The 57671-nt window shown below is 67.1% G+C and carries 49 protein-coding genes (1 of these 49 running past the window's edge); 27 read left to right on the top strand and 22 right to left on the bottom strand.

Going from position 1 to position 57671, the window contains the following annotated elements:
• Positions 1–375 precede the first annotated feature (375 nt).
• Positions 376–1686 (bottom strand): transposase, encoded by a 1311-nt coding sequence (locus NTY77_08490; GenBank protein MCX5795514.1) that lies wholly within the window; start codon positions 1684–1686, stop codon positions 376–378.
• A 158-nt stretch (positions 1687–1844) separates the two neighbouring features.
• On the opposite strand from NTY77_08490, the gene NTY77_08495 reads away from it, so the two are divergent.
• From NTY77_08495 to NTY77_08505, 3 genes are read left to right on the top strand one after another with little or no spacing between them, the layout of a single operon-like run.
• The gene (locus NTY77_08495; GenBank protein ID MCX5795515.1) at positions 1845–2279 is read left to right on the top strand and encodes a Rieske (2Fe-2S) protein; all 435 of its coding nucleotides are present in this window, start codon (positions 1845–1847) and stop codon (positions 2277–2279) included.
• Positions 2276–3334 (top strand): cytochrome bc complex cytochrome b subunit, encoded by a 1059-nt coding sequence (locus NTY77_08500; protein MCX5795516.1) that lies wholly within the window; start codon positions 2276–2278, stop codon positions 3332–3334. The genes NTY77_08495 and NTY77_08500 overlap by 4 nt, the downstream gene beginning before the upstream one ends.
• Entirely contained in the window at positions 3331–4557 is a 1227-nt protein-coding gene (locus NTY77_08505) for a cytochrome c3 family protein (protein ID MCX5795517.1), read from the top strand. The genes NTY77_08500 and NTY77_08505 overlap by 4 nt, the downstream gene beginning before the upstream one ends.
• A gap of 19 nt (positions 4558–4576) precedes the next feature.
• On the opposite strand, the gene NTY77_08510 is transcribed toward NTY77_08505, so the two are convergent.
• On the bottom strand, positions 4577–5572 hold the full coding sequence (locus NTY77_08510; protein ID MCX5795518.1) for a hypothetical protein: 996 nt from the start codon (positions 5570–5572) through the stop codon (positions 4577–4579).
• Between the two features lie 187 nt (positions 5573–5759).
• Here NTY77_08510 and NTY77_08515 point away from each other — a divergent pair, with 187 nt between their 5' ends.
• The 8 genes from NTY77_08515 (at position 5760) to NTY77_08550 (ending at position 17106) form a co-directional block, all read left to right on the top strand.
• Positions 5760–7172 (top strand): hypothetical protein, encoded by a 1413-nt coding sequence (locus tag NTY77_08515; GenBank protein ID MCX5795519.1) that lies wholly within the window; start codon positions 5760–5762, stop codon positions 7170–7172.
• A gap of 12 nt (positions 7173–7184) precedes the next feature.
• Positions 7185–7700 carry a hypothetical protein gene (locus NTY77_08520; GenBank protein ID MCX5795520.1) on the top strand — a complete coding sequence of 172 codons (516 nt, stop codon included), beginning with the start codon at positions 7185–7187 and terminating at the stop codon, positions 7698–7700.
• Positions 7701–7815: 115 nt separating this feature from the next.
• On the top strand, positions 7816–8802 hold the full coding sequence (locus tag NTY77_08525; protein ID MCX5795521.1) for a c-type cytochrome: 987 nt from the start codon (positions 7816–7818) through the stop codon (positions 8800–8802).
• A 9-nt stretch (positions 8803–8811) separates the two neighbouring features.
• Positions 8812–11724: a 4Fe-4S dicluster domain-containing protein gene (locus tag NTY77_08530; GenBank protein MCX5795522.1), complete on the top strand. Its 2913-nt coding sequence runs from the start codon at positions 8812–8814 to the stop codon at positions 11722–11724.
• A 1-nt stretch (position 11725) separates the two neighbouring features.
• Positions 11726–13102 carry a polysulfide reductase NrfD gene (nrfD, locus tag NTY77_08535; GenBank protein MCX5795523.1) on the top strand — a complete coding sequence of 459 codons (1377 nt, stop codon included), beginning with the start codon at positions 11726–11728 and terminating at the stop codon, positions 13100–13102.
• The gene (locus NTY77_08540; GenBank protein MCX5795524.1) at positions 13092–13613 is read left to right on the top strand and encodes a DUF3341 domain-containing protein; all 522 of its coding nucleotides are present in this window, start codon (positions 13092–13094) and stop codon (positions 13611–13613) included. The genes nrfD (NTY77_08535) and NTY77_08540 overlap by 11 nt, the downstream gene beginning before the upstream one ends.
• Positions 13610–15946, top strand: a complete 2337-nt coding sequence (locus NTY77_08545; protein ID MCX5795525.1) for a c-type cytochrome — start codon at positions 13610–13612, stop codon at positions 15944–15946. Before NTY77_08540 ends, NTY77_08545 begins: the two co-directional genes overlap by 4 nt.
• The gene (locus tag NTY77_08550) at positions 15943–17106 is read left to right on the top strand and encodes a hypothetical protein (GenBank protein ID MCX5795526.1); all 1164 of its coding nucleotides are present in this window, start codon (positions 15943–15945) and stop codon (positions 17104–17106) included. Before NTY77_08545 ends, NTY77_08550 begins: the two co-directional genes overlap by 4 nt.
• 30 nt (positions 17107–17136) lie before the next feature.
• Here the strand turns inward: NTY77_08550 and NTY77_08555 are convergent, their stop codons facing one another.
• From NTY77_08555 to NTY77_08595, 9 genes are all read right to left on the bottom strand, one after another.
• On the bottom strand, positions 17137–18807 hold the full coding sequence (locus NTY77_08555) for a cytochrome c3 family protein (GenBank protein ID MCX5795527.1): 1671 nt from the start codon (positions 18805–18807) through the stop codon (positions 17137–17139).
• Positions 18804–20027 carry a polysulfide reductase NrfD gene (gene nrfD / locus NTY77_08560; protein ID MCX5795528.1) on the bottom strand — a complete coding sequence of 408 codons (1224 nt, stop codon included), beginning with the start codon at positions 20025–20027 and terminating at the stop codon, positions 18804–18806. Before nrfD (NTY77_08560) ends, NTY77_08555 begins: the two co-directional genes overlap by 4 nt.
• Positions 20027–20779, bottom strand: coding sequence for a 4Fe-4S dicluster domain-containing protein (locus NTY77_08565; GenBank protein MCX5795529.1), 753 nt, complete (start codon positions 20777–20779; stop codon positions 20027–20029). The genes nrfD (NTY77_08560) and NTY77_08565 overlap by 1 nt, the downstream gene beginning before the upstream one ends.
• Positions 20780–20781: 2 nt before the next feature.
• The gene (locus NTY77_08570; protein MCX5795530.1) at positions 20782–21237 is read right to left on the bottom strand and encodes a multiheme c-type cytochrome; all 456 of its coding nucleotides are present in this window, start codon (positions 21235–21237) and stop codon (positions 20782–20784) included.
• Positions 21238–21426: 189 nt separating this feature from the next.
• Positions 21427–24108 carry an aconitate hydratase AcnA gene (gene acnA / locus NTY77_08575; protein MCX5795531.1) on the bottom strand — a complete coding sequence of 894 codons (2682 nt, stop codon included), beginning with the start codon at positions 24106–24108 and terminating at the stop codon, positions 21427–21429.
• A gap of 1 nt (position 24109) precedes the next feature.
• Positions 24110–25345, bottom strand: a complete 1236-nt coding sequence (gene icd, locus NTY77_08580) for an isocitrate dehydrogenase (NADP(+)) (protein MCX5795532.1) — start codon at positions 25343–25345, stop codon at positions 24110–24112.
• Positions 25346–25356: 11 nt separating this feature from the next.
• A complete protein-coding gene (locus NTY77_08585; GenBank protein ID MCX5795533.1) occupies positions 25357–26037 on the bottom strand; it encodes a tetratricopeptide repeat protein in 681 nt (226 codons plus the stop codon).
• 59 nt (positions 26038–26096) lie between these two features.
• On the bottom strand, positions 26097–27899 hold the full coding sequence (locus NTY77_08590) for a phosphoenolpyruvate carboxykinase (GTP) (protein MCX5795534.1): 1803 nt from the start codon (positions 27897–27899) through the stop codon (positions 26097–26099).
• A complete protein-coding gene (locus tag NTY77_08595; GenBank protein ID MCX5795535.1) occupies positions 27896–29320 on the bottom strand; it encodes a citrate synthase in 1425 nt (474 codons plus the stop codon). Before NTY77_08595 ends, NTY77_08590 begins: the two co-directional genes overlap by 4 nt.
• 185 nt (positions 29321–29505) lie before the next feature.
• On the opposite strand from NTY77_08595, the gene NTY77_08600 reads away from it, so the two are divergent.
• The 12 genes from NTY77_08600 (at position 29506) to NTY77_08655 (ending at position 43853) form a co-directional block, all read left to right on the top strand.
• Positions 29506–30276 (top strand): Crp/Fnr family transcriptional regulator, encoded by a 771-nt coding sequence (locus tag NTY77_08600; protein ID MCX5795536.1) that lies wholly within the window; start codon positions 29506–29508, stop codon positions 30274–30276.
• Between the two features lie 91 nt (positions 30277–30367).
• Positions 30368–31111: a Crp/Fnr family transcriptional regulator gene (locus NTY77_08605; protein ID MCX5795537.1), complete on the top strand. Its 744-nt coding sequence runs from the start codon at positions 30368–30370 to the stop codon at positions 31109–31111.
• A gap of 36 nt (positions 31112–31147) precedes the next feature.
• A complete protein-coding gene (locus NTY77_08610) occupies positions 31148–33880 on the top strand; it encodes a multiheme c-type cytochrome (protein ID MCX5795538.1) in 2733 nt (910 codons plus the stop codon).
• A gap of 187 nt (positions 33881–34067) precedes the next feature.
• Positions 34068–35981: a cytochrome b/b6 domain-containing protein gene (locus tag NTY77_08615; protein MCX5795539.1), complete on the top strand. Its 1914-nt coding sequence runs from the start codon at positions 34068–34070 to the stop codon at positions 35979–35981.
• A complete protein-coding gene (locus NTY77_08620) occupies positions 35965–37038 on the top strand; it encodes a cytochrome c biogenesis protein ResB (GenBank protein MCX5795540.1) in 1074 nt (357 codons plus the stop codon). Before NTY77_08615 ends, NTY77_08620 begins: the two co-directional genes overlap by 17 nt.
• 1 nt (position 37039) lies before the next feature.
• Entirely contained in the window at positions 37040–37837 is a 798-nt protein-coding gene (gene ccsB / locus NTY77_08625; protein ID MCX5795541.1) for a c-type cytochrome biogenesis protein CcsB, read from the top strand.
• 147 nt (positions 37838–37984) lie between these two features.
• Positions 37985–38887, top strand: a complete 903-nt coding sequence (locus NTY77_08630) for a DmsE family decaheme c-type cytochrome (GenBank protein ID MCX5795542.1) — start codon at positions 37985–37987, stop codon at positions 38885–38887.
• A gap of 14 nt (positions 38888–38901) precedes the next feature.
• Positions 38902–40854, top strand: coding sequence for a hypothetical protein (locus NTY77_08635; GenBank protein MCX5795543.1), 1953 nt, complete (start codon positions 38902–38904; stop codon positions 40852–40854).
• A gap of 25 nt (positions 40855–40879) precedes the next feature.
• Complete coding sequence (gene hemA, locus NTY77_08640; GenBank protein ID MCX5795544.1) at positions 40880–41983, top strand: glutamyl-tRNA reductase; 1104 nt, start codon at positions 40880–40882, stop codon at positions 41981–41983.
• A 216-nt stretch (positions 41984–42199) separates the two neighbouring features.
• A complete protein-coding gene (locus tag NTY77_08645) occupies positions 42200–42673 on the top strand; it encodes a hypothetical protein (protein ID MCX5795545.1) in 474 nt (157 codons plus the stop codon).
• Between the two features lie 143 nt (positions 42674–42816).
• Positions 42817–43440, top strand: coding sequence for a hypothetical protein (locus NTY77_08650; GenBank protein ID MCX5795546.1), 624 nt, complete (start codon positions 42817–42819; stop codon positions 43438–43440).
• Complete coding sequence (locus NTY77_08655) at positions 43437–43853, top strand: barstar family protein (protein ID MCX5795547.1); 417 nt, start codon at positions 43437–43439, stop codon at positions 43851–43853. Before NTY77_08650 ends, NTY77_08655 begins: the two co-directional genes overlap by 4 nt.
• On the opposite strand, the gene NTY77_08660 is transcribed toward NTY77_08655, so the two are convergent.
• Positions 43840–45423, bottom strand: coding sequence for an ATP-binding protein (locus NTY77_08660; protein ID MCX5795548.1), 1584 nt, complete (start codon positions 45421–45423; stop codon positions 43840–43842). The two genes, NTY77_08655 and NTY77_08660, sit on opposite strands and share 14 nt — an antisense overlap.
• A gap of 99 nt (positions 45424–45522) precedes the next feature.
• On the opposite strand from NTY77_08660, the gene NTY77_08665 reads away from it, so the two are divergent.
• Together NTY77_08665 and NTY77_08670 are read left to right on the top strand one after the other, a co-directional pair.
• Positions 45523–45891 carry a hypothetical protein gene (locus NTY77_08665; protein ID MCX5795549.1) on the top strand — a complete coding sequence of 123 codons (369 nt, stop codon included), beginning with the start codon at positions 45523–45525 and terminating at the stop codon, positions 45889–45891.
• 10 nt (positions 45892–45901) lie between these two features.
• Positions 45902–46693: an alpha/beta fold hydrolase gene (locus NTY77_08670; protein ID MCX5795550.1), complete on the top strand. Its 792-nt coding sequence runs from the start codon at positions 45902–45904 to the stop codon at positions 46691–46693.
• A gap of 458 nt (positions 46694–47151) precedes the next feature.
• On the opposite strand, the gene NTY77_08675 is transcribed toward NTY77_08670, so the two are convergent.
• The 4 genes from NTY77_08675 to NTY77_08690 all read right to left on the bottom strand — a co-directional run bounded on the left by NTY77_08675 (position 47152) and on the right by NTY77_08690 (position 50554).
• Positions 47152–47427 carry a hypothetical protein gene (locus NTY77_08675; protein MCX5795551.1) on the bottom strand — a complete coding sequence of 92 codons (276 nt, stop codon included), beginning with the start codon at positions 47425–47427 and terminating at the stop codon, positions 47152–47154.
• Entirely contained in the window at positions 47424–48389 is a 966-nt protein-coding gene (locus NTY77_08680) for a J domain-containing protein (protein ID MCX5795552.1), read from the bottom strand. The genes NTY77_08675 and NTY77_08680 overlap by 4 nt, the downstream gene beginning before the upstream one ends.
• Positions 48390–48399: 10 nt before the next feature.
• Entirely contained in the window at positions 48400–49437 is a 1038-nt protein-coding gene (locus NTY77_08685) for a fatty acid desaturase (protein ID MCX5795553.1), read from the bottom strand.
• A gap of 91 nt (positions 49438–49528) precedes the next feature.
• The gene (locus tag NTY77_08690) at positions 49529–50554 is read right to left on the bottom strand and encodes a hypothetical protein (GenBank protein ID MCX5795554.1); all 1026 of its coding nucleotides are present in this window, start codon (positions 50552–50554) and stop codon (positions 49529–49531) included.
• Between the two features lie 135 nt (positions 50555–50689).
• Here NTY77_08690 and NTY77_08695 point away from each other — a divergent pair, with 135 nt between their 5' ends.
• Positions 50690–51502 carry a polysaccharide deacetylase family protein gene (locus tag NTY77_08695; protein MCX5795555.1) on the top strand — a complete coding sequence of 271 codons (813 nt, stop codon included), beginning with the start codon at positions 50690–50692 and terminating at the stop codon, positions 51500–51502.
• On the opposite strand, the gene hemC is transcribed toward NTY77_08695, so the two are convergent.
• The 6 genes from hemC to NTY77_08725 all read right to left on the bottom strand — a co-directional run bounded on the left by hemC (position 51503) and on the right by NTY77_08725 (position 57347).
• Positions 51503–52405 (bottom strand): hydroxymethylbilane synthase, encoded by a 903-nt coding sequence (hemC, locus tag NTY77_08700; GenBank protein ID MCX5795556.1) that lies wholly within the window; start codon positions 52403–52405, stop codon positions 51503–51505. It abuts the gene before it with no gap.
• 10 nt (positions 52406–52415) lie between these two features.
• On the bottom strand, positions 52416–53819 hold the full coding sequence (gene hemG, locus NTY77_08705) for a protoporphyrinogen oxidase (GenBank protein MCX5795557.1): 1404 nt from the start codon (positions 53817–53819) through the stop codon (positions 52416–52418).
• The gene (gene hemH / locus NTY77_08710; protein MCX5795558.1) at positions 53816–54784 is read right to left on the bottom strand and encodes a ferrochelatase; all 969 of its coding nucleotides are present in this window, start codon (positions 54782–54784) and stop codon (positions 53816–53818) included. The genes hemG and hemH overlap by 4 nt, the downstream gene beginning before the upstream one ends.
• A gap of 189 nt (positions 54785–54973) precedes the next feature.
• Positions 54974–56002, bottom strand: coding sequence for a uroporphyrinogen decarboxylase (hemE, locus tag NTY77_08715; protein ID MCX5795559.1), 1029 nt, complete (start codon positions 56000–56002; stop codon positions 54974–54976).
• Positions 55995–57077, bottom strand: a complete 1083-nt coding sequence (locus tag NTY77_08720) for a radical SAM protein (protein MCX5795560.1) — start codon at positions 57075–57077, stop codon at positions 55995–55997. Before NTY77_08720 ends, hemE begins: the two co-directional genes overlap by 8 nt.
• Positions 57078–57203: 126 nt before the next feature.
• A complete protein-coding gene (locus NTY77_08725) occupies positions 57204–57347 on the bottom strand; it encodes a hypothetical protein (GenBank protein ID MCX5795561.1) in 144 nt (47 codons plus the stop codon).
• Between NTY77_08725 and NTY77_08730 the strand changes: the two genes are divergently transcribed.
• Positions 57346–57671, top strand: the 5' portion of a protein-coding gene (locus NTY77_08730) for an alpha-amylase family glycosyl hydrolase (protein MCX5795562.1). Its footprint extends 1579 nt past the window's final position; only the first 326 of its 1905 coding nucleotides appear in the window; the start codon lies at positions 57346–57348; its stop codon lies beyond the right edge, outside the window. The genes NTY77_08725 and NTY77_08730 overlap by 2 nt on opposite strands.

Here is a 57671-nt window from a genome sequence, read left to right on the forward strand (position 1 = left end):
ATCCCGGTGCGTCTTCTCGTCCTGCGCCAAGAGCCCGACGAAGTCGGCGTGGTCGAGCTCGGCGTGCTTGGGGTCGCCGATGCGCTCGGCAAAGCCCCTGGCCATGCCGATGAGCCTCAGCGCGTTGAGCGTTTCGACGGTCTGTTCATGAAGCATCTCTCCTCCTGTCAGTGGTAGTACTCCCCGCCACGGATGTTCTGATGGTAGGCAGGATAAACGGGATTCCATGCAACAGAATGGGCCTTATCGTAAGCGATCATCCAATCCAGGCCCCCTCGGTGGCCTGGATTCGGTTATAATACAAAAACGCCGCCGGAGTGAGCGTCAGGATCGGGTGGGATTCGTCAGGCTGGCAGCGTCGAGGCAGAGCCGTGGCTACGCGGAGTGGAAATCATCCGCCGGAGGAACATCGACTGCTTCGCATAAATCGGTCCGCGGATCGAGTTGGCACTCCTCCCCCGGCGGCCCGCACATCGCCTCGACGAGTTTGGTCCGAGCGGGCACCGTCTTCGGAAAATCCGTCGGAAGGCCAAGATGCTCCAACAGCCGGACCAACTCCCGGTCGTTCATGATGATTGCTACCGGGACCAAGGTCGCGGCGCAACGCGGGCAGACCAGCGGGTCGACCTCAAATACGCGGTTCATGCAAGACGCCCAAGACCGCGCGCTTCGGCTCACAGCTTCCTTGACCCCTTCCACCTTTTTGCGCAAGCGCGCCTTGGCCGTGCCTCGGCTCGCCTCAGCCACCAGCAAGGCCCGCAGCGCCGAGTTCGGCCCCAAAGCTCCGTAGTAGCGCAGCAGGTTCTTGCGCGGCGGCGGGATCAGCAGGCCCCAGCGCCTGAGAAACTCCATCGGCTCGAAGCGCAAAGCCAGGGCCTGCCCGCTCTTGGGCTCGGCCCGGTAGACGACCAGGTTCTTCTTGCGCAGGTACGACAGCCGCATGATCGAAAGTCCCGGCTTGGCGCAGTAGTACAGCAACCGCTCCAGCCCCTCCCGGTCCCCGGCCGGCACGAACACCTTGGCGTGCAGGGAGAAGCCCGAATTCCGCCAGGCCAGCATCTCCTGGGCCAGGTCCGCTGGAATCGCGCCCAACTTGCGCAAGCGCCTGAGGATCTTGCGGCGCAAAGACTCGGTCACAAGCTCGATGTCCCGCTGCGACGGCGCGGCCGCCGCGTGGAACTTGAGCCTCGGGCCCAACGGCCCAAGCTCAGAGCTGAAGCGCCCCTGGGAAACCACCGCGTGTATGTGGGGATGAAGATTCAAGGACCGGCCGGCCCGCTGAACGAAGTGCAGCTGGGCCGCGGCCGAGCCCGCGGACCTCTTGCGCAGGGAAAGCTCTATCTCGCGGGCCAGGATGCGGCTTATCTCCCCCGGCAGGGCCCCGTTCTGGTTGACGTACCAGCGCAACCGTTTTGGGATGGTCAGGACATATTGCCGGTAGCCCACCTGCGGCAGCAGCCGATCCGAGGCGTCGGCCATTATTATCGCCGCGCGCTTCGCCCCACAATGCGGGCAAAAACCCCGGAGCTTGCATGAGAATGCGACAAAAAGATCCTGACCGCAGTTCGGGCACCGCAAGCGCATCACCCCATAGCGAACGAGGCCGCACTCGATATACTTTTGCAAGTGCTGGAGCACTCCCAGAGGCGGTCGGGACCGCTGGTCCTGCTTTCTTCCCTGACTCATGATATACGAGCGAGGGCCTGATTTGTTCCCTGCATCGCTGGCCCAGTTGCGCTGGGACCAAGGGACCGGTGGGGCCGACCAGATCACGCGGCCCGCCAACCATGACGGCAGTCATCTCCCGGACGCCGGGATTGTGGTATGCTAGAATTCTTATAGGCATGAGAGACTTCACCCGGAAGGATTTCCTCAACCTGTTCCTGGGCGGCGGAGCGCTGGGATTGGTGGCATCCACCGTCTATCCGGTCCTGCGCTACCTCCTGCCGCCGGAACAGGTGGAGGCCGAGCCCGACGCCTTGAAGGTCGGCGCGGTCAAGGACTTCGCCGTGGGCACGAGCAAGATCGTGAAGTTCGGCCCGAAACCGATCATCGTCATCCGCGACGTCAAGGGCAACTTCCACGCCCTGACCGCGACCTGCACCCATCTCGACTGCATCGTGCAGTACAGCAAGGACGCCGACTTGGTCTGGTGCGCCTGCCATGGCGGGAAATACGACCTGAGCGGCAAGAACATCTCCGGCCCCCCGCCCCGGCCCCTCACCCAATTAGACGTGCGGGTCGCGGGCGGAGATGTGACCGTGGTGAAGACGGCATGAACGAGCTTGGGACCGCGCTGCTGGACTGGTTAGACGAGCGGCTGGACATCCGCCGCGGCATAGAGTGGGCCACACACAAGCAGGTGCCCATCCACCGCTGGAGCGTGTTCTACTATGCCGGCGGGGTGTGCCTCTTCCTCTTCCTCCTTCAGTTGGCCTCAGGCATCCTTCTGCTCATGTACTATCGCGTGGGCGCGGATTCCTCCTATGAGAGCGTCCGCTACATCTCCTCCAAGGTCGCCTTCGGCTGGCTGATCCGCTCCATCCACAGCTGGGGCGCCAACATCATGATCTTCTGCGTCTTCGTCCACATGTTCAGCGTGTTCCTCATGAAGGCCTTCCGCAAGCCCCGGGAGCTGACCTGGGTGACCGGCTGCGTCCTGCTGGGGCTCTGCATGGCCTTCGGCTTCAGCGGCTACCTGCTGCCCTGGAACGAGCTCGCCTACTTCGCGACCAACGTGGGGACCGACATCATCGGTCAAGTCCCCGTGGCGGGCCACTGGCTGCTCAAGCTCGTGCGCGGGGGCAACGACGTCACGGGCGCGACCCTGTCCCGGTTCTTCGGCCTGCACGTGGCCATACTGCCCGCCCTGCTCTCCCTGACCATCGGGGCCCACCTGACCTTCGTGCAGGTCCAGGGCATGGCCCATGCCGATGAGAGCCCCAAGACCATGCCTTTCTTCCCGAACTTCTTCCTGCGCGACGTCATGCTCTGGCTGGTGGTGCTCAACGCGGTGGCGGTCCTGGCGGTGTTCTTCCCCTGGGAGCTGGGCAAGAAGGCGGAGGCCCTGGCCTCCGCGCCGGCCGGGATCAAGCCCGAATGGTATTTCCTCTCCCAGTACCAGTTCCTCAAGCTCCTGCCCGGCAAGGTCCTCTTCATCCCCGGCGAGCTGCTGGGCATCATCGCGCTCAACGCGGCGGGCCTGTTCTGGCTGCTCACGCCTTTCTGGGACGCGGTCGTGCCGCAGGAGAAGAAGGAGGCCGCGGTGCGCCTGGTCGGCTGGGGCGGTCTGGCCGCGCTCCTCGCCATGACCATCTGGGGGCGGTTCTCATGAAACGGCTTCTGATGGCCCTGCTCATCGCCTGGCCGGCGGCCGCCTTCGCGCAGAGCCAATGCGTGAAGTGCCACGCGGCTTCGGATGACGCCAAGCAGAAGGCCATCGTCAAGTCCTTCGCCAGCGACATCCATCGCGAGAAAGGCCTCTCCTGCCATTCCTGCCACGGCGGCGACCCGGCGAAGTCCGACATGGGGGAGGCCATGAACCCGGAGGCGGGCTTCACGGGCGTGCCGTCCCGGGCGGACATCCCGAAGTTCTGCGGCAAGTGCCACTCCCAGCCGTCCTTCATGAAGAAGTACAACCCGTCCTTGCCAGTTGACCAGGAGCTCAAGTACTCCACCAGCGTGCACGGCCAGAAGCGCAAAGCGGGCGACGACAAGGTCGCGGTCTGCTCGGACTGTCACACCGCGCACGCCATCCGGCCTGCCAAGGACCCCGTCTCCTCGGTCTACGCCAAGAACATCCCGCAGACCTGCGGCCGCTGCCATGCGGACGCCAAGCTCATGGCGCCCTACAAGATCCCCACGGACCAGCTGGCCAAGTACACCCGCAGCGTGCATGGAAAGGCCTTGCTGGAGAAGGGCGACTCCGCGGCCCCGGTCTGCAACACCTGCCACGGCAACCACGGGGCCGTGCCTCCGGGCGTGGCCGACATCAGCCAAGTCTGCGGCATGTGCCACGTGAACAACGCCGAGTTCTTCAAGTCCAGCCCCATGGCCGAGCCTTGGGCGAAGCGCAAGTTCCACCTCTGCGCCACCTGCCACACCGCGCACGACATCCAGCATCCGACCACGCAGCTGCTCTCCTCGGAGAACGGAGTCTGCCTCAAGTGCCACCGGCCCGAGTCCAAGCAGCTGCAGGTCGCGACGGGGATTAAATCCGAGCTCGAGCTCGTCGAGAGCAGCTACGCCGGCGCCGAGAAAGCCATCCTCGCGGCCGAGGAGAAGGGCATGGACATGGCGGAGGCCCGGGACCTCTGGGGCGCGGCGCGCATGTCCATGTACCAGGCCAGGACCACGGTGCACACCTTCCGGGCCCAAGACGTGGCGAAGATCGCCGACCAGGGCATCGCCAGCGCGCGCAAGGCCGCGCAGGCAGCCCTCGACGCGGTGACGGATTTCCGCAACCGCCGCGTCGGCCTCGGAGTCGCCACCCTGTTCATCTCCCTGCTGGTGCTGGCCCTCTACCTGAAGATGCGGGACATCGAATCAGGCTCCTAGAGCTTCGGCGCCTCGCCGCTCACTCCCGGCGGTATTGCGTGTAGCTGTAGCGGGCGTCCGGATCGAAGGCAGAATCGTCCACGGGCCGGTCCGGACTGAAAGTGATGACGCTCAGGTCCTCGCTGAGATGGACCCACGCCGGCTGGGAACACTCGCGCGCCTTGTCGCACGCGGTCCACGCGATGTCCTTGAAGTCCGGGCCGCCGGGCCGGCCGAGAAGCTCCACGGACTTCTGGAACGTGCGGATGCTGAGCAATTGCACGGTGCCCTCGGCGGGGAACCGGAACTCGTGCGTGTCCAGCATGTCGAACTTATGCCAGCGGCCGCTCTCGTACTCCTCCCGGTCGCACTCCATGCGCTCACGCTTGCTCAAGGCCTGGATGGGAGTGTAGCGGCCGCACTGATAGGTCGCCACGTATCTGCCCCCGGCCAGCTTCTTGAACCGCTCCAGGACCTGCGCCCACTGGGGCGCGCGGCCCGATTCCTGCCCGCGGGGAGGGCGCGGCGCGGCCGCCTTCTCCGCCCTGTACTTGAGAGCGCCGATGCGCCGGCGCACCTCATTGGCATCGCGGGCCTGCGGAGCGGCGACGAGGTATAGCCCGAGGCTGGCGGCCGCGTCCAGGTCCTGGCCGGCCTTCTCCTGCGCGTCCGCGAGGCTAAGGTAATCGTTCGAAACCCAAGGGGCGAGTAAGAGGGCCTGCGCAAGGGAGTTCACTGCGTCAAGGTAGTCCTGCGGGGTCTTGGCGTCCTTAAAAGCGGCGGCAGCTCGGCCCTCCAGCTCATAAACTTCGCCCGGAACCGGGGGCGCAGGAGTCGTCGCGAGCGCCTGCTTGATGATCCTTTCACGCAGATCCTTGTCCCGCGGGTTCTTCCGCAGCTCGGAAAGATCCTGGGCGAGGCTCTCGGCCGGGGTCGACGGCGGGGCCGCGGCCAAAGCGCCCGGGCCGACGGCCGCGAGCCAAGCCAGCGACGCCAGGATGGCGCCTCGGACCATGGCTACCGTTGCATCGGCCATATCGGACGTTATCTCCGTGTCCATACTGATTCATAGATGATACACAAAATTATATAGTCTGATTTCACCGAACCGCTGACTGCCGGGCACTAGACATTGTACGAGCATGATTTTATTGGTAACATTGTGGGTCTTGTAGACCACAATCTGGAGTGGCAAAGGCTGGTTATCTCGAGGAATCGACCACATGAAGATTAGAACTGACTGGATGAAGGCGACGGCCCGCACTTGCTCCGCGCTCGCGCTGTTGGCAGTCTGCTGGGTCATGCCGCCAGCGCTGCACAAAGCGCTCCATTACTGCCCGTTGCGGCCGGACGGCGTCGGACAGGCTCACGCCCTGCCGGCCTTCTCACGCAAGTACAAGCTGTCCTGCTCGCAGTGCCATTCCGGGTTCCCCGCCCTCAACGCGTACGGCCGGCAGTTTAAGATGAACGGCTACGTGCGCGAGCCGGGCGGCAGCGAAGGGGTGCTCAAGAGCCAGGACCAGGAGCTCACCATCGAGGCGATCTTCCCGTGGGCGCTCATCGTGCGCTCGCGGCCCTTCGACAACGGCACGGGCACGATATCCAACCAGGGCGCGCAGATGGGAGGCACGGCGAGCCCGAACAGCAACGGCTTCAAGTCCCAGCCTCTCAACGACGTGGACTTCTTCGTCGCCGGCGGCGATGCGGCCCGGCACATCTCCTTTTTCGGAGAGATGGACGCCAACGCCAACTCGGCAACGAGCTTCCAGCCTGCGCTGGGCGACCTCCGTCTGGGCTATCACCCGCTGCCCTTCCTCAACGTGGTCGCCGCGCGGCGAGGCTTCTTCGGCGACGATCCGTACCAGACCATCGTCTCCAACGAGACGCCCACGATCGCCAACCGCGCCACCGACCTGCTGATGAATAATCAAAGCTCCATCTCGGGCAATTCCCTGCTGATGACGCAGCAGGCGATGTACGCCTACGGCCAGGCCAATCTCAGCGGAGACGCTTTCCTTTATTATGCCGCGGGCGCGTCCAAGGACTCCGACGGCGGCAATCAGTACACCTCGCCGACGAACGGCAACGCGCGTCTGGCCTTCGACAACGGCAAGGGCCTCATGGTCGGGACGTTCGGCACTTACGGGCACGAACGGGTCGCGACCGCCGGCGGCATCGGCGGCAACCTGGGCGTCGATAATGGGACCGGCGAGCGGCAGCTCTTCCAGCGCGGCGGCTTCGACGCGCTCTGGGAAATCGGCAATCTGACCGCGCGCGCCGCCTTCGTCTACAGCCACGACCGCGGGGGCGACCCCGCCTCGGGCCTCGACATCAGCGACACGAATCGCGCCGCCTACGCGGAGCTCGCCTACTACTACAAACGGGGGCACATGTATCCCTTCCTGGCGCCGTTGGTGCGCGAGAACTGGTACACGACGTTCAACGGGACTCGGCAGTTCAACTACGTCACCATGCAGCTCGCGCACTACTTCGCGCCGAACCTGAAGGCCTTCATCGAGTATTCCGTCGACACGAAGCGCGACTACCAGGGCGGCCAACTGAACAACGCGGTGCCGCCGACAAGCCTGGCCTCCCTCGGCGACCGCGTCACGATGCAGCTCGAAGTCGGATTCTAAGCAGGAGGGATCATGAAACGCTCTCGGGTTTTGACGGCTCTGGTCGTGCTGGCCTTGTGGACCCCGGCGGCCATAGCCGACGACGCTCCCTCTGCCAAGCCGGACGATGCGGGACCCGCGGCGTCCACTCAGGAGCAGTTGGACAAGATGGACCAGGGGGCGGACTCCATCGATGTGTCGCAGTATCCCAAGGAGCAGCAGGACAACTACCTGGTCTTCGCGACGAAGTGCTCCAAATGCCATACTTTGGCCAGGCCCATCAATTCGCCCTACGCCCTGCCTAAGCAATGGCAGACCTACGTGACGAAGATGAGCCACAAGCCGCGCGCGGGGATCGACCAGGACAGCGCCAAAGCCATCATAGACTTCCTGACCTACGATTCCTCGGTGCGCAAGAAGGACCGCATCGAGGCGATGCTCAAGGAAAAGGCTGCCGCGAAGAAGGACGAGACGGGCGACAAGCCGGCTAAAAACGACGCGAATCCGGACGGGAAGACCGACGCTCCCAAGACCGACAAGCAGCCGTAGGCGCCCCGGCCTGCCCGGAGCCCTCATCATCCTCGCCTGCCTGCTCGCGCCGGCAGGCGCGGCCAGCGGGGCCGGCCAGCCGGCCGCCTTCCAGCGTCACGCGGCGCTCTTCCTGATGAAATGCGCCAAATGCCACACGATCGGCGGCGGCCAGCGCGTCGGGCCCGACCTGCGCGGGGTCGCCGACCGCCACGAGGCCGATTGGATCGTCGGCTTCGTCATGAACCCCGACGGCTACCTCGAGACCGACCCCGCCGCCAAGAAGCTGCTGGCCGACAACAACGGCGTGCGCATGGAGAACACGCACCTGACGCGCGAGCAGGCCCAGGGCCTCCTCGAGTTCCTCAAGGCCGCTTCGAAGAGCCCACTAGCCTCCCCGCAGGCCGACTCGCGCCGCGCCGAAGAACCGCTTTACAGGAAGGTGCGCATGCCCGACGAGGGCCTGAGCGTCTCCGCGCCGGGCCTCGCCCTGCTGTTCCTGCTGCTGGCCGCGGTGGCCGTACTTTGGCAGTCCGGCCAACGGCGCTTCGCGGCGCTGGGTTTCGCCGCCGCCCTGGCCGCGGGGTATTGGACCCTCGGCGGGCGGCGCTATTACCATCTGCTGGGCAACCAGCAGGGCTACGAGCCCATCCAGCCCATGGCCTTCTCGCACGCCCTGCACGCCGGACGCCTCTCGATCTCATGTCTCTACTGCCACTCGGGCGCCGAGCGCAGCGACGTCGCCGGAGTGCCCGCTCTCAACGTCTGCATGAACTGCCACGTCGCCGTGCGCGCGCGCTCCGGCAGCAAGGAGCCCTCCCCCGAGATCACGCGGCTCGTCGCGGCCTGGCAGGAGCGCGGCCGGCCCGGGGCGTCCCCGCTCGAGTGGATGCGGGTGCACCACCTGCCCGACTTCGTCCATTTCAGCCACCGCGTCCATGTCGCCGACAACCTGCAGTGCCAGGAGTGCCACGGGCCCGTGCAGACGATGGAGCGCCTGCGCCAGGCCGCCTCGCTGTCGATGGGCTGGTGCATATCCTGCCACCGCCTGGAGGAAGGGACCGCGCCGGCGCACTGGAAACGCGTCGGTGGGCCGCTCGACTGCGCGGCCTGCCATTGGTGAGAGAGTGCGATGACCGATAGAGAACGTCTTGAACGCGGGAAGCAGGACCGGGCCGACGGGATCACGCGCCGGGATTTCCTGAAGATGCTGGGCGCGGGCTTCGCCGCGCTGGCCGCCGCGGGCTGCAAACTGCGCCCTCCGAAGGAGGCCATCGTCCCGTACGCCGACCAGCCCGAGGGCGCGCCGCCGGGAGTGTCGCGCTGGTACGCCTCGACCTGCGGCGGCTGCCCGTCGGCCTGCGGCGTCCTCGTCAAGAGCCGCGACGGCCGGCCGATCAAGATGGAGGGCAACCCCGACCACCCTCTCTCCCGCGGCGGCCTCTGCGCGCGCGGGCAGGCGACGGTGCTCGACCTCTACGACAGCGAGAGGCTCAGGCAGCCGCTCGCCGGCGCCTCGCCCGCCTCGTGGCCCGAGGTCGACGCGGCCGTGCGCGCCGGCCTCGCGAGCGCCCGGCGCGAGGGCCGGGAGATACGCGTCGTCTCCCATGCCGTCGTGAGCCCGTCGCTCCAGGCGGCGGTGGCGGGCTTCCTCGGGCGCTTCCCGGGCGCGCGCCATGTCGTCTACGACTCCCTGCCCGCGGCGGCGATCATCGAGGCGCACCGGCGCACGCATGGGCGCCCCGTCCTGCCGCATTATCTCTTCGGGAGCGCCCGCGCGATCGTGAGCTTCGACGCGGACTTCCTGGGCACCTGGATATCCCCGGTGGAGTTCGCGAAGGCCTGGGCGGCCAACCGCCGCCCCGAAGAGATCATGTCCTGGCACGCCCAGTTCGAAGCGCGCCTGTCGGCGACGGGCGCCAACGCGGACCTGCGCGTGCCGCTGCGCCCCTCCCAGGAGCTCGCCGCAGCCCTCGCCCTGGGCCGGCTCGTCGCCAGCGGCGTCTCTTGGCCCGGCCCTCTGCCCGCCGCGCCCGCCCCGGCGCCGGTCGCTGACGGGACGCTGCGGCAGACGGCGAAGATGCTGCTGAGCGTCCGCGGCCGAGGCCTCGTCGTCAGCGGCTCCGCCGACCCGGCAGTCCAGACCGTCGTCAATTGGATCAACGGGATGCTGGGCAATTACGGCCAGACGCTGGACATCTCGCGCCCCTCGCTGCAGCTGCAGGGAGAGGCCGGGGCCATGGACCGCCTGATCGCGGAGCTCGAGGCGGGCTCGGTCGGCGCGCTGATCGTGCTCGACGCCAACCCCGCGCAGGACCATGCGCGCGCAGGGGAATTCGCCGCGGCGATGGCGAAGGCGGGGCTGACCGCCGTGCTGTCCCAGCGCCGGGACGAGACCGCCTCGCTGGCGAAGTTCGTCTGCGTGACCCCGCACGCGCTCGAGTCCTGGGACGACGCCGAGCCCGTGGCCGGCGTCGTGAGCCTCACGCAGCCTCTGCTGTCGCCCCTCTTCGACACGCGCCCGGCCATCGAGAGCCTTCTGGCCTGGTCGGGACGACCCGGACCGGCCTTCGAGTTCATACAGGAACGCTGGCGGGCCAAGGTCTTCCCCCGTCAGAAGGACATCCGCAGCTTCACGGCCTTCTGGGACGAGGCCCTGCGCCGCGGAGCCGTGTCGATCAGCGCCGCCGCCCGGCCCGCCGCCGCTTTCGACGCCGGCTCCCTGGCTGGACTCAGACCCGCGCGCCGCGCCAAGGCGGGCGCTTTCGAGCTCGTCCCGTACGCGGGGGTCGCCCTCGGCGATGGCCGCCAAGCCAACAACCCGTGGCTCCAGGAATTGCCCGATCCCGTGACCAAGGTCTCCTGGGGCAATTGCGCCTGCCTTTCTCCAGCGGACGCCGCCCGGCTCGGCGTCGCGGAGGGCCGCATGGTCCGGCTTTCCGCCGGCGGCCGGGCGCTGGACCTGCCGGCCTACGTCCAGCGCGGCCAGGCCGACGGCGTCGTCGCGGTCGCGCTCGGCTACGGGCGCAAGGCCGCCGGCCCGGTCGCGGCCAATTTCCCCACGGTCAAGTTCCTGCCCATCGAAGAGGACCCCGCCGGGGGCGGCGACGTCTACCCCCTCTGCGCCGCGGAGACGGTCTCGGTCACGCCGCTGCCTGCCACCGTCCAGCTCGCCAAGACCCAGCTCTTCGACTCGCAGGAAGTGCCCTTCACGGGCGAAAAGCGCCGCGCCCTGCGCGAGACGACGCTTCGGGGCTATGCCAAGGAGCCTGTCGAGGCGAGCGCTTCGGAGGAGGCGGCCTCCGGGAACGGCCTCTGGCCCCGACACGACTACAAGGGCCGCAAGTGGGGCTTGGCCATCAACCTGACCGCCTGCACCGGCTGCTCGGCCTGCGTGGTGGCCTGCCAGGCCGAGAACAACATCCCGGTCGTCGGCAAGGCCGAAGTGCGCAAAAGCCGCGAGATGCACTGGCTGCGCATCGACCGGTATTTCTCCGGGGCCCCGGACGCCCCGAACCCCGGCATCGCCTTCCAGCCCATGCTCTGCCAGCACTGCGACAACGCGCCGTGCGAGACCGTCTGCCCCGTCCTGGCCACCGTCCACTCGACGGAGGGCCTCAACATGCAGGTCTACAACCGCTGCGTGGGCACGCGCTATTGCGCCAACAACTGCCCGTTCAAGGTGCGCCGTTTCAACTGGTTCGACTACCGGCACCGGGACCTGCTCCAGAACCTGGCCCTCAACCCCGACGTCACGGCGCGCACGCGCGGCGTCATGGAGAAATGCTCGCTCTGCGTCCAGCGCATCTACTCGGCCAAGTTCGAGGCCGACAGCGCGGGGCGCGCGCTCAAGGACGGCGACATCACTCCGGCCTGCGCGCAGAGCTGCCCCGCCGACGCGATCGTCTTCGGGGACCTCAACGACCCGCAGAGCCGCGTCTCGCGCCTGGCGCGGGCCAACCACAGCTACCGGGTCCTCTCGGAGCTCGGCGTCGGGCCCTCGGTCTTCTACCAGGTCAAGGTGCGCAACATGAGGGAGGCCTAGGATGGCCCACGTCCTCTCCTCTTTGCGCCGCCCCCTGATCGGGGGCGCCAAATCCTACGCGCGGGTGACCGAAGACATCTGCGCGCCGCTCGAGGGGAGGCCGACGCGCGCCTGGTACGCCGCGATCGCGGTTTCCGCGACCGCCCTGCTCATCGGCGCCGTCGCCGTCACGGACCAGATCTGGACCGGGATCGGGACCTGGGGGCTCAACAAGACGGTGGGCTGGGCTTTCGACATCACGAACTTCGTCTTCTGGGTCGGCATCGGCCACGCCGGCACCCTGATCTCGGCGGTGCTGTTCCTCTTCCGCCAGCGCTGGCGCACCTCGGTCAACCGCTCGGCCGAGGCCATGACCATATTCGCGGTCATGTGCGCCGGGACCTTCCCGCTGATCCACATGGGCCGGCCGTGGCTCGCCTATTGGGTGCTGCCCTACCCCAACCCGATGGGCCCGCTGTGGGTCAATTTCCGCTCGCCCCTGCTCTGGGACGTCTTCGCCATCAGCACCTACTTCACCGTCTCCCTGGTCTTCTGGTACATGGGCCTCCTGCCCGACCTTGCCGTCGTCGCGCGCCGCGCCGAGGGCTGGCGCAGGCGCGTCTTCGCGGGCCTGAGCCTCGGCTGGGACGGCTCCCAGAAGACCTGGCTGCATTACGAGAAGGTCTACCTTCTGCTCTCGGGCCTGGCGACGCCGCTGGTCTTCTCCGTGCACACCATCGTGAGCTTCGATTTCGCCACCTCGGTCATCCCGGGCTGGCATTCGACGATCTTTCCGCCCTATTTCGTCTGCGGCGCGATCTTCTCGGGCTTCGCGATGGTGATGACGCTGATGATCATCGCGCGCAAGGTCATGGCCTTCGAGGACTACATCACGCTGGCGCATATCGACGCGATGTGCAAGATCACCCTGCTGACCTCGCTGATCGTGGCTCTGGCCTACGGCACAGAGTTCTTCATGGCCTGGTACAGCGGCAACCCCTACGAGCGCTTCGCCTTCCTCAACCGCTTCTTCGGCCCCTACCGGCACTTCTTCATGGGCATGATGCTCTGCAACGTCGCGGTCCCGCAACTGCTGTGGTCGCGGCGCGTGCGGACCACCCCTTGGGCCGTCTTCGCGGTCTCCATCCTGATCAACGTGGGCATGTGGCTGGAGCGCTTCGTGATCATCACGGTCTCCCTGCACCGCGACTACCTGACTTCGAGCTGGACGATGTACCACCCGACCTACATCGAGGTCTGCACCCTCGTCGGCAGCTTCGGCCTTTTCCTGACCCTTTTCCTGCTGTTCTGCCGGTTCCTGCCGATGATCGCCGTCAGCGAGGTCAAGGGCGTCCTGCATTACGCCCGCGAAGGAGACGGAGGCCCCCATGGCCCATGAACTCGTCGCCGGGGTCTTTGACTCGGAGGAGAGAATCCTGGCCGCCGCGCGCGCCGCGCGGCGCGCGGGCCTGCCGATCCACGACGCCTATACCCCCTTCGCCGTCCACGGCCTCGACCGGGAGCTGGGCCTGGAGCCCTCGCATCTGGGCGTGGTCTGCTTCCGCTTCGGCGCCGCGGGCCTCATCCTGACGCTGGGCTTCCAGTATTGGGCCTCTACCTTCGATTGGCCCATGAACATCGGCGGCAAATCCCTCAACGCCTCTCCGGCCCTCATCCCCGTCGCCTTCGAGCTCACCGTCCTGTTCGCCGGGGTCGGGATGGTGCTCTGGTTCCTCGCGATGCGGGGCCTCTCACCGGTCAAGAAGCCCGCGCTCGAGGCGCTCGGAGGCGTCGACGACCGCTTCGTCCTAGCCCTGCGCCGGGAGCCCGGCGGCCCCTCGGGCGAGGCGCTCCGACGATTCCTAGAGGCGCAGGGCGCGCAGCTCGTCGTGGACGCGGAGGGCTCGTGAGGCGCTTCCTCATACCCGCGGCGCTCCTGGCGGGCGCCGTCGCCGTGCTCCTCGTCCGGCGCGACCTCAACGAGCCGCATCTGAGGCTGTTCAGCGACATGGTGAACTCGCCCGCCTATCACAGCCAGCAGCCCAACCCCGTGTTCCGGGACGGCCGGACGCTGCAGCGGCCCGTTCCCGGGACGATCGCCCGCGACTGGCATCCCCTGCACTACGGCGTCGAAGCGGCGGAGCGCGAGCGCGCGGGAGCGGAACTCAAGAACCCGTTCCTGCCGGGCTTCGAGGTCACGGCTCGCGGCAAGCAGGTCTTCGAGAACTACTGCTCTCATTGCCACGGGCTCGCGGGGCTGGGAGACGGGGAGGTCGCCAAGGCTTTCCCGCAATTCTCATTCCCGCTGGCCTCCAAGTCGACCTTCGACCTGCCCGACGGGACGCTGTTCCACATCATCACCTACGGGCGCAACCTGATGCCCTCGCACGCCTCCCAACTCGACCCGCCGGACCGCTGGAAGGCCGTCTGCTACCTGCGCGACCTCCAGCGCGAGGAGATCGCCCGGCTCGGGCCCGCAGCGGTCATCCCCGAGGACCCGCGCCGGCGCTCGCTGGTCTCGGAGCCTTACGGCAAGGAGCTCTTCGCGATGAACTGCGCCTCCTGCCACGGCGAGGAGGGGCGCCGCCCCAATCCGGGCATACCGACGCTCAACTCGCCCGCCGTGCTCGCCATCGCGGACGACGCCTACTACTGGGACATCATCAATCACGGCCGGCCGGGCACGCAGATGCCGGCCTGGAAGAACGTGCTGACCGGGACGCAGATGCGGAGCATCGTGATGCACATACGCTCATGGGCCGGCCGCGTTCCGGAGACCGCGCGCATCACCTCCGCCGAAACGGCCGTCGAGCGGGGCCGCGCGATATTCGCCAGCCACTGCATCGGCTGCCATGGTCCCGCGGGGCGGGGCGGCATCGGCAACTCGCTGAACGCCCCGTCGTTCCTGGCGCTGGCTTCGGACCTGTTCCTGCGGCAGACCATCTCTCTGGGCCGCCGGCACACGGCGATGCCGGCCTCCTTCGACCTCAAGGGCGACGATATCTCCGACCTGATCTCCCTCATCCGCTCCTGGGCGGCTCCCGCCCCGCCCTACGCCGAGGTGGCCGCGCTTCTCCCCGGCGCCTCGCCCCAGGCGGGGAAGACGCTTTTCGAGAAGAAATGCGCGGGTTGCCACGGGGCCAACGGCGAGGGGGCGATCGGCTCGCGGCTCAACTCGGAATCTTTCCTGGCCATGGCCGGCGACGAGCTCCTTTACAGGGCGATCGTCGAGGGCCGTCCCACCGAGATGCCGGCCTGGCGTTCGCTGGGCGCGCGCGAGGTCGCCGACGTCATCTCGCGCATCCGCTCCTGGCAGAAGGGGCCCTCGGTGGCCCTTTCGACGCAGACCCACCAGGGCCGCCCGGAGTTCGGAGAGGTCCTCTACAAGCAGGAATGCGTCAAATGCCACGGCCTCCAAGGCGAGGGTGACCTGGGGACCCAGATCGGCAACCCCGTCCTGCTCGGCCAGCTCAGCGACGACTTTCTCTGGCGCACGGTCGCTTACGGCAAGGGCGACACCGAGATGAAGGGCTTCCTCAAGCGCGCGCGCAACCCCCTGAGCGGCGACGATATCGACCACATCATCGCTTTCGTGCGGCGGCTGGAACGCACGCCGCCCGCCGAGCCGCTGAGGCGGCATTACTCCTGGGCCTCGGCGAAAGACGGCCGCAAGGTGTACGAGCAGAAAGGCGGCTGCATGAAATGCCACGGCGCGCAGGGGGAGGGCGGCAGCGGGCCGTCGCTGGGCAACCCGGCCTTCCTTAAGACGGTCTCGGACGGCTTCCTGGCCGGCACGGTCATCCTGGGCCGGGAGGTCACGCCGATGAAGTCGTACTATAGCGGCGAAACGCGCCTCGCGGGAGAGGACATCGAGAACGTCATCGGCTACATACGGACCTTCGAGAACGCCGCGGCGCCGGCTGTAAGGCGCGTCGAGAGCACTCCCGAGCTCGTGGCCGCGGGGCGGGTCCTCTACCGCGAGACCTGCGCGAAATGCCACGGCCTGGAGGGCAAGGGCAAGCATGAGAACAAGCCGGAGGGCTTCGCGCCGTCGCTCAACAACGAGCAGTTCCTCAAGGCCGCCGACGACAACTTCCTGCTCGCCACGATCGCGCTCGGCCGCCCCGGCACTCCGATGCGCGCCTTCGGCGACGGGATGGGGGGCAGGCCCGGGCTCTCCGCCGAGCAGATCCGCAGGATCGTGGCCTTCTTGAGGTCGTGGGAGTGGGGGACGAAACGATGACTGCCGCGGACAAGGGACTGCTCGGCGCCGGCCAGAAGGACCTCCTGCTCCGGATCGCCGCGGCGGGGCTGTTGGCGCTGGCCGGGGGCTGCTATTTCGTGCCCGCGCGCGCCTTGGGCTGCCTGCTGGTCGCGAATTTCTTCTTCATTTCCTTAAGCCTCGGGGCCTTGGTCTTCATCTCCGCGCAGAACCTTTCTTCCGCCGGCTGGCCCGTCGTGTTCCGGCGCGTCCCCGAGGCGATGACCGCTTATCTGCCGGCCGGCGCGGTATTGACCGCGGTCCTGCTGGCCTCGGCGCGCAGCCTCTATCCGTGGGCGGCGCCGGGCGCCGCGGCCGCGCTCGGCTCTAAAGCGGCCTACCTCGGCATCTGGAGCGCGGCGGCGAGGGCGGCCGTATATTGGGCGGCTTGGCTGTTCTTCGCGCGCCGCCTCGTTTCCCTTTCGCGAGAGCAGGACTCCGGAGGCGGGGCCGGGACGACAGTCCGCGCCAAGGCTCTTTCAGCGGGTTTTCTCCTCTGCTTCGGGGTCACCTTCACGCTCTGCTCGGTGGACTGGCTCATGTCTCTTGAGCCGAAATGGGACAGCACGATCTATCCGTGGTATATCTTCGCGGGGGCTTTCGAGGCGGCTCTGGCGGCCCTCATCGCCCTGGTCGTGGCGCTGCGGCGGCGCGGGCTGCTTGCCGAGGTCAACGAGCACCATCTGCACGACCTGGGCAAGTACCTCTTCGCTTTCAGCGCTTTCTGGGCCTACCTATGGTTCTCGCAGTTCCTGCTGATCTGGTACTCGAACCTGCCCGAGGAGACGACGTTCTTCGCGCTCCGCCTCACCGGCGCATGGGGCAGGCTTTTCTGGCTCATGCCGGTCGTCAATTTCGCCGTCCCCTTCGCGCTGCTCCTCCCGGCGGCGCGGAAAAAGCGCGACGGGCTCCTGCTCTGGGCGGCGGGCCTGCTTCTGGCGGGGCATTGGCTGGACCTGTACATCCTCGTGATGCCGCCCGTGCTCGGCCCGAGGCCCGCCTTCGGGTTTCTGGAACTCGTGGTCTTCGCGGGCCTGGCCGCGGCGTTCCTGCTGCTCTTCGACCGGGCCTTCCGCGAGGCCGGAGCGATGCCGGCCAGCGACCCTTACCTCGAAGAAAGCATCCATTTCGAGGGCGCCTAAGACTGGTCAGGACAGCGCGACCGGCTGCTCCTACAGCTTCGGAGCCGCGCTGCCGTCGTGGCACTTGGCGCACTGCGTCTTATAGTCCCGCCGCAGAGGCACGCGCTTGTGGCCGCCGATGTCGTGGCAGTCCACGCAGCCCGCCATCTCGGTATGAGCCATGTGCGGCATGGTCTTGCCGGCATAGCGCACGGTCTCGGGAGGGACCTTCACGCCGATGCGGCCGTGGCACTGCTTGGCGCAGTAAGCGCCCGAAAGCATGGACTCAGACGATATATCCGGCAGGTCCGCCTTGAGCCGCCGGCCGGCCTCTCCGAGCTCGCGGTCGATCGCGCGCAGGATGACCGAAGCCAGGTAGATGTTGTGTTCCCCATGCGCCGCGCGCAGGAATGCGAGGAGCCGCTCGGCCCGCCGCACTCCCGCGCGGGCCTCGGCGGACTGCGGAGACTGCTTGGCCAGGGCCGCGCGGGCGGCCGCCAGCTTCTCGGCGGCCTTGGCCAGGGCCGAGGCGAGCTCCGCGTGCATCTCTTCGATTATGCCCCGGAACTTGGCGCCGTGGCACTTGACGCAGGAATCCTGCGAAGGCTTCATGGTGCGGCCGCTGAAATCCGCGGCCGCCTTGTTCTCGCCCTGATAGTGGCAGCCGTTGCAGTCCACATGGGCCAGGTACATGGGGCTGGGGAGCTCCGGCAGGGACCCGAGCTCCGGCCGAGGCTTGCCTGAATAGAGCTGCAGCTGGCTGAGGTGCTTGTCCTCATGGCAGAGGCTGCAGTCGAAGACTAGGCTCGGCGGATGCCTGTCGGACTCCGGCGCCGGCGCGGGAACCGCGGCCTGCTGTCCGGGAAGCGTGAGCGGCTGCTCCGACTTCGGGAACCCATGCCTCATCTCTTCGTGGCAGTGGAAGCAGGCGATATTGTGCTTGGTGACATGGTTGTCGTGGATGAACGGGATATCGCCGTAGCGCGAGAGCTTCTCGGGCTGGTTGTGGCAGAGCAGGCACCGGTCTTCGGGCGCCCGGCCCTTGCCCTGCACCGCCTCGACGTGGCAGTTCTGGCAGGAGATCCCCTGGCGCGTGACGAAGTCCCGGTGGTTGTAGGTCATGTTGCCCAGCTTGAACGACCGGGTGGGCAGCTCGTGGCAGCCCAGGCAGCCGCCGAGCGGCTCAAGCTTGCGGCCCTCGCCACGGCCCCGGAAATGGCACAGGAAGCAGGTGTCGTAGGTCACCTCGATGTGCTTGCCCACCACCACCTGGGAATGGCAGGAGACGCAGCGCAGTTGGCGGCCGCGGCGCCGCTCGGTGATGTGCGGCCGGTGGTCGAAGCGGACGCCGCCCTTGGTGACCACCTTCCCCTGGAGCAGGCGCGTGGAGTGGCAGCCGGAGCGCAGGCAGGATTCGTCGTTGACCTCGGCGAAGGGCTTCGAGGAATAGGTGCGGGTGACGTACTTGACCACCTGGGAGAGGGCCTGGAATTTCTTCCAAAGCAGGGTTTTCGGGGAGCCGGGCGGATAGTGGCACTCCACGCAGGCCACGTGGTTGTGCTTGGAGGAATGCCAGGCCTTGTAGTACGGCTCCATGATGTGGCAGGAGCGGCAGAAAACCGGGCTCGTGGAGTACTTCATCAGCCCGGCCAAGACCAGGATGCCGGCAAGTCCGACCCCGGCCAGGATCTTGAGGAGACGGGGCTCGACGCGCATCCTCATGCGGACGGCGACTTGGCGGCCCGGGCGGAGCCCCCGTGCGCCCAAGGCGGGAGAAGATAGAGCAGCGCAGCCAGGACGAACAAAGGCAGGACCGTGAGGACCGCCGCGGCCAGGAGGCCCTCCCGGCCAGCCAGCTCCAGCTTGTAGGTGGTGAAGCCGCGCAGACTCTTGGAGAAGAGCTGTCCGCCCATCACCACGTTCCAACGCATGGCGAGTATCCCGATCAAGGAAAGACCGGCGGAGACCGCGTAGCAGGCCCGCCGCACCCGCTCCGGGAAGAGGAACAGCTGATTGAGCCCCAGAACCAGCATGGGGACCAGCGAGCCCATGGCGATCTGCACGATGAACATGCTGATGAAGAGCTTGCCTTCGACGAGCAAAGTGATGATGTCGAAGTGGTCCTTGGCCTCATAGGCGGTCTGGATGGTCTCCAGCATCTCCAAAGAGAAGGCCACGATGATGGCGGTGAGCAGATACTTGGCCACCGTATCCAGGCAGGGCATGTCGATAGGCACCCGGCGCAACCGGCACAGGAACATGTAGATGAGCAGCACCCCGGCGATGCCCGAGGCCATGGCCGAGAACAGGAAGATGACCGGCATCAGCGGCGTGGACCACCAGGGGTTGGCCTTGAGCGAGCCGAAGATGAAGCCCACGTAGCCGTGCAGGAGCACGGCCGAGGGCAGGCCGATGACCGTGATGGCCTTGCCCAGCTTGTCGTCGATCTCCAAAGACCGCGGCGAGATGTTGGTCACCCCGAAGGTCAGCACCTTATAGAAGAGACGCTTCGGCCAGAAAGCCTCCGTCCGCGACCACTCCACGATCTCCCGGCGATAGTCCAGCCATATCTCCATGAGGAGCACGGCCATCAGGTACCAAGTGTAGACGAAACCGAACATGGCCATGGCCGAGGAGGTGTTCGGAGTCATGAAGATCTCCAAGGACCTCTCGGGATGCCCCAGATGCGCCTGCAGCGGCAAGGGCGCGATGAGCAGGAAAGCCAGGGCCGTGAGCAGCGAGAGCCGGTAGGTCGGCTTGACCGCGGCGACGTTGAAGACCCGCTCCAGCGAGGCCAGGATGAAGGCTCCGGCGACCAGGCCGGTGAGGTAAGGATAGAGGACGATGAGCACGCTCCACTGCAGCTCCAGCTCGTTGGGGTAGATGAAGCCGGTGACATGGGGCAGGGCGGCGCGCAAAGACTCCAGGAGGCCTGCTGGCATCAGCGCACCTCCTTGTCCAGGCCCTTATAAGCCACCTTGGGCTCGGTCCCCATCTCAGGCCTGAGCACCATGAGCCTCTCCGTCTCCATGAACTTCGAGATCGCGCTCGCCGGGTCGCTGCGGTCGCCGAACATCCTGGTCCCGGTCGGGCAGACCTCCACGCAGGCGGGCCGCAAGCCCTTTTGGATGCGATGGTAGCAGAGCGTGCACTTGTCCGCGACCTGCAGCACGGGATGGAAGTAGCGCGAGCCGTAAGGACAGGCCTGGACGCAGTAGCGGCAGCCGATGCAGTACTTGCGGTCCACCATGACCACCCCATCCTCCGTCTTGTAGCTGGCGCCCACCGGGCAGACCTGGACGCAGGGCGAATGCTCGCACTGGTTGCAGAGCTTGGGTACGAAGAAGCTCTTGGAGACCTCGCCCGGGTCGCGCACGGGCGGGTAGCCGTCCTGGCCCCCGTTGGGCGAATCAACGTTGGTCTCGCCGCTGCGCCGGATCACGTAGCGCTCCACCCAGGTGCGGAAATAGAACGGCTCGCGGGGCACGTCGTTCTCGGTCTTGCAGGCGCCCACGCAGCGCGCGCAGCCGATGCACTTGGTGGTGTCGATGGCGTAGGCCCAGTAGGGCTTCTTCCTCTTCCAAGGCGGCTCGTGGAAGAACTTCTCCGCGGCGGCCAGCGGCGCGGCCACGGCGCGGCCGGCCAGAGCCAATGCCGTCAAGGCGGCGCTCTTGAGGAACTGCCTGCGGCTCATCATCATGGTTTCGGGTTATGCGGGTTATGGCATTGGCTGCAGGCCACGCCGGGGTTGTGCTGCGCAAGGTCCTGCTGGGGGAACTTGGCCGGCCGGGAGATGTTCCGGGCGTGGCAGATCCCGCAGAAGGCGCGCATGTCCGCCTCCTTGGGTTTGACTGCCTTGACGGCCTTGGGATTCTGGGCGTGGGCCAGCAGCGCGCCGTGGCAGCTCTCGCAATGCACGCCGCGATGGCCTGCGCCGGCCTTGGCCTTGGCCTGCTCCGGGTGGCAGCGCAGGCAGGCCGGCTCGCCCGCGTAGTGCAGGGGCATAGACGCCATCTCCGTCGCGGCCGCGGCGCGGTAGTGGCCGTACTTGCCGAAGGTCTCCGGGACCAGGAAATGGCGCGCGGCGAAGAAGGCGGATATCACCAGGACGAAGACCGCGGCCACGCGCAGGAGATGTTCGATGTCTTTCATGCCGGATCCGCGTCGCCAATCATATCATAACGGGCCCGGCCTTGGGCTTTGACCGGCCGCACCGCGGGCGGATGATGCTGGTCATAGCGGAACCAGGCGATGCGAGGTATAGTAGTCTCTGCGCCGCCCGGCTGGTAACCCCCATGCACCGGGCGGCGCGCTGTTTTCACGCGGAGGAGGGGCGGCCGCCTAGGGCCGCATGAGCCGGCTGAGGACGTAGGGCAGGATCCCGCCCCAGCGATAGTACTCGACCTCGGCCGGGGTGTCTATGCGGGCGACCATCTCGAAGGAGCCCCGGCCGCCGTCCGGCCGCGCGACGTCCACGGTGACGCGCTGGCGGGGCTTGAGCCCGGCGGCGAAGCCGGAGACATCGAAGAGCTCCCGGCCGGTCAGCCCCAAAGACGCCGCGTCCTGGCCGTCGCAGAACTGCAGCGGCAGGATGCCCATGCCCACGAGGTTGGAGCGGTGGATACGCTCGAAGCCCACGGCCAGGACCGCGCGCACGCCCAGCAGCGCCGGACCCTTGGCGGCCCAATCCCGCGAGGAGCCGCAGCCGTACTCCCGCCCGGCGAGGACGACGAGGGGCACGCCCTCCTTCTGATAGCGCAGCGCCGCGTCGAAGATCGGCAGGCGCTGACCGTCCGGCAGATGCAGGGTCTCAGGGCCCTCGGAGCCGGGGAGCAGGAGATTGCGGATGCGGATGTTGGCGAAGGCGCCGCGCATCATGACCTCATGGTTGCCGCGCCGGGAGCCATAGGAGTTGAAGTCCGACGGTTGCACCCCCCGCTCCTGGAGGTAGCAGCCCGCCGGCGACCCCTGGGAGATGTCGCCGGCGGGAGAGATGTGGTCGGTGGTGACGGAGTCCGCGAACCAGGCCAAAGCCCGGGCGCCGCGGATGTCGGTGACCGGGCGCGGGCCGCCGTCCCAGCCTTCGAAATAGGGCGGCCTGCGCACGTAGGTCGAGGCGTTGTCCCAGGCGTAGAGGTCTCCGCCGGGCGCGGCGAGCGCGCGCCAGCGCTCGTCGCCTTCGCCGATGGAGGCGTACTCGGAGGCGAAGAACTCCTTCTTGACCGCCCGCCGCACGGTCTGCGCGATCTCGGCATCCGTCGGCCAGATGTCCCGCAGCAGGACCGGGCGCCCCTCCGCGTCGCGGCCCAGCGGCTCCGTGGTCAGGTCGATGCCCACGCGACCGGCCAAAGCGTAAGCCACGACCAGCATGGGCGAAGCCAGGAAGCTGGCTTTGACGTGGGGGTTGATGCGGCCCTCGAAGTTCCGGTTGCCGGAGAGCACCGCTGCCACGACGAGCTTGTTGCGCTTGATGGCCTCGACTACGGCCGGCTCCAAGGGGCCGGAGTTGCCGATGCAGGTGGTGCAGCCGAAGCCCACGAGCTGGAAGCCGAGCCGGGCCAGGGGCTCGATGAGCCCCGCCTCCCGATAGTAGTCCATGACCACCTTGGAGCCCGGCGCCAGGCTGGTCTTGACCCAGGGCGCGGACTTCAGGCCCCGCGCCACGGCCTTCTGCGCGAGCAGGCCCGCGCCGATCATGGCGGCGGGATTGGCGGTGTTGGTGCAGGAGGTGATGGCCGCGATGACCACGCTGCCATGGCCGAGCTCGCCGCGGCGGTCCCCCGACTCGACCTGGATGCGGACCTTGGGCTGAGCTTCGGGCACGCCTTTCAGGAAGCCCTGCAGGGACTTCTCCCAGGCGCCGCCGGCCTCGGCCAGGAGCACGAGGTCCTGGGGACGCCGGGGGCCGGCGATGGACGGCCGCACCGCCGCCAAGTCGAGCTCCACGGTGTCGGAGAACTGCGGCTCGGACGCCGAGTCGGTCCGGAAGAGGCCTTGCTCGCGGCAATAGTCCTCCACCAGGCGGATATGGGCCTCCGGCTTGCCCGTCAGCGCCAGGTAGTCCAAAGTCTGGGAGTCCACCGGGAAGAAGCCGACCGTGGCGCCGTACTCCGGCGCCATGTTGGCCAAAGTGGCCCGGTCCGCCACGGCTAAAGACCCGACGCCGGAGCCGTAGAATTCCACGAACTTCTCCACCACGCCTTTGCGGCGCAGCAGCGCGGTCAGGGTCAGCACCGCGTCCGTGGCGGTCACGCCCTCCGGCAGGCGGCCCGTCAGGCGGACCCCCACCACCTCCGGCACCAGCATGGCGATGGGCTGGCCGAGCATGACGGCCTCGGCTTCGATGCCGCCGACCCCCCAACTGAGCACGCCCAGCCCGTTGGTCATCGTGGTGTGGGAATCGGTTCCGACCAAGGTGTCCGGATAGGCCAGGCGCCGGCCGTCCTCTTCCCGCGTCCAGACCACGCGCGCCAGGTGCTCCAGGTTGACCTGGTGCACGATCCCGCTCTCCGGCGGCACCACCGACAGGTTCGCGAAGGCTTTCTGCCCCCATTTGAGGAAGGCATAGCGCTCCCGGTTGCGCTCGTACTCCAGCCGGGCGTTGCAGGCGAAGGCCTCGTCGTCGCCGTAGCGGTCCACCTGGACCGAATGGTCCACGACCAGGTCCACCGGCACCAGGGGGTTGATGCGCCGAGGGTCGCCGCCCAGGCGGCCGACCGCCTCGCGCATAGCGGCCAGGTCCACGACCGCGGGCACGCCGGTGAAGTCCTGCATGAGCACGCGGGCCGGCATGAACGAGGTCTCGGGGCCGCTGCGGCGCGTCTCGGCCCAACCGGCCACGGCCGCGACCGCCTCGCCGCGCGCGTCGTGGCGCAGCAGGTTCTCCAGGAACACGCGCAGGCAGAAGGGCAGTCGTTCGATGGGGTAACGGGCGGCCAAAGACTCCAAGCGGAACAGGTCCCAGGCCTCGCCGCCGGAGACCAAAGCGCTGCGGGCGCCGGAAATCATCGAAATGCCGCCCATGTCAGAGGTTGGCGGCCACCGCGTCGGCGAACTGGGAGCATTTGAGCTCCTTGGCGTCCGGCATCTGGCGCGCCAGATCGTAGGTCACCGTCTTGGCCGCGAAGGTGGCGGACATGGCCTGCAAGACCGCAGCCGCCGCCTCCTGCCAGCCCATGAACTCGAGCATCAGGGCCCCGGAGAGGATCAAGGAACTCGGGTTGGAGACGTCCTTGCCGGCGTACTTGGGCGCGGAGCCGTGCGTGGCCTCGAAGACCCCGATGCCGTCGCCGATATTGGCTCCGGGAGCCATTCCCAGGCCGCCCACTTGCGCCGCGCAGGCGTCGGAGAGATAGTCGCCGGTGAGGTTCGGCGTGGCCAGGACCGAGTATTCGTCGGGCCTCAGAAGGACCTGCTGGAACATGCTGTCCGCGATGCGGTCCTTGATGAGCAACCGGCCCTCAGCCGCGGTCCCGCCGGCTTCCGTCACCGTCTCTTGCGGGAACTCATCGCGGACCAGCTCGTAAGCCCAGTCCCGGAACCCCCCCTCCGTGAACTTCATGATGTTGCCCTTGTGGACGATGGTCACGGAGGGCAGCTTCTTGGCCAGGGCATAGCGGATGGCGGCGCGCACCAGGCGCTTGCTGTTGCCCGGGCTCATGGGCTTGATCCCGATGGCGGACTTGTCGGCGAGGCGCACGCCCATCTCCCGGGCGAGGAAATCCGCCACCCGCCCGGCCTCCGGCGAGCCCGAAGCCCATTCGATGCCCGCGTAGACATCCTCCGTGTTCTCCCGGAAGATCACCACGTCGAGCTTCTCGGGATGGCGGACCGGCGCCGGGACCCCGGGGAACCACCGCACCGGGCGCACGCAGGCGTAGAGGTCGAGCTTCTGCCGGATGGTGACGTTGAGGCTGCGGATGCCGCCGCCGACCGGCGTGGTCAGCGGTCCCTTGATGGAGACCCGGTACTTCCGCAGGGCGGCCAAGGTCTCCTCGGGCAGGTGCCGGCCCGGGCCCAGACGGGCCGCGGCCTTCTCCCCAGCCAGGACCTCGAGCCAGGCGATGCGGCGCTCCCGGCCGTAAGCCTTCGCGACCGCGGCGTCGAGCACCAGCCGGGCGGCGGGCCAGATGTCCGTGCCGATGCCGTCGCCCTCGATGAAGGGGACGACGGGACGGGCGGGGACCTGAAGGCGGCCGCCCGATAGAGTGATGGGCTGCCCCTCCTTCGGGACGGCGCCGGCGGTCGAGAGCTTTTCCATAAGGCCCAGGCTCAGACGTCGGGGACGTCGGTGATCAATTCGACCATATTGGCCGACCGCTTGTCCTGGGGATTGCAGCGCAACGCCTCCCGGAAGGCCTTCACCGCGTCGGTGTTGCGGTTGAGCCCGAAGAGCGCCAGGCCCAGCTTGTACCAGGCCGTAGCGGAGCCGTTGCTGAACCGCACCAGGTTCTGGAGCAGTCCGAGCGCCTCCTGGAACCGCGCTTCCTGCAGATAGGTCTCGGCCATATGGTAGAGCACGATCCGCGTCTCCGGGCTGAGCTCATGGACCTTTTGGAAATGGCCCAAAGATTCCTCGGAATGGCCCTTATGGTAATGAGCGAATCCCAGATAATAATGCGCCATGGCCAGTTCCGGGTTGCAGTCGAGCGCCAGCTCGAGCTCCGAGATGGCGTCGTCGAGCCGGGCCAGCCGGTAGTAAGCGATGCCCAGGCGCAGATGGGTCACGGCCAGGTCCGGCCGGATCTCCAGGGCTTTCTTGTAGATCCCGATGGACTGGAGCACGAACCCCTCGCTGAAGCAGAGGTTCGCGAGGCTGTCCCAGGACCAGAAATCGCCGGGATCGCGCCGCAAGCGCTCCTCCAGGAGCGCCACCATCTCCTTGAGCTTCTTGTTCTGCGGGGGGATCCAGACGCAGGCCTTCTCGACGTCGATCGCCAGGTCATCGGGCACGGGTCTCCTCGTTCGCACTTGGCCTCCAAAGCTCGGACATTCCAATGGCTCCATGGTTCTTATCCTCCCTGAGGCACCGGCACCGCGCTGCCGCTTAGACGCCAGGCCAAAGCCTCCCGCTGCCAGACCAGTTCGATGGGCAGCCTGGGGCCCAGCGAGCCGAGGAACGTCTCATGCTCCGCGAGCTCCGCCCTCCAATCCTCCTGCCGCACCGCCAGCAATTCCTCCAGCGCCGGCCGAGGCAGGTCCAGCCCTTCGAGATCGAGACCATCGAAAGTCGGGACGAATCCGATGGGCGTGCTGCGCGCCTTGCCCTCGCCGCGGCATCGTCCCAGGATCCACTCCAGGACCCGGGCGTTGTCCCCGTACCCGGGCCACAGGAAGCGCCCGCCCGCATCCGTCCGGAACCAGTTCACGTGGAAGATCTTGGGCGGGTGGGAGAGCTTCTTGCCCATGGCCAGCCAGTGGGCGAAGTAATCGGCCACGTTGTAGCCGCAGAACGGCAGCATGGCCATGGGGTCGCGCCTGACCTCTCCCTGCTTGCCGACCTGGGCGGCCGTGCGCTCGGAAGCCATGGTGGCGCCGACATAGACCCCATGCTCCCAGTTGAAGGACTGGTAGACCAGAGGGGCCAAGCGCGCCCGGCGGCCGCCGAAGACGATCGCGGAGATGGGCACTCCCTGCGGGTCCTCCCACTTGGGTGAGATGCAGGGGCATTGCCGGGCCGGGGCCGTGAACCGGCTGTTGGGATGCGCTCCCAGGATCGCAGCGCCCTTCTCGTCCTTCATCCCCGGCTTCCAAGCCTGCCCCCGCCAGTCCTTCCCCGAGGCCGGAGGCGCCCCGTCGCCCGATTCCCACCAGACCGAGCCATCGTCTCCCAGGACCACGTTGGTGAAGATGGTGTTGCGCTGCACCGTAGCCACGGCGTTGGGATTGCTCCGGGAGTTGGTGCCCGGCGCCACCCCGAAGAACCCCGCCTCCGGGTTCACCGCCCAGAGCCGCCCGTCCGGTCCGATGCGCAGCCAGGCGATGTCGTCGCCCACGGTCCAGACCTTGTAGCCGTTGGCCTTCATGCCTGCGGGCGGGATGAGCATGGCCAGGTTGGTCTTGCCGCAGGCGCTGGGGAAAGCCGCGGCCACGTACTCGACTCGGCCCTGGGGATCTTCGACTCCCAGGATGAGCATGTGCTCCGCCATCCAGCCTTCCCGACGGGCAAGGGCGCTCGCGATGCGCAAAGAAAGGCATTTCTTGCCCAGGAGCGCGTTGCCGCCGTAGCCCGAGCCCACGCTCCAGATGGCGTTGTCCTCCGGGAAGTGCAGGATGAGCCGGCGCTTGTCATCCAGGTCCGCCTTGCCGTGCAGGCACTTGGTGAACTCCCCGTCCGTTCCCAGCTGTTCCAGCACCGGGGTCCCCACGCGCGTCATGATGCGCATGTTGAGGACCACGTAGATGGAATCGGTCAACTGCACGCCGATCTTGGAGAACGGAGAGCCCACCGCGCCCATGGAGAAGGGGATGACGTACAGCGTGCGGCCTTTCATGGAGCCGCGGAATATATCCCCGGCCCGGCGGTAGCCCTCGTCCGGGGACATCCAGTTGTTGGTCGCGCCGGCGTCAGCCTTGTCCTTCGTGCAGATGTAAGTCAGATGCTCGGTGCGGGCCACGTCATTGGAGGCGGTGCGGTGGTAGAGACAGCCGGGGAATCTCTGCGCGCTCAGGCGGATGAGCTCTCCCGAGGCCACGGCCTCGGCCTCCAGCCGCTCCTTCTCGGCCTCGGAGCCGTCGAGCCATACCACGCGGTCCGGCCCGCAGAGCTCCGCCATCTCGCGGACCCACGTCTCAAGTCTCGCGTGCTGGCTCATTGCGCGGCCTCCCCGGACTCCGGGACGCGCAGGTCCCGCTGCTCCAGCGGGACGTAATGCCGCGTCTGCTCGCCGATATAGATCTGGCGGGGCCGCGCGATGCGCTTGGCGGCATCGTCATGCTGCTCCTTCCACTGCGCGATCCAGCCGGGCAGGCGCCCGATGGAGAACATGACCGGGAACATATTGGTGGGGATGCCGATGGCCCGCATGATGATGCCGCTGTAGAAGTCCACGTTCGGATAGAGCTTCTTCTCGATGAAATACGGGTCCTTGAGGGCCAGTTCCTCGAGCCTCATGGCGATGTCCAGCAGAGGGTCTTGGATGCCGAGCTTGCCCAGCACGCGGTCACAGCACTTCTTCATGATCTTGGCGCGGGGGTCGTAGTTCTTGTAGACCCGGTGCCCGAAGCCCATGAGCCGGAACCCGCTGGCCTTGTCCTTGGCCATGGCGATGCAGTCCTCGGGCTTCTTGTTGCCGCGGTGGATCAGCTCGAGCATCTCGATGACGGCCAGGTTGGCTCCCCCGTGCAGGGGCCCCCAGAGCGCGCAGACCCCGGAGGCGCAGGAGGCGAACAGGTTGGCCTGGCTGGAGCCCACCATGCGCACGGTCGCGGTGCTGCAGTTCTGCTCGTGGTCCGCGTGCAGGAGGAAAAGCAGGTTGAGGGCGTCCTCGACCTCGGGCTCGACCACATAGTCATTGTAGGGCATGGAGAACATCATGTGCAGGAAGTTGGCGCAGTAGCGCAGGGCAGGGTTGGGGTACATGAGCGGCAGTCCCCGGGAGCGGCGGTAGGAGTAGGCGGCGACGGTCCGGATCTGGCTGATGACGCGCGCCGCGGCCTGCTCGAAGGTGGTGCCGTTGGTGAGGGTGAAGAACTCCGGATGGAAGCAGGAGATGGCGTTGATCATGGCGGAGAGCTGAGCCATGGGGGGAGCGCTCACCGGGAAGCCCTCGAAATGGTGCTTCATGCTCTCGTCGAGGTTGGCGTTGGCCGTGCAGATGGCGCGGAAACGGTCGAGGGCCGCCCGGGTCGGCAACTCCCCGAAGATGACCAGCATGGCGATCTCTAGGAAATCGGGATGGGGGCGGTCGAACTCCTCGATGGGGATGCCGCGGTAGCGCAGGATGCCCTTCTCCCCGTCGATGAAGGTGATGGCGCTCTTGCAGGAGCCGGTGTTGCCGTAGCCCGGGTCGTAGGTGATGACCCCGCTCTGGGCGCGCAGCCCGGAGATATCCACGGCCAGCTCTCCCTCCGTGCCTTCCAGCACCGGCAGGGCATAGGTCTTGCCGTCGATGGTGATGCTGGCCGCGTGCTGCGCCACATCTCCGTTGCTTTGCTGGCAGGCGGCCGGCTTCGGAGCCAGGATCGGCTTCTTCGCGGCTGTCCCACCGGCGGCGCCTGAGCTCGAATCGGACATGTCATCCTCCCCTCGGGGTCGGCCCACGCCTCTTCCCCCCATATAAGCTTACCGGACCCGAATCAATTAAATGACAAATCTCTTACTGGGATGCAGCGGCCCAAGCTTCCCTTTAATTGAGTATACCCCCCTGGCACCGATCTTGTGAATGACAGAGGTCATACCTGGACGGAGATTCTCGTCACGTGATTATTTTGCTACACTCACGTCTTACGGGATACAAGAGAACGATCGCGCCGGCCCTGGAGTGCCCCTTCCAGCCGGGAGAGCACTGCCGCTCCTGCGACTGCAAGAGACGCTGCTTCTTCAATTTCCTCTCGCCGGAATCCCTGAGGCGCTTCCGTCTCGAACGCCGGATGCGCCGCTACAAGGCCCATCAGTTCATCTTCCAGGAAGGCGAACAGCCTCAGGGCGTCTTCATCCTCTGCGTCGGCGACGTCAAGATGACCAAGGCCGACGACCGCGGCCGCGAGCTGAACCTGATGTATCTCTCCTGCGGGGACTTGGTGGGGGAGGTCCCCTTCCTGGCCGCGGAGCCCTACTGCGCCTCGGCCGAGACCCTGCGCGAGTCCGTGATCTGCTTCCTGCCCCGCGAGCTGGTCGAATACTTCAGCGCCCACGAGCCGGAGTTCTCGCGCCGGCTGGTGCGCCGGGTCAGCCGCTTCGTATGCAAGACCATGGACCGCGCCTTCGGCTTCGCCTTCCGGGGGGCCGACTCCCGGCTGGCCAGCTTCCTCCTCACGATCAAGGCGCCGCCGGCGTCGGCGGTGGCCCTGCCCTGCCACGGCAAGTTCGAATACAGCCGCCGGGAGATCGCGGAGAACCTGGGGCTCTCCCCGGAGACCGTGATCCGGACCCTGTCATCCTTCCAGCGCCGGGGCCTCATCCGGCTCGACGGCAAGGCCATCGAGATACGCAACCGCCCCGGGCTGGAGACCGTCGCCGCGGAGCATTGAGCCGTCCTCCCGAGACCTGACCGGAGTCATACTTTTCAGGTGCCTCCTATCATTGTTGATTCCTCCGGCGCGCGTTATAGTATTGCTCCCTATGGGATACAAAAGGACGCCGGCCCCCGCTTTGACCTGCCCATTCCAGCCGGGCGAGCACTGCCGCTCCTGCGACTGCCGCAGGCGCTGCTTCTTCAACTTCCTATCCCCCGGCTCCCTGAAGCGCTTCCGGGCCCAGCGCCAGATGCGCCGCTACAAGACCCATCAGTACATCTTCCAGGAGGGAGAGCAGCCCCAGGGCCTGTTCATCCTCTGCGTCGGCGACGTCAAGATGACGAAGTCGGATCAGCGCGGCCGCGAGCTGACCTTGGCGTACCTCTCCTGCGGGGACCTCGTAGGCGAAGTCCCCTACCTGGGCGCGGAGCCCTACTGCGCCTCGGCCGAGACCATGCGGGAGTCCGTGGTCTGCTTCCTGCCGCGAGAGCTCATGGACTACCTAGCCGACCATGAGCCGGAGCTCCACCGCCGGCTCCTGCGCCGGGTCAGCCGATTCCTCTGCCGGACCATGGACCGCGCCTTCGGCTTCGCCTTCCGTTCCTCGGAATCCCGGCTGGCGAACTTCCTGCTCACCATCAAGCCGCCGCCGGCGCCGGTGGCCGCCCTGCCCTGCAAAGGGAAGTACGATTACAGCCGCCGCGAGATCGCCCAGAACCTGGGCCTCTCCCCGGAGACCGTGATCCGGACCCTGTCCTCTTTCCAGAGCCGCGGCCTCATCCGCCTCAACGGCAAGGACATCACGGTGCGCAACCGGACCGCCCTGGAGAGCGTCGCCCGCGAGAGCTAGAGGCGCGGGGCCTGACATGCTAGAATCTCCGCGCTCATGAATCGGAAGATTCTCCTCATACCGGCCGCCCTGCTGTTCTGCCTGCCGGCTGCGGCCGGCACCCCTGAGGACGAGGCCTGCCTGGGCTGCCACGCCGACCGCGCCAGCGGCGCGCCCCAGATGCCGGTGGCGAAGCTCCAAGCCTCGGTGCACAAGGACCTCGGCTGCACGGTCTGCCACGCGGGCAAGGACGGCTACCCGCATGAGCCCAAGACCCCGCCGGTCGCCTGCGGCTCCTGCCATGCCGAGCCGCAGAAGCTCTTCGACGACAGCCTGCACGGCAAGGCCCTGGCCAAGGGCGACTCCCTGGCCCCGCGCTGCCAGAACTGCCACGGCAGCCACGACATCGTCCCGGTGCGCAGCCCCGCCTCCGCGGTCTCCCCCGTCCGGATCCCTTTTGTCTGCGGCTCCTGCCACCGGGAAGGCTCCCCGGTCCAAAAGCAGAGGCACATACACCAGCAGAACATCCTGGAGAATTACTCCGAGAGCATCCACGCCGAGGGCCTGCTCAAGAAGGGCCTCAGCGTGGCCGCGACCTGCGCCTCCTGCCACGGCAGCCACCACATCCTCCCGCACACGGACCCGCGCTCCAGCATCGCCCGCGGCAACATCACCCAGACCTGCGAGCGCTGCCACGCACTCATCGAGGAGCAGCACCGCAAGATCATCAACGGCCAGCTCTGGGAGAAGTCTCCCAACAAGGTCCCGGTCTGCGTGGACTGCCACCAGCCGCACAAGGCGCGCAAGGTCTTCTATGACCAGGGCATGGCCGACCGCGACTGCCAGCGCTGCCACTCCCAGCCGGGCCTCAAGTCCCGCGACGGCCGCCCCATGACGGTGGACGCGGCCCAGGCCAAGGGCTCGGTGCACGCCAAGATCGCCTGCGCCCAGTGCCACGCCAGCGTCACGCCGTCCCACAACCGCCCCTGCGACACCGCGCGGCCGGTGGACTGCTCCGTCTGCCACAACGACCAAGTGGCGCAGTACCGCGGCAGCGTGCACGGCACGCTCCTGGCCAAGGGCGACCGCAACGCGCCCGCCTGCGTGGAATGCCACGGCAAGCACGGAATCCTCAGCCGCAAGGACAGCCGCTCCGCGACCTATCCGACCAAGGTCCCGGACCTCTGCGCGCGCTGCCATCGGGAGGGCGAGAAGGCGGCGGTGCGCTACCAGGGCACCCAGCACCAGATCACCCGGAGCTACATCGAGAGCGTGCACGGCAAGGGCCTGCTCAAGAGCGGCCTGACGGTCACCGCCACCTGCACCTCCTGCCACACCGCCCACGGCGAGCTGCCGGCCTCGGATTCGCGCTCCACGGTCAACAAAGATAACGTGGCCAAGACCTGCTCCCAGTGCCATTTCGGCGTTTACGACCAATACATCCAGAGCGCCCACTCCCCCGCCGTGGCCGGGCCCGGCAAGAAGGTCCCCGGCTGCAACGACTGCCACACCGCGCACACCATCCGCCGCACGGACCAGGAAGGCTTCCGCCTCGACGTCATGTCCCGCTGCGGCGGCTGCCACGCAGGTGTGGCCAAGTCCTATTTCGAGACCTACCACGGCAAGGTCTCGCAGCTCGGCTACGCCAAGACCGCCAAGTGCCACGACTGCCACGGCGCCCACGACATCTTCAACATCAACGACCCGCGCTCCCACCTGAGCCGCCGCAACATCGTGGAGACCTGCCAGAAGTGCCACCCGGGAGCCACGCGCCGCTTCGCGGGCTACCTGACCCACGCCACGCACCACGACCCGTACAAGTACCCGCTGATCTTCGGCACGTTCTGGGCCATGACCGCCCTGCTGGTAGGGACCTTCGGCTTCTTCTGGCTCCACACGCTGCTCTGGCTGCCGCGCGCGCTCCAGCTGCGCCGCGAGCATCCCCCCAAGCCCTACGACCCCGCGCGGCCCCAGTTCGTGCGCTTCCCGCTGATGTACCGGTGGCTGCACGGGCTGCTCATCACCTCCTTCCTCTGCCTGGCCGCGACCGGGATGACGCTGAAGTTCTCCTACACCCCGTGGGCGCAGGCCCTCTCGCGCCTGCTGGGAGGCTTCGAGAGCGCCGGCTTCATCCACCGCGCGGCCGCCCTGCTGATGTTCGGCCTGTTCAGCACCCACGTCTGGGACCTGCTCACGCGCAAGCTCCAGTCGGCGGGCTCCTGGAAGGCCCTGCTCCTGGGGCCCGACACCATGCTCCCGACCCTCAGGGACGCCGCGGAGTTCCGGGACACCCTCAAGTGGTATCTGGGACGCGGGCCTCACCCCCGCTACGGACGCTGGACCTACTGGGAGAAGTTCGACTATTTCGCGGTCTTCTGGGGCGTGACCATCATCGGCTGCTCGGGGCTGATGCTCTGGATGCCCGAGACCTTCACGCGGGTCCTGCCCGGCTGGCTCATCAACGTGGCCACCATCATCCACAGCGACGAGGCGCTGCTGGCCACGGGCTTCATCTTCACCGTGCACTTCTTCAACACCCACCTGCGGCCCGACAAGTTCCCCATGGACCTGGTCGTCTTCACCGGACAGATGCCCCTGGAAGACATGAGCCGCGAGCGTCCGCAGGAGTACGAGGCGGTCCAGGCCGCCGGGAAGCTCTCCGAGCGGACCTCCGCCCCCCTGCCCCTCTACCTGGTGAAGACCCTGCGCGTCTTCGCCTGGGGCGCTCTGGGCGCGGGCTTCTGCATCATCATCGGGATCATCTATGCCATGCTCTTCGCCTATCGCTAGCAGGCTGCTGATAAAGTCCGTTCTGCGAGCGCCCGGCGGCCGTTTGCCGGGCGCAACCGACGCGCGCAAGCGCGGCGGCAGAACCCATCCGATCGGTCGAACGAAGGATGGCGCCTTCGGCGCGACTGGCGAGCCTTCGGCTCGCCAGTTCGTTTTTGGGACCGTATACACTCTGTGGCCGGCCACAGTGTGTATACGGTATGCGAGCGGAGATCTCTGGCGGGTTTGTCAGCAGCCCGCTAGGACTCTGAGGCTGGCCGCTTCGGCCGCTCTGCTGCTGCTCTGCGCCGGCGCCCGCGCGGCCGAGGAAGCCTGCCTGGGCTGCCACCAGAACAAGGACATGGCGGCCCAGGCACCCCAGGCGGCGGCCGCCAAGTTCTCGCGCTCGGTGCACCAGGCCCTGGGCTGCGCCGGCTGCCACCAGGGCAAGGACGAAGTGCCCCACCCCAAGAAGGCGCCGGCGGTCTCCTGCGCCGGCTGCCACCAGAAGAGCTCCGGCGCCATCCGCGCCTCGGACCACGGCAAGCTCCTGCTCAAGACCAAGTCCGGGGCAGCCCTGTGCGTCGCCTGCCACGGCCCCCCCCATGAGCTGCGCAAGGTCTCCGACCCGGACTCTCCGGTCAGCCGGACCCGCATCCCCGACACCTGCGACTCCTGCCACAAGAAGATGGACTTCAAGGGCAAGTTCGGCGTGGAGCCGTTCGCCAGCTACGCGCAGACCGTGCACGGCAAGGCCCATCTCATCGGCAAGAACCCGAAGGCCGCGGTCTGCACGGACTGCCACGGCGGCCACAGCCTCGACTTCTCCAGCGACTCCCGCAGCCGCGCCAACAGGTTCAACATCCCCAAGACCTGCGGCCGCTGCCATCCCGGGCCTCTGGCCCTCTACTCCCGATCCATCCACGGGAAGAAGTCCGCGGCCGGAGTGAAGGACGCCCCGGTCTGCACGGACTGCCACGGGGAGCACAACATCAAGGGCCAGCGCGAACCCGGCTCCATGGTCTTCACCGGCTCCATCGTCAAGACCTGCAGCGGCTGCCACGGCTCGGAGAAGCTCATCGCCAAATTCGGCATGCCCCTGGACCAGGCCAAGGCCTACCGGGACGGATACCACGGCGTGGCCTTCACCGCGGGCAACCTCGCCGCGGCCAACTGCGCCTCCTGCCACCGCCACCACGACATCCTGCCTTCCAACGACCCCGACTCCTCCGTCAACCCCCGGAACCTGCAGAAGACCTGCGGGGCCTGCCACCCCCGCGCCGGGGACCTGGTCAACCTGGGCAAGGTGCACACCTCCGCCGCCGCGGCCGCGCGCGACCTCCCCGAGCAGGTCATGCGCCTGGTGCGCCAGAGCTACATCCTGCTCATCGTGCTCACCATCGGCGGGATGCTGGCGCACAACCTGCTGGACCACAAGCGCAAGCTCCTGCTGGGCCCCTCGGCGCACGCCCACGACCCCCGGGCCCCGCGCCTGAGCCTCAACGAGCGGCTCCAGCACCTGGTCCTGCTGGCGTCCTTCACGGGCCTGGCCTACACCGGGTTCTGCCACACCTTCCCGGAGTCGGTCCTGGCCCGGTACGTCTTCTCGGGTGCTGCGGGCGCGCACTGGCGGTCCTGGCTGCACCGCGCCTTCGCCGTGGTCTTCGTCGTCCTGGGGGCCTACCATGCGGCCTGGCTGGCCATGGCCAAAGAAGGCCGAGGCGAGGTCCGGGAGATGTTCCCGCGTTGGCAGGACTTCCTGGACTTCCTGCGGCTGCAGCGGTACAATCTCCTGCAGCGAGGACTGCCCCCGCGTTTCGGCCGATTCAGCTACATGGAGAAGGCCGAGTACCTGGCCTTGGTCTGGGGCAGCGGGGTCATGGTCGCTACGGGCTGCGTGGCCTGGTTCCGGGACGTCTCGCTGCGTTTACTGCCCAAATGGTGCATAGACCTATGCCTGCTCATCCACTTCATGGAGGCCATCCTGGCCTGCCTGGCCATCTTGGTCTGGCATGGCTACTGGACCGTGTTCGACATCGACGTCTATCCCATGAACTGGGCCTGGATCACAGGCAAGCTCAAGCTCGGCTCAGCCGAGGCGAGCCATGACGAGCAGCCATAATATAAAGGAAGGCCGCAGGCCCGCAGCGCCGGCGGAGCGGGGCGCAAGATTCCTCGCTTCGCCGCGCCTGCTCTACTGGCTGCTTCCCGCCCTCATGCTGCTGAGCACGGCCGGGACCCTCGTCCCGCAGGGCGAGACGCCGGCTTGGTACGCCGGCCGGTTCGGGCCCTGGGCGGGCCTGCTGACGCTCTGCCGGCTCGACGACATCTATCACTCCGGTCTCTTCACATTCCTGCTGGGCCTTCTGGGCCTCAACTTGGCCCTTTGCACCTGGCAGCGCCAGATCCACGCGGGCGCGCGGCGGGACGTGCTCCTGACCCACGCGGCCGTCTTCACCATCCTGGCCGGCGGCATGATCACCGGGCTCGCGGGCCGGCGCGGCAGCCTGCCCCTCAACGTGGGCCAGACCAAGGACTCGGTCGAGGGCAAGCCGGGATTCACGCTGCCGTTCTCCGTCAAGCTCGAGGACTTCCACATCGACTTCTACGGCTCCGGGCTCCACCGCCTCACCATCACGGACCGCAAGGCGGGCTGGAAGGAGACGGCCGAGGTCCAGGTGGGAGCCGCGGCCGCCTTGCGCGACGGCGCGGTGCGCGTCGCGGCGCTGGATTTCTTCCCGGATTTCGTCATCGACCAGGGCGGCCCGGCCACGCGGTCGCAGCTGCCCAACAACCCGGCCCTGCGGCTGGAGATCACGGACGCGCAGGGCGTGGAGAAGCACTGGGCCTTCGCGCGCTTCCCCAGTTTCCACGCGGACCCCAAGAGCCGCTACGAGGTCGCCTACGAGCTGGCGCCCGGCCAGGTCAAGCAGTTCCGCAGCGAGGTGGCTCTGCTCGAAGCGGGCTGGGTGGCGGGGCGGCGGGCCATCGAGGTGAACAAGCCCTTGCGCTGGAAGGGCTACACCCTCTACCAGGCCGGCTACGACCCGGAGAACCCGGGCTTCTCAAGCCTGCTGGTGAGCCGCGACCCGGGCGTGCCGGTGGTCTACGCGGGCTTCCTGCTGCTCACGGCCGGCCTGCTCTGGACTTTCCTGCGCACAATGAGGAGGCGCCCCTAAGATGAGTGCGAAGATCTTGAACCTCTGCTTCGCCTGCTATCTGGCCGCCCTTATCGCCTACGCGGCGGCCTACCTGTTCGCGCGGCCAGCCCTGCGCAAGATAGGGCATGCGGCCCTGGCCGCGGCCTGGGTCCTGCAGACGGTCTTCCTGGCCCAACGCTGGCACGATTCCGGGCACGCCCCCATGGCCAACCAGTTCGAGTCCTTGGTCAGCATGTCCTGGGGCATCACCGGGCTCTGCGCCGCCTTCTGGCGTCTGGCTCCCGGGGAGTGGCTGGGCCCCGCCACCTCCGGCTTGAGCCTGGTCCTGCTGGCGGTCTGCGCCCTGCTCGACTCCGCCATCGCCCCTCTGGTGCCGGCCCTGCAGTCCAACTGGCTGCTCCTGCACGTGAGCGTCATCATGCTGGCCTACGCGGCCTTGGCCCTGTCCTTCCTGGCTTCCGCGGTCTATCTGACGGTCTACCACGGCCGCAGCTTCCACGAGACGGCCGTGAGCCTGGACCTGTTCAACGAGCGCTCCATGTCCCTGGGCTACGTGCTGCTGACCGCGGGCATCGTGCTGGGCGCGGTCTGGGCCAACGAGGCCTGGGGCTCCTATTGGTCCTGGGACCCGAAGGAGACTTGGTCGCTGATCACCTGGATGGTCTACACCGCCGCCATCCACCTGCGCCGGACGCACCGCTGGCAGGGCCGCCGCATGGCGTGGTTCTCCGTGGCGGGCTTCGCCGTGGTGCTCTTCACCTACTTCGGGGTCAACTACCTCATGAGCAGCATGCACTCCTACGCGGGCGCGCGCTGAACATGACGTTCGTTTGACGTCCCTTTGACTCCCATTTCCTACTTTCCCCATATATGACGAAAATCATACTTGTGGTATGGCACGCGCCATAGCGGCATGAAGGCATGCACTGTTAAACTTACAGGGTATTTTATGGAGGATTCAACGATGCGCAATCCCGGCGGACGATTTCTGATCCTGGTCGCGGCCTGCATCCTGGCGACGTCGCGCTTGGCGCGCGCCGAGGAAACGGTCAAGTTGGAGACGGCGAAGACGGAGGCGGCCACCGAAGTGGGCGCCACGGTCTGCGCGGGCTGCCACGCCGAGCGCGCCGAAGCCTTCAAGAAGTCCTGGCACGGCCGCAAGATGCCGGCCATGAAGAACGTCCCCTTCGAGAAGTCCTGCGAGTCCTGCCACGGCCCCGGCTCCTTGCACGCGGCCGCGGGCGGAGACAAGAGCAACCCCGGCTTCGCGACCACAAAGATCTCGGCCGAGAGCAACGAGCGCTGCCTCTCCTGCCACAACCAGCGGGCCGTCATCAACTGGAAGGTGAGCGCGCACAACCAGCAGGGCTTGGCCTGCGCCCAGTGCCACAAGATCCATGAGGGCGAGGGCGCGCCGAAGCCCAAGAGCGAGGTCTGCCTGGACTGCCACAAGAAGAAGCGCATGGAGATCAACCTGCCCTTCCACCACCCCATCATCGAAGGCAAGATGGAATGCGCGGGCTGCCACAACCCGCACGGCGGAGAGTTCCGCAACCTGAACGCCGAGTCCACCCGTGAGCTTTGCCTGAAGTGCCACGCGGAGAAAGCCGGGCCTTTCGCCCAGGAGCATCCGCCCGTGGCCGAGGATTGCACCATCTGCCACATGCCGCACGGTTCGACCAACAACAACCTGCTCAAGCAGGCGGTGCCGAACCTCTGCTTGACCTGCCACAACGCCCATCACAGCGACAGCCCCGGTTACACCACGCCCGTGACGGCCGTCAAAGCTTTGGCCACCCGCCAGACCTGCACCAACTGCCACTTCAAGATCCACGGCAGCGACGACGGCAGCGAGTTCAGACATTGATTTCTGGAGGAACGATGAAACGCATGATCCCCATGACCTTGACCTCAGCCCTTATCGCCTTCCTCCTGGCTTGGCCCTGCCGCGCGCAGGCTCAGGATGAGCCCTCAGCCACGCAGGCCGGCGGCGAGGCCCGCCTCGTCCACCACTCGCCGCAGGGCAACCAGGACTACGTGCGCATGTTCCAAGGGCGCACCTACGACTATGTGGAAATGGACCTGTTCCTGCGCACGGGCTGGAAGAACGCCCTGCTCGACCTTGGCGTCAACGACATCCGCAGCACCAATGAGAACGGCAGCATGGCCTTCTCCTGGGGCTCGGCCGTCAACCTCAAAGGTGATTTCAATATCATCACCGCCCGCATGCCTTATATGCCCGGCGGCCTCGTCGTCGACAACAACTGGATCAGGAACCCGAACTACGTCGACAACACCGCCGGTTCCTCGAACTACTTCAAGCGCACCTTCCAGCACGAGCAGGTCACCTTGTCCTTGCCGAGCCATCCCGAGTACCGCCTCTACGCCGACAACTGGAACATGACGGACCGGGGCACTCGGGCTGTGCGCGACGGCAGCGACAGCAAGATCTGGCCGGCGACGGTGGACCGCTTCACCCAGGAGAATAAATTCGGCGTAGACTTGGACATCTCGGACAAGGGCCAGGCCTACTATGAGTTTGCCGCCCGAAAATTCGTCGACATGGCGCAGCAGCCTCCCAACCTATTTGCACTATATGCCACCAGACGCTGGGATGTTCCCAACCAGAATGTGAACGCCAGCAAGGTCGCTTTCCGCTACAACCCCAGCGCCGCCCTGTCCGTGGCCGGCGGAGCCACCACGCGCACCCGCTACAACAGGTTCAATGGGTTCAACCAGTACATCTATGCCAGCAATCTCTCCGCCGCCTACCGGCCGAGCAAGAATCTATCGCTCACGGCCCGGCTCTACGAGGACGCCGATCAGATCAAGGAGAACGCCGCCTACGCCGGCGTCGCACCAAACGCGACCACGCCGCAAGGCCACATCAACTTCCTCTTCTTGAAAGCCGACCTCAGCGCGCGCTATTCGGGCATCTCCCATACGTCGATCACCGCGGCTTACAAGCCCGCCTACACGCGCCGCACGAACTCCGAGTACCTCCAGTTCTTCGTGCCTCAGGGCATGGCGTCTATTCGCTATCAGGATGGCACCGTGCCGGGAGGGACCCAGCGCGTCCAGGCCGCGTTCGAGGACATGAAGCACAACTTCGAAGCCGGCATCACCATGGAGCTGCCCCAAGACGTCGAGCTGGAGCTCAGCGACAAATACCTCATGGCCAATTACGCGGCCTACGACAACATGCCTACGCGCCGCCACGAGCCCAGCGCCACCATCACCGTCCCGTTGCCCCAGCGCCTGAGCTGGACCGGCAGCGTCACGGACAGCCACAGCGAGAACACCCGCACCAACCTCACGAACTTCCACAGCGTAGTGGACACCTTCATGACCGGCCTGTCCTGGAGCTCCCTCAAGGGCCAGGGTTCGGCCGGATTGTACTACACCTTCGAGGAGGGCACGGACAAGGTAGACGCCTGGGTCGGCGACGCCGCCGGAACTGCAGCCAATCCCAACATCCACATCGTGCAGGCCCCCTTCAACTACAAGAATCACGTGCTCAGCGCCAACGCCACGATCAAGCCCATCGAGAGACTGGCCATGACGGGAGACGCCTCATACACCGACTCCCAAGGGCGATTCCTGACCAACGGGGCCTTCGACCCATACTTCACAGGCACCCCGGGGAGGACTTTCCAAGCCTGGACTCCCTCGGATGTCCGCATCCTGCGCTTCGGACTCATCGCGCGCTACGAGCTCAACAAGTACGTCTCGGCGCGCGCCGGCTACCGGCGCCAATCCTGGATTGACCGCGTCAACAGCGCCAACGACGGCCGCGACGACGCCTTCGACCTGGGTCTCAGCGCGAAATTCTAAAATCGAAAATTGCTAAACTAACCCTATGCCCGGCGAAACCTTCGCAGACGTCCAAGACGGCCGCCCGCTGACCTCCTGGGCCGACCTCGTCCTGGTCGGCCTGAGCCACCGCGAGGCCGGAGTCGCCGTCCGCGAGAAGCTGGCCATCCCCGCCGAGTCTTTGCCCGGCGTGCTGGCCCAACTGCGCGGCCACGGCTTCTTGAGCGGCGTGACCGTGCTCTCCACCTGCAACCGCCTGGAGATCTACGCCAGCGCCCCGCAGGCCCAGGCCGCCGAGACGCTCCTGCGCTCCTATTTCATCCGCCGCTGCCCCGAGTGCGCGGACCATCTCTTCGTTCGGCGCGGCGCGGCCGCGGTGCGCCACCTCTTCCGCGTGACCGCGGGCCTCGACTCCATCGTGGTGGGCGAGCACCAGATCCTGGGCCAGGTCAAGACCTTCTACCAGACCGCCCAGCAGGCCGGCCACACGGACAAGCTCCTCAACAAGCTCTTCCAGGCCGCCATCGGCGCGGGCAAGCAGGTCCGCTCGCGCACCGGCATCGCCCAGGGCATCTGCAGCTGCGGCGGCGCAGCCGTGGCCATGGCCGAGAAGGTCCTGCCCGCCGGCAAGGACGGACGGCGCATCCTGCTCGTGGGCGCGGGGAAGATGGCGGAGACCGCGGCCCAGCACATGCTGGAGAGCCGCGGCGCCGCCCTCACCATCGCCAACCGCGACGTGGAGCGGGCCCGGACGCTGGCCGCCCAGTACGGCGCGCGCGCCGTCAGCCTCGAGGCGGGCATGGCCGCCATCGCCGAGATGGACGTCATCATCGCCTCCACCGCCTGCCCCCACTACATCGTGACCAAGGAGCGGCTCGCCGCCTTGGCCGAGTCCCGCCAGGGCCGGCCCCTCGTGGTCATCGACCTGGGCGTGCCGCGCAACGTGGACCCCGCCGCGGCGTCCATTGCGGGCGTGCACCTCTACAACATCGACCACCTCGAAGCCGTCATCTCCGAGACCTTGGCCCGCCGCCGCGGCGAGCTCCAGGCCGCGGAGGACATCGTCTCCGGGCTGACCGCAGAATTCTGCGCGATCCTGTCCCGGGAGCCGGCGCCCCGCGCGCTGGCTCCGTCCTTGGGCGCCAGGTAGGCCGATCATGTCCGAATCCATCCATTTCGCCACCTTCGTTGACGGCGGGCCGGGAGGCCGGCCGCCTTACTGCGTCGTAAGCGCCAGGCCGCGCCGGCCGGCTTTCCCGCCCGCTCCGGCGGGGCGCTGCCGCCGGCGGACGGCGTCCGGACCGCGGGCCGGGTGCGGCCGCACTTGAATTTTCGTCCATCAACCTACTTAACGGGAGGATTCAGTATGCGAAGAACGTCTTCTTATCTGGCTTTGGGCGCGGCCTTGGCCGCGGGCTGTCTCGTCGGGAAACTGGCTTTGGCCGCCGACGCCCCGGCCCCAGCCGCCGATGACAAGACCAAGGCGGCCGCGGCGGCTCCCGCAGCCGCGGAGGCCTCTGTCAAAGCGCCGGAATTCATCAAGCTCGACAAGGTCGGCAAGATGCAGCCGGTCAACTTCCCCCACGCCAAGCACGGCAAGCTGTTCACCTGCAAGGACTGCCACGAGGGCCAGACGCCGCTCTTCGCGCAGAAGCACAGCGAGACCGGCATCAAGATGGCGGACATGTACGCCGGCAAGGGCTGCGGCTTCTGCCACGACGGCAAGAAGGAATTCGGCGAGGGTGACAGCAAGAAGAAGATCTTCAACGCGAAGACCAGCTGCATGAAATGCCACAAGGCCGCGCCCAAGACGGATTCCAAGGACGCCCAAGCGAAATAGCAACTCCTTTCGCCGTCGTCCTCCTCCGGGGCCCAACGTCCCAGCGTTGGGCCCTTTGGCCTATAAACCCCAGGGCCCTTCGACCCTAGACGGGTGGGCCTAAAGGGCTATAATCATATGGCCTCGCGATTCCCAGGGAGCCTATGAACAATCTGATTCGGCGGGTCGGTCTCATGTCGTTCGGAGCGGCTTTAGTCGTCTTCGCGCTGGCCACGGCCGCGCGCGCCGGGGACGCTGCCCCGGCCAAGAAGGACTCTGCTCCGGCTCTCACTTCCCTGCTCGAATCCGCGCCCGCGGACCAGCGCGACCGGATCGTCCGCGCCGCGGCCTCCGCTTCAGTGGCGGGCGCCCCGGCCGCGAGCATCCAGGGGGGCCCGGCCTGCGTCCCGTCTCCCAAGCTCGCCCCCGGGCAGGGCTTCTCGCCGCAGGTCAACGACAAGGTCCGCTTCGACGTGATCACCGACCTGCTCGACCGGATCGCCGCCTGCAAGCCCCTGCCCTATGCCCATGACGGCATCGTCAACAACAACCGGGAAGGCCTTCTGCCCAAGCAGCCCGCCGGCTATTACCTGGAGTACACCTTGAAGGTCCCCGGCCGCCAGACCGGCGACGGCCCCGTGCCCGTGGATATCGGCGGCAAGATCTACATGACCGGCCAGATGCTCAGCGCCAGAGGCCCGGAACGGATCATCGTGGGCGGCCGCGAGCGCATCTACTACACGCCCGACCACTACAAGAATTTCATCGAGCTGACCATAGTCCGTTGAGCTCAGCCGAGGCCTTCCTGACCGCCGCCGCCCCGCCGCACCTGGCCGACCTGGGCGGCTTGGACGCGGCCGCGCTCAAGCGGCGAGCGGCCGGCTTGGGCTTCGCGGTCTTCGAGCTCGACGGCGCGCGCATGAGGACCAAGGCCGAGCTGATGGAGCACCTGGCGGCGGCCCTGGGCTTCCCCGGCGATTTCGGCGGGAACTGGGACGCGGCCGTGGACTACCTGGGCGACCTGGCCGGCGTCCACGGCGGCACGAAGTTCCTGGTCGTCGTCAAGGATCCCGCCGCCGTGGAGCGCGCCGACCCCGGGCTTTACGCGGACTTCCGCGAGGTCTGCGGCCTCGCCTGCGAGAACGCGCGCCAGTGGAGCCGAGGCACGGTCACGCTGAAGTTCGCCTTTACGACGCCTTGACGCCCGCGGCGGCCGGCAGGGCGAAGCGGACCACCGCGCCTTTGCCGGGGCTGCCCTCCGCTCTCATCCACCCGCCGTGCTTGGCGACCACCATGTTCGACAAGGCCAGCCCCACGCCTATGCCCTCGAATTCCGTCTCCGAGTGCAGGCGCTGGAATATGCCGAAAAGCCTTTTTGCCTGGCCCGGGTCGAACCCGGCCCCATTGTCCCTGACCGTGTAGACGGTGAATCCGCCTTCCTCTTCCCAGCTGACCGCTATCTCCGGGGCCAAGGTCTTGGAGGTGAATTTCAAAGCGTTGGAGAACAGGTTGATCCAGACCTGCCTGAGCATGGCCTTGTCGCCGGCCGCGGGCGGAAGCCCGGCTATGGCGCATAGTCCCCTTTGCCGCTCCGGGGCCGCCTCTTCCCACGCTTCCTTGGCCAGCGCGGTCATGTCTATCCTGGCTTTGGTGATCCCGGTCCTGGATACCCTCGCGAAAGCCAGCAGTTCGTCTATCAGCAGGGCCATCCTGGCAGTGCTCTTCATCATGACGCCTATCACGCGGCGGCCTTCCTGGTCCAGCTTCGGACCGTAGTCCTCCTGCAGTATCTTTGCGAAACCCTCTATCCCGCGCAGCGGCGCGCGCAGGTCGTGCGAGACCGAGTAGGTGAAGGCCTCAAGGTCCGCGTTGGCTTCTTCAAGACGCTTGCTGTAGCGGGCCTTCTCCATCTCCTCACGGTACATCGAACGGGCCGAGATGTATATGAAGCAGCCCAGCACGACCACGATCAGCGCCACGGTCAGGGTCACCCCCGCCTCCGGACCGTAAAGCCCCATCTGTTCCCCGGCTATGCGCAGCCAGCCCATGAGCACGGGGATCAGTATGGAGGAAGGCAGCAGCAGGCGCAGCAGGCTGCCCGAATTGGACCGGCTGGCCGCCAGCGCGGTCAGGCCTATCTCCGGAGCCGCCAAGAGCAGCCCGGCTCCGAGCAAAGTAAATCCCATGGCAGCGGGCACGGCCATCGGGGTGATGTATATACCCGTGGTAAAGAGAAAACGCCCGAAATACAGATACCCGATCAGGATTATGAAGCCTGTCAGCAGGACCAGAAGCGAACAGGCTTCCCTCGCGATGGCCGCCCAGCGGCTCTTCATGCCGTCGATCAGGAGAGCCAGCGAAGCCAGGATGAAAGCCATGGCCGTGCTGGGGGCCATGCGGCCGGGGTGGTGGGTGAAAAGGCTCCCCGGCTCCTCCGGATAGAATATCTGGTCCAAAGGTATGCTCTGCACCCGCAGCAGGTAGGCCGTCATGGTGGCCGCGGCCCACAGCAGCGGCAGAGTGGCCGCGGCTTTCGCCCAGGGGCCGGCGCGCTCCGGAGATAGAGCCCGCGCGCCCAGCGCCGCCCCCAGGCAGGCGAAGCTCAGCGCCGTATTGAACTTCATCGTAATGGTGTCCGGCAGGTAGGTCTTCGGAAAATGCAGGTCGAGGAACCAGGCCGCCACGACGCTCAAGCCGAGGGCGCAGACCGCGAAGCCGAGCCCCGCGGCCGCCCGCCGGAAGCGCGCCTGCATCTGACTGTCTTCGACCATTTCCATCTTGGACGACAGGCCGGGACCCATGTCTCACGATTGTATATCACATCGATGCCGGGGCGCAAAATTGGTAGATTATCTAGAGCGGAGGTCTTCATGCGACCACTTACTGCCTCGACGGCTGTCCTGTTCGGCGCGGCCCTGCTGGCCGCCGCCGGCTGCTCCGGCGTGAACTCCACTTTGCGCTACGGCGCGGACGGCCAGCCCGAGTTCTTCGTCGAATGCACCGGGCAGCCCATGTCCAGCTGCTACCGCAAAGCCCTGGAGCTCTGCCCGCAGGGCTATTTTCTCGTCGAGAATAGCCAGACGCCGGGCGGCACCAAGAGCGGCGGACTCTTCGGGCGCACCCAGCACGTGGGCGCGGAGACCGGCAACACCATGGTGGTCTGGAAGAACCAGGTGGCCGTCAGATGCAAGCCCGCCCCGGCGGCTGGCGGCCCCGAGAGCCCCGCGAAGCCGCAGTAGTCCGGCCTGGATGCCCCACATCAGGCTCGACGGCATATCCCTCTACTACGAGGACCACGGCACCGGGCGGCCGCTGCTGCTGCTAGCCGGGCTCGCGTCGGATTCCCAGAGTTGGGGCCCGGCGGCCTCCGAGCTCTCCCGCGATTTCCGGGTCATAGCCTTGGACAATCGCGGAGTCGGGCGCACCACGCCGCAGGACGCGGCCATGAGTATCGAGGCCATGGCGGAGGACTGCATGGCTCTGGTCAGGCGGCTGGCTCTGTCGAAAGTCCATCTGCTGGGGCATTCCATGGGGGGAATGGTGGCCCAGCATTGCGCCGCGGTCTATCCGGAAATGATAGACCGGCTGATCCTTGCGGCCACCTCGGCCCGCGTCGCGCGGCGCAATCGGGAGCTGTTCGACGATTGGGCGCAGAGGCGCGAATCGGGCCAGGATTTGCGGCGCTGGTTCCGGAGCATCTTCTTCTGGATCTTCTCTCGCCGCTTCTTCGATGACCAGCCGGCGCTGGACGAGGCCTTGCGGCAGGCCTGCGACTATCCCTGGCCCCAGAGCAGCGCGGCCTTCGGCGCCCAGGTGCGGGCCTTATGCGCGTTCGACGGTACGGGACAGCTATCCAAGATCGCGGCCAAAACCATGGTGCTCAGCGGCAGCGAGGACCGGCTCTTCGATGCCGCGGACTGCCGGGCCCTGGCTGAAGGCATCCCGGGAGCGGCCTGCGCGATGATCCCGGATGCGGCCCATGCGCTCCACCTGGAGCAGCCGAAGGCGTTCTGCCGCGCTGTGCGCGAGTTCCTCGACTAGCAGGCTGCTGATAAAGTCCGTTCTGCGAGCGCCCGGTGGCCGTTTGCCGGCCGTAAGGAAATCCGTCCGGCCGGTACCTGCGGGACTTCCGATACCGCAGGTGCCGGGTGCAACCGACGCGCGCAAGCGCGGCGGCAGGACCCATCCGATAGGTCGAACGAAGGATGGCGCCCCTGCCCGTATGGAAAACGGGGGCAGGGACCTGGCGACACGGCGTTCTCCTTTTCGCCAGGCCTTCGGCGCGACTGGCGAGCCTTCGAAGCTGTGAAAAAATCGGCAAAACGGCCATTGCCCCCGTCGGAGAATTTGTCCCGATATGCTAAAGAGGGGTATTTTTTCACAGCTTCTTCGGCTCGCCAGTTCGTTTTTGGGACCGTACACACACTGTGTCCGGACACAGTGTGTATACGGCATGCGAGCGGAGATCTCTGGCGGGTTTGTCAGCAGCCTGCTAGCCGTCAGCGCCCGGCCCCGCCTCGCCGTTCCAGCTCGCGCTGGAGCTCTTCCATGCGCTCGAGGAGGTCCACGATGATCGAGCCCGCGTAAACGTCGATGTCGAGGCCGCCGCAGAGCCGGCGCAAGCGCCGCAGCCGGGCCAGTTCGGAGGCCGGGACTTCGGCCTCGCCCTCCGGCGGCTCCTCGAGCCGGACCACCCCGCAGCGGGCGCACTCCTCGAGAAAGTCGGACTCCATCTCCAGCAGGGCCGCCAGCACCTGCAAGCGCTCGGAGGTCATGACCCGGCCTCCCTCAGTTCACGATACAGCCGCTGAGTCTTCTCGTCGCTGCGGTGCGGGATGTCTATGCGCGCCACCGCGTAAAGGTCTCCCCGCGCGCCGCCCTCCCGGCCCAGCCCCTTGCCCGCGATGCGCAGGCGCCGGCCCGCGTAGGTCCCGGCCGGGATGCGGATCCGGATCGGCCCCTCCAAGGTCGGCACCGACACCTCGCCGCCCAAGGAAGCCTCCCAAGGCATCAAGGTCACCGCGGTCTCCAGGTCGCTGCCTGAGACCTTGAAGTCCGGATGCGGCAGGAGCTTGATGCGCAGGAACAAGTCCCCCCCGCCGGGGCCGCCCTGCCCTCGCAGCCGCAGCCTCATGCCGTCCCGGATGGGCGCAGGCAGATGCACGTTGATGCTTTTCTCCTGCCGGGCCTCGCCCAGCCCCGCGCAAGCCGGGCAGATGCGGTCGCGCAGGCGCCCCGCGCCCCGGCACTGCGGGCAGAGCACCGGGGCGAGGATGGAGAGCTTCCTGTCGCCGGGCCGCAGCGAGTCTTCCAAGGACAGCGTCAATTCGGCCTCCACGTCCTGCCCTTTCCCGCCCCCGCCAAAGCCCTCGCCGCCGCCGAAGCCTCGCGCGCCGCCTTGACCGAAGAGCTGCTCGAAGAAATCGCTGAAGCCCGAGAGGTCCTCGGCGCCGCCTTGGTAGCGCCTCTGCGCCCGCGGCTCCGGGCCCGGCTGCGGGCCGGCCTGCCAGTCCGGGCCGAGCTGGTCGTACTTGGCCCGCTTCTGCGGGTCGGAGAGCACCTCGTAGGCCTCGTTGATCTCCTTGAACTTCATCGAGGCGGCGGCCTTGTCCTGCTCCGGATGCAGGTCGGGATGATGCTGCTTGGCCAGGCGCCGGTACGCGTGCTTGATGTCGCCGGCGGAGGCGTCCTTCTTCACCCCCAAGACCGCATAGTAGTCCCTGAACTCGATGCCCATGTCCGCGCTGTTATGATAGCACAGCCGGAGGCTCGCGCAGGGAGCTGAAGCTGACCAGCGCGCCTTTGCGCTCGTCATACAAGTTCAGCCCAGGAGCGCCCAGGCTCTTGCGCAAGGTCAAGGGCTTGACCGCCTGCAGCTCGGGGATCGCCTTGAAGCATTGCTGCAGATGGTAGTTGGGGATGCCGGGACGGACGTGGTGGATATGGTGGAAGCCGATGTTGCCCGTCACCCAATGCAGGAACTGCGGAAGCTGATAGAACGAAGCCCCCTCCATGGCCGCGCGCCAGGGATCCCAAGCGTCGTGGCGCGCCCAATAGACCCCCTCGAACTGGTGCTGGTTGTAGAACAGCCAGACGCCCAAGGTCGCGGCCATCATCAGCACGGGAAGCTGCACCAGGATGTAGGTCCGCAGGCCGATGGTGAAACTGGCCGCGGCCACGATCGCGGCCAAGACCAGGTCCGTGGTGATCACGCTGATGAAGTCGATCCTCTTGGCGCCCGGCGTGGGATAGCGGTTGCGCAGCAGGAAGTAATAGATCGGGCCGATGCCGAAGGTGACCAGCGGATGCCGGTAGAGGCGGTAGGGCAGGCGCTTCAAGAACGGCGCGGCCCGGTACTCCTCCACCGTCATGGTGGTGATGTCCCCGGTGCCGCGGCGGTCCAGGTCGCCGACGGTGATGTGGTGCCCGGCGTGGCTGCGCCGCCAGTCGTGGAACGCGGTGAAGGTCAGGATGCCGCAGAGATAGCCCACGTCGCGGTTCCAGCGCGGCGAAGGCAAGAACGAGCCGTGGGTGCAGTCGTGGAAGATGATGAAGGTGCGAGCGAAGAATGCGGTCGCGGCCACGGCCAAAGCGAGGGTCAGGACGTAGGGGTAGCCGCGGCGCACGGTATGGGCCATGAGGGCCAGCACAAGCAGGTATGGGACGGTGCTGGTGAGCAGTTGACGGAGCGCGATGCCGGTGTCAGCCCGGGCGAAATCCGCGGTGGCCTTGTACCATTCCGGCTTTTCGACTTTCGCGACGACCAGTACGGGATTGAAGGACATGCTGAGCTCCTCCCACGGAGGAAGTCGGGGTCCCCCCGTGCTTTTTCCAGATTAGCAAAATCAGGGACCGCGGGAAAAGCGGGGCGGCGGCTCAGGAGCCGGGCAGGACCTGGCGCGGCGGGGCCTGGCTGCAGAAGGGGTCCACGCCCTGGAAGAGGTCCGTGACGAAGTCCTTGGCCGACATGTCGAAGGTGTAGCGGGACGCCCACGCGAAGCATTGGATGGGGCCGCCGCTCTCGGCCGGCGTGCCCAGGCCCGCAGGGTCGCCGGTGGTCGGCACGTCCTTGAGCCGGTAGACGCAGGTCTGGAAATCCAGCGAGGAGTTGGCCGCGGTGAGCAAGGTCTTCTCTTCGTTGACCATGGTGACCCCGCCTTCCGGGACGTCGGCCACGTAGGTGACGGAGGCGGGGCCGTCGAGGTCCTTGAGGAAGGTCCGCGCCCCGGGGTCGTCGAGGGCCTTGAGGTCCGCGAGCATGCTGGCGCGGTCGGGCCGCAGGCGCAGGGGAGAATTCGGCACGTAATCCAAGCCCAGCCGGTCCTCCTCCTCCTTCGGGTAGGACACGTAGAGCGGGTCGAGCTCGGTCTGGTCCACCTCGAAGGCCGGGTGGTTGAAGACCACGCGCGGGCCGCGCAGGCGCCGGGCCACGTCGAAGGTGCGCTCGATGAGCACGCCGGCGGGCAGCGCGTAGCGGGCGTGGTAGGCGCAGCCGCGGATGAACTGGACCACGCCGTAGTCTCGGGCGCAGTCCGGGGCGGTGGTCTCGATGACCGCGCCCTCCACCGTGATGCGCGAGCGCTCCAGGTCCCCGTCGTTGGAGCGCACCTCGTAGTCCAGCACCGTGAAACTCTTGAGCCCGCAGGCTCCACCGGCCGGGGCCGGGAAGAGCTTCTGCTGGAAATGCGGGATGATGCCCTGCTTGGGCTCCGGGGGCGCGGCTTTGCGCGCCGCGGTCCCGGCCGCGATGCTCTCTTTGAGCTTCGTCATCCCCCCGCGCAGATCGCCCGCCGCGAGTTGGACCTGCGAGTCGGACCAGGCGCCGGCTTGGCGCGCTTCGGATTCGAGGCCGGGCTGGGCCTGAGCCAAAGCGCTCAAGGCCAAAATCGTCGATAAAATCATGGTTTGGATTCTATCTGTTATGCGCTCCTCGGGTACGGGCACTTGGGGCCGCGCCAGCCCAGACAAATGGACTAGAAGGGCCTGGGTCCGCCGGCCCTTCCGGCCGGGCTGTTCCGCCGCCATACTATGGCACGGATGATCGCATCGCTATACACGGCAGCCCTGCTGGCGCTCCTGACGGCGCCGTCGCGCGCCAATATCGAAAGCGCCGAGCAATCGTGGGACGACCTGGTCCGGGCCACCCTTTCGCAATCCGTGCAATCCATCGGCAGCGCCCACCTCCATGTCGACCCTTATCGGATCGTCCGCCAGGGCGACCCGGCCCAGAATATGGTCGGGGTGACCTTCGACGACGGGCCGAGCTCGTTTACTGACGGAGCCATCGAGGCCCTGGCCTTGCACGACGTCCAGGCGACCTTCTTCATGCTGGGAGAGAAGGTGGTCCAAGACCCGGCGATGGCCCGGCGCGTGGCCCGCCGCGGCCACGAGATCGGCAACCATACCTTCAGCCACCGCGACTACTGCACCACGGAGATGCTGGAGAACCCGGACCGCGAACAGATATTCCGAGACGAAGTCGAAAAGACCGCGCGGGCCATCCTCGACGCGACCGGCGACTCCCCGGCCCTGCTGCGCATGCCCTACGGCTGCGCGGCGCGCTGGGCCGAGTCCGAGGCGCAGGGCCTGGGCTACACCTTGGTCTTCTGGTCCGTTGACGCCCAGGACTGGAAGCGCCCGGGAACCGACGCGATCGAGAAGGAGGACCTCGCCGCGGTCCGCCCCGGCTCCATCATCCTCCTGCACGACGGCGGCGGAGACCGCAGCCAGACCATGGCCGCCATAGACAACATCCTCAGCGGCCTGGAGCAGAAGGGCCTGCGCCCGGTCTCCATCAGCGAGCTCATGGGGCGCAAGAGCTACCTCCCCAGATTGGCCAGCCAGCGCTGATCAGCGGCGCCTGACTCGTCCGGCAAGCTCCCGGGCGAACTCCTCGGCCCGGGGAAGGTCCCGGCACACCTCGTTTAGGCGCACGGCGCGCGAGCCGTCCATCTCCGAGTAGAACACGCTGAAATCAGCCTCAGCCCCGCGCAGCTTGGCCCGGGCCGCCAGAGGCACGGAGCAGCCGCCGCCCATCACTTTCAGGAAGGCCCGCTCGAGCTCAACTTCGACGCGCGTGTGGCGATCATCGAGCTTGGCCAGCAACTCGACGACGTCGCGACGGTCCTGCCGAGCCTCAACGGCCAAGGCCCCCTGCCCCGGAGCCGGCAGCAGCAGCTCCTCGGCAAGCTCCTCATGCGGCACCGCGCCCAGGCCCAGGCGCCGCAAACCCGCGCCGGCCAGCACCAAGGCGTCGCAGTCCCCCTTATTCATCTTGCGCAAGCGCGTGTCCACATTGCCCCGCATGGGCAGCATCTTCAGCCCGGGCTTGGCGGCCAGAAGCTGGATCTGCCGCCGCAGAGAGGAGGTCCCGATCCGGGTGCCGGCTCCGGCATCTTTCCAGCTAAGCCCCCCCTGTCCGATGAACACATCGCGGGGGTCCTCGCGCTCCGGATAGGCCGCGATGGCCAGCCCGGCCATGAGCTCCGCGGGCAGGTCCTTGGCGCTGTGGATGGCAAAATCCACGCGCCCCTCGGCCAAAGCCTCTTCGATCTCCTTGACGAAGAGCCCCTTGGTCCCTGAAGCCATAGCGCTGACCTCGGCCGGACTCTGGATGGAGAAACGGTCGCCGCTGGTCTGGATGCGCACGGTCTCGACTTCCAGGCCGGGATGCAGCTTCATGAGCGCTGCGGCCGTCTGCCCGGATTGCGCCAAAGCCAGGGCCGAGCCCCGGGTGCCCATGCGTAGTCTCATGATATCCTCCTCACCACCCGGCCCAGCCCTTGAGCAGGCGCTGCGCCGCCAGCTTCGACTGCAGCACGCAGTCGTTGAGCGACACGCCCCGGTAGGCATTGCTGTTGAGCTGCAGCCCGGGCAGGCCATCCAGACGCTTGGCGATCCGATCCAGCCTTTGCCCGTGTCCTTTCAGGTACTGCGGGATGCCCCTCTCGTGGAAGAAGACCCGCTCCAGCACCGGCTGGGCCGAAACGCCAATCAGCTCTTTGAGCTCTCCCCGGACCAAAGCCAGAAGCTCAGCCTCCGGCAGACGCGCCAGTTCCGGCTGGCGCGCCCCGCCCACCATGACCCGTATCAGGGCCTTGCCCTGCGGGGCGCGATTGGGGAACACGCTGGAATCCCACAAAGCGCCCAGGATGCGCCGCCCTTCCAGCCGCGGCACCAAGAAGCCGAACCCATCCAGCCCAGCGCCCAAGTCCCCGGCTTCATAGGCCAGGGCGACCACCGCCACGGGCGCGTAAGGGATGCCTGCCAGCTCGGCGGCCAGCGCCCCGTCCAGGCCGCGCAGCAAGACTCCGGCCGCATAAGCCGGAGCGGCGACCACCACCGCGTCAGCCTCGCTTTCAGAGCGCCCCTCCGCGTACTTCACCGCCAGCTGGAACTTCGAGCCTCGGCGCCCCACAGCCACGACCTCGGCGCCCAACTGCAACTCCTTGGAGAAGTTCCCGGCCAGCACCTCCACCAAGGCCTGCACGCCCGTGTCGAAAGAGGTCAAAACGCCGCCCGGCCCGGCCGACATCTCAGCCTGGGCCCCTTTTCGCAGCCTCTCCCAGCGCAGGCGCAGCATGGCCTTGACCAGCCCCCCGTAGCGCGCCTCCAGCTCGCGGATGCGCGGGAAGCAAGAGGCCAATGAAAGCTGGTCGGGGTTCCCCGCGAACACCCCCGCGGTCATAGGTTCGATGAGCTTCTCCATGGCCTCGCTGCCCAGGCGCCGGCGCGCGAAGTCAGCCACGGACTCATCTGCGCCGGAGCGATCCGGCGCGATGAAAGGCTCGGCCAAGACGCGCAGACGTCCCGGGACCGAGAGCAGGTCCGAGCCCAGGAAAGCCCCGGGTGTCTCGGGAAGCCGGTGCAGACGGCCCCCGGAGAAGACGAAGCGCTTGCGGGCCAGGTCCGAGGAGCGCAGCAGCCGGCCCTCCATGCCCAACTCGCGCGCCAATTCCAAAGAGTAGGGCTTGTTGGTCAGAAAGCCGTTGGGCCCCCACTCCATGATGAAGCCCTGCCTCCGGGAGGTGCGCATGGTGCCGCCGGGCGAGCCGCGCGCCTCGAAGATGACCAGCTCCGCCGCTCGGCCCGCGGCTTGCAGGCCTTGGCGCAGGTGATGGGCCGTGGCCAAGCCCGATATGCCGCCGCCCACGATCGCGATCCTCATGCGGCTTCCTGCGCGCAGACCACCATATCCTTGAGCGCGGCGATGAAGCCCGGAGCATCGTTGAGCGCCGGCACGCGCAGGAAAGCCTTGATGCCGGCCTCAGCCGCCACCGCGCGCATCGAGATGTCGAGGTCGTAAAGGGTCTCCGAGTTGTCGCAGACGAAACTCAGCGGCACCACCACCGCGGCCTCGACTCCGGTCCGGCCCAGGCGGACGAGCTCTTCCGCCGTGTCCGGGCCCAGCCAGCGGCCGCGGCCGGTCCGGCTCTGGAAGGCCAAGGAGCTCGGCGTGTCCGGGAAGAGCCGGCGCAAGGCCTCGGCCGTGAGCTGTATCTCCTTCAAATAGGGGTCCCCGGCGTCTATGAAGGATTGGGGCACGCCGTGCGCGCTGAAGAGCAGGTGCGTCCTCTTGCCTTGGGCTTTGGCCAAGGACCGGGCGACCAGGTCCGACAAAGCCGCGAGATAGCCGGGGTGCTGCGGCCAGGAGCGCAGCTCCTGGACCGGGATGCAGGCCTCGGCCTCCTGCAGGCAGCGGTGCAGGTCGTGGAGGCTCGAACCGGTGGTGGCGCGGCAGTACTGCGGGTAGAGCGGCAAGGCCACGGCCCGGTCCACGCCGTCGGCCAGCATCCGCGCCACCACGTCGCGGGCCGAGGGCTGGCCGTAGCGCATGGCCGCGTAGACGCGGAAGTCTCCCGCGCCGTGCAAGGCTTCCTTGAGCTGGGCTCTTTGCTGGTAGGTCAGGCGGACCAAGGGCGAGCCGCCTCCGATAGCGGCCAGCCTGCGGCGCAGTCCGGCCGCGCGCAAAGAGGAGACGGCCAGCGCGAAGAGCGGCTGCAGAGCCGGGATGGGCAAGCGCACCAGGTCACGGTCGGACAACAGCTGGCGCAGGAAGGGGCGGACCTGGTCGAGATTCTCCGGCTCGCCCATGGTCAGGAGCACGACGCCGACTCGTCCTGGCGCGGTCACGCTTGGCCTATCCTCTGCGAACGGTCCCGCCCGAAGGTGCTGGGCCCATGGGTTGGCTAGGGGACTGTGTCCGGACACAGTTCAACGGCGGGCGCCGACCTTCGGTCGGCGCGGGTTCCGGCCCAGACAGCTGAGCTGTCTGGGCCGGAACCTTCAAAAGCAAAGGCTGAGTCCCAGATGACGACAGATTCATCTCTTCCCCAGCCGGTGCACGGCCTCGACCAAAGCCCGTGCCGTGTCCGGGTCGGTCTTGGGCAGTATGCCGTGGCCCAGGTTGAAGATGTGCCCGCCCGCCGCCCGGCCGCGCTTGAGGACTTCGGCCGCCGCGGCCTCGACTTCCGGGATGGGTTTGAAGAGCGTCTCCGGGTCCAGGTTGCCCTGCAAGACGAACTTCTGCCCCACGATCTCGGCCGCACGGTCCAGCGGCACGCGCCAATCGATGGAGAGCACGTCCACCGGGAGCTCCTTGAGCACGGGCAGGAGCTTTTCGCAGTTCTCCGTGAAATGGATGACGGGCACGCCCCGGTTGCGGACGGCCTCGGCCACGCGGCTCGTGTAGGGCAGGACCCGCGTCAGATACTCGGCCGGCTCCAATATCCCGGCCCAGGTGTCGAAGAGCTGGATGGCCTGGGCCCCGGCCGAAATCTGAGCACCCACATAAGCGATGGTGGTATCCGCGAGCTTGTCCATCAGCTCGGCGAAGGTCTTGGGGTCGTCTTTCATGAGCGAGCGCAGCCTGGCGAAATCCCGGGACTTGCCCCCCTCCACGATGTAGCTCGCCAAGGTGAAAGGCAGACCGGAGAAGCCTATGAGCGGGACCAGGCCCGCCAGTTCCCGGCGCAGGACGCGGATGGCGTCGAGTACGAAGCCGAGGTCATTGACCGGGTCCGGCACGCGCAGAGCCCCGACGGACGAGCGGTCCCGCACGCCTTGGCCCAGAATGGGGCCCTGGCCTTCGTGGAACTCCAAGGGCACGCCCATGGCCTCCACCGGGATGAGGATGTCCGAGAAGAGGATGGCGGCGTCCACGCCCAGGCGCGCCACCGGCTGCAAAGTCACCTTCGCGGCCAGCTCCGGCGTCTTGCACAGCTCCAGGAAGGCGTGCTTGCGGCGCACCTCCATGTACTCGGGCAGATAGCGGCCCGCTTGGCGCATGATCCAGATAGGAGTCGTGTCCACCGCTTCTTTGCGGCAGACTTTCAAAAGACGGTCATTCATTATTTCCCTTTCTCATCCGCAGAGGCACGTAGCTGCACATGGGCTCTTCCGCCAGATGGTCTCCGGACATCAGCTCGGCCCGGGCCCGGCAGCCTCCGCAGACCTTCAGGTACTCGCAGGAGCCGCAGCGGCCTTTGTAGCTCTTGAAGTCGCGCAAAGAACGGAACAGCTCCGAGCCGGACCAGATGTCCTTGAAGGACTTCTCCTTGACGTTGCCCGCGGAGACCGGATAGTAGGAGCAGGGCTGGACGTTGCCCAGATGGTCGATGAACGCGATGCTCTGGGCGCAGACGCAGCCCTTGGCCCCGCCGGTGGAGAAGGTCAAGGAGCGGCGCTTGTAATCCTTGTCCCCGGCCTTGGCCTTCTGCGCGATGACCCGGTAGTAGTGCGGGGCGCAGGTCGGCCGCATCAGCATCGCGGTCTCGTCCTTCTCGGCCTGGTAATGCCAGTCCAGGATCTTCTCGTAGTCCTCCTTGGTGATGAGCTCTCCGAGGATGTCCCGGCCGCGGCCCGCGGGCACCACCATGAACAGGTACCAGGACTTGGCGCCCATGGACTTGGCCAAGCGGTAGACGGCGGGGATATCGGCCTGGTTGCGCTTGGTGAAGGAGGAATTGACGATGAACTCGATGCCATGGCGGCGGAAGGCCTCGGCCGCCTTCTGGGTGCCGGCGAAAGCCCCTTTCTGCCGGCGGAAATCGTCATGCACCGCGGCCGTGGCCCCGTCCAAGGACAAAGACACGATCCGGATGCCGGAGTCCATGATGCGGCCGCAGACCTCGTCGGTGACCAAAGACCCGTTGGTGGCCAAGGCCATCTTGAGGCCCTGGTCCGTGCCAAGGCTCGCAAGCTCGAAGAGATCGGGCCTGAGCAGGGGCTCGCCGCCGGAGAGCACCAGGACCGGTTTGCAGAAAGATGCGATGCCCAGGATGAGCGCCTTGGCCTCGGCCGTGGTGAAATCAGCGTCAGCGATTGCGGCCCCGGCCCGGGCCCGGCAGTGCACGCAGTCCAGGTTGCAGCGGCCCGTCACTTCCCAGGCCAGCCACTTCGGGATGAACTCGGCGTCCGCATCCATTTTTCTATTATAGACAATATCGCCTGCGCGCAGGCATGATGGCCGTCGTCGGACGCCTATGGGTCCTTGGACCCAGACCGCACCGGGACCTTGGGCTCTTCACAATATGGGTCTTTTAGTCCATAATCACTTGACGCCCTTTATGCTGAAACTCGTCCCGCTGTTCTTGGCGCCGCTGCTCGCGGCGCCGCTCCATGCCCAAACCTCGCCCTTGGCCCAGGCCGCGGCCTTGGTGGAGAATCTCAGCAGCGCAAGGAATGCGGAATCCATGGCTACATCACTCAAGCGCTTCTATGACGGCAGTCCCCGCAATAGGATACCGGCCCGGGCCGACTCCAGCTATCAGCGCCTCCAGCAGCTGCGCTCCTTGCTGAGCCTCGGCACCCCGAAATCCGACGGAAGCATGATCGGGCCTTTCGTCTTCCGGTCGGACGGCGGCCGCTCAACGACCGCCCCCACCGCCGGCTTGGAAGGCTTCGTCTACGCCGAAGGCCAAGCCGCCGCCGAAGACGGCGCGGGCTCCATCCGCCACCACCTGCAGGACTACGGCCGCTACCTCGACGACCTGCTCGCGCCCATCCCCTGGGCCGCGGA

The organism is Elusimicrobiota bacterium (genome assembly GCA_026388095.1).
GTDB lineage: Bacteria > Elusimicrobiota > Elusimicrobia > UBA1565 > UBA9628 > UBA9628.

Coding starts and splice junctions, on each gene's coding strand:
- hemE (MCX5795559.1), bottom strand. CDS start 56,002: ATGAATGACCGTCTTTTGAAAGTCTGCCGCAAAGAAGCGGTGGACACG.
- hemG (MCX5795557.1), bottom strand. CDS start 53,819: ATGAGGATCGCGATCGTGGGCGGCGGCATATCGGGCTTGGCCACGGCC.
- NTY77_08590 (MCX5795534.1), bottom strand. CDS start 27,899: ATGAGCCAGCACGCGAGACTTGAGACGTGGGTCCGCGAGATGGCGGAG.
- NTY77_08565 (MCX5795529.1), bottom strand. CDS start 20,779: ATGAGCCGCAGGCAGTTCCTCAAGAGCGCCGCCTTGACGGCATTGGCT.
- ccsB (MCX5795541.1), top strand. CDS start 37,040: ATGAGTGCGAAGATCTTGAACCTCTGCTTCGCCTGCTATCTGGCCGCC.
- NTY77_08515 (MCX5795519.1), top strand. CDS start 5,760: ATGAAGATTAGAACTGACTGGATGAAGGCGACGGCCCGCACTTGCTCC.
- NTY77_08680 (MCX5795552.1), bottom strand. CDS start 48,389: ATGGGCATCGAGTTCAGGGACTACTATGCGGTCTTGGGGGTGAAGAAG.
- NTY77_08645 (MCX5795545.1), top strand. CDS start 42,200: ATGCGAAGAACGTCTTCTTATCTGGCTTTGGGCGCGGCCTTGGCCGCG.
- NTY77_08635 (MCX5795543.1), top strand. CDS start 38,902: ATGAAACGCATGATCCCCATGACCTTGACCTCAGCCCTTATCGCCTTC.
- NTY77_08685 (MCX5795553.1), bottom strand. CDS start 49,437: ATGTCCTTCAATCCCGTACTGGTCGTCGCGAAAGTCGAAAAGCCGGAA.
- icd (MCX5795532.1), bottom strand. CDS start 25,345: ATGGAAAAGCTCTCGACCGCCGGCGCCGTCCCGAAGGAGGGGCAGCCC.
- NTY77_08610 (MCX5795538.1), top strand. CDS start 31,148: ATGAATCGGAAGATTCTCCTCATACCGGCCGCCCTGCTGTTCTGCCTG.
- NTY77_08495 (MCX5795515.1), top strand. CDS start 1,845: ATGAGAGACTTCACCCGGAAGGATTTCCTCAACCTGTTCCTGGGCGGC.
- NTY77_08720 (MCX5795560.1), bottom strand. CDS start 57,077: ATGGATGCGGACGCCGAGTTCATCCCGAAGTGGCTGGCCTGGGAAGTG.
- NTY77_08505 (MCX5795517.1), top strand. CDS start 3,331: ATGAAACGGCTTCTGATGGCCCTGCTCATCGCCTGGCCGGCGGCCGCC.
- NTY77_08490 (MCX5795514.1), bottom strand. CDS start 1,686: ATGAGTCAGGGAAGAAAGCAGGACCAGCGGTCCCGACCGCCTCTGGGA.
- NTY77_08620 (MCX5795540.1), top strand. CDS start 35,965: ATGACGAGCAGCCATAATATAAAGGAAGGCCGCAGGCCCGCAGCGCCG.
- NTY77_08570 (MCX5795530.1), bottom strand. CDS start 21,237: ATGAAAGACATCGAACATCTCCTGCGCGTGGCCGCGGTCTTCGTCCTG.
- NTY77_08695 (MCX5795555.1), top strand. CDS start 50,690: ATGATCGCATCGCTATACACGGCAGCCCTGCTGGCGCTCCTGACGGCG.
- NTY77_08555 (MCX5795527.1), bottom strand. CDS start 18,807: ATGAGGATGCGCGTCGAGCCCCGTCTCCTCAAGATCCTGGCCGGGGTC.
- hemA (MCX5795544.1), top strand. CDS start 40,880: ATGCCCGGCGAAACCTTCGCAGACGTCCAAGACGGCCGCCCGCTGACC.
- NTY77_08525 (MCX5795521.1), top strand. CDS start 7,816: ATGAAATGCGCCAAATGCCACACGATCGGCGGCGGCCAGCGCGTCGGG.
- NTY77_08550 (MCX5795526.1), top strand. CDS start 15,943: ATGACTGCCGCGGACAAGGGACTGCTCGGCGCCGGCCAGAAGGACCTC.
- NTY77_08725 (MCX5795561.1), bottom strand. CDS start 57,347: ATGGATTCCGCATTCCTTGCGCTGCTGAGATTCTCCACCAAGGCCGCG.
- NTY77_08605 (MCX5795537.1), top strand. CDS start 30,368: ATGGGATACAAAAGGACGCCGGCCCCCGCTTTGACCTGCCCATTCCAG.
- NTY77_08660 (MCX5795548.1), bottom strand. CDS start 45,423: ATGGTCGAAGACAGTCAGATGCAGGCGCGCTTCCGGCGGGCGGCCGCG.
- NTY77_08500 (MCX5795516.1), top strand. CDS start 2,276: ATGAACGAGCTTGGGACCGCGCTGCTGGACTGGTTAGACGAGCGGCTG.
- NTY77_08540 (MCX5795524.1), top strand. CDS start 13,092: ATGGCCCATGAACTCGTCGCCGGGGTCTTTGACTCGGAGGAGAGAATC.
- hemC (MCX5795556.1), bottom strand. CDS start 52,405: ATGAGACTACGCATGGGCACCCGGGGCTCGGCCCTGGCTTTGGCGCAA.
- NTY77_08595 (MCX5795535.1), bottom strand. CDS start 29,320: ATGTCCGATTCGAGCTCAGGCGCCGCCGGTGGGACAGCCGCGAAGAAG.
- NTY77_08675 (MCX5795551.1), bottom strand. CDS start 47,427: ATGACCTCCGAGCGCTTGCAGGTGCTGGCGGCCCTGCTGGAGATGGAG.
- NTY77_08670 (MCX5795550.1), top strand. CDS start 45,902: ATGCCCCACATCAGGCTCGACGGCATATCCCTCTACTACGAGGACCAC.
- NTY77_08630 (MCX5795542.1), top strand. CDS start 37,985: ATGCGCAATCCCGGCGGACGATTTCTGATCCTGGTCGCGGCCTGCATC.
- nrfD (MCX5795528.1), bottom strand. CDS start 20,027: ATGCCAGCAGGCCTCCTGGAGTCTTTGCGCGCCGCCCTGCCCCATGTC.
- NTY77_08690 (MCX5795554.1), bottom strand. CDS start 50,554: ATGATTTTATCGACGATTTTGGCCTTGAGCGCTTTGGCTCAGGCCCAG.
- nrfD (MCX5795523.1), top strand. CDS start 11,726: ATGGCCCACGTCCTCTCCTCTTTGCGCCGCCCCCTGATCGGGGGCGCC.
- NTY77_08510 (MCX5795518.1), bottom strand. CDS start 5,572: ATGGCCGATGCAACGGTAGCCATGGTCCGAGGCGCCATCCTGGCGTCG.
- NTY77_08520 (MCX5795520.1), top strand. CDS start 7,185: ATGAAACGCTCTCGGGTTTTGACGGCTCTGGTCGTGCTGGCCTTGTGG.
- NTY77_08650 (MCX5795546.1), top strand. CDS start 42,817: ATGAACAATCTGATTCGGCGGGTCGGTCTCATGTCGTTCGGAGCGGCT.
- NTY77_08665 (MCX5795549.1), top strand. CDS start 45,523: ATGCGACCACTTACTGCCTCGACGGCTGTCCTGTTCGGCGCGGCCCTG.
- NTY77_08530 (MCX5795522.1), top strand. CDS start 8,812: ATGACCGATAGAGAACGTCTTGAACGCGGGAAGCAGGACCGGGCCGAC.
- acnA (MCX5795531.1), bottom strand. CDS start 24,108: ATGGGCGGCATTTCGATGATTTCCGGCGCCCGCAGCGCTTTGGTCTCC.